Origin of the sequence: Blastococcus goldschmidtiae, assembly GCF_031845325.1 — a bacterium.
In the GTDB taxonomy this organism is placed as follows: domain Bacteria; phylum Actinomycetota; class Actinomycetes; order Mycobacteriales; family Geodermatophilaceae; genus Blastococcus; species Blastococcus goldschmidtiae.
This window is the reverse complement of sequence record NZ_JAVREI010000011.1, coordinates 1-56,568: the sequence shown is the minus strand read 5'-3', so window position 1 is coordinate 56,568 and position 56,568 is coordinate 1. Positions and strand designations below refer to the sequence as shown.

The following is a 56,568-nucleotide window of genomic DNA, read 5'->3' as shown; positions in this document are numbered from 1 at the left end:
GTGAGCACCGCGACGTCTGGGTGCGCGAGGGCCGGTTCACCTTCGAGCCGGTGCCGGGTGCGGAGACGGTGAGCCGGGGCGGCTGGCTGGTCCCCGGGCTGGTCGACGCCCACTGCCACGTCGGCATCCTGCGCGGCGGCGGGCACGCGGAGGACCTCACCGAGGCCCGCGCCCAGGCGCTCACCGAGCGGGACGCCGGGGTGCTGGCGCTGCGCGACTGCGGGTCGCCCGTGGACACGCGGGCGCTGGACGACGACCCGGACCTGCCGACGATCATCCGCGCCGGGCGGCACATCGCCCGCACCCGCCGCTACATCCCGGGACTGGGCATCGAGATCGAGCCCGAGGACCTCGTCGAGCAGACCCGCGTGCAGGCCCGGCGGGGCGACGGCTGGGTCAAGCTGGTGGGCGACTGGATCGACCGCTCGGTCGGCGACCTCGCCCCCGAGTGGCCCGCCGACGTGGTGGCCGCGGCGATCGCGGCGGCCCACGAGGAGGGCGCGCGGGTCACCGCGCACACGTTCGGCACCGACGCGCTCCCGGCGCTCATCGCGGCCGGCATCGACTGCATCGAGCACGGCACCGGCCTGACCGAGGAGCTCATCGGCGAGATGGCCGCCCGCGGCACCGCCGTCGTGCCGACGCTGGTCAACGTGGAGAACTTCCCCGGGTTCGCCGCGGCGGGGGAGAACAAGTTCCCCACCTACGCGAGCACGATGCGGCGGCTGTACGCGAACTCCGGCGCCGTCGTGCGGGCCGCCTTCGAGGCCGGCGTGCCGGTGTTCGCCGGCACCGACGCCGGTGGCGGCATCGACCACGGCGTCATCGCCGACGAGATCCGCGCGCTGTGCGAGGCGGGCATCCCGGCCGAGGACGCGCTGGCGGCCGGCTCGTGGAAGGCGCGCGAGTGGCTCGGGCTGCGCGGTATCGAGGAGGGCGCCGTCGCCGACGTCGTCGTCTACGCGAACGACCCTCGCGCCGACCTGGGCACGTTGCAGACGCCGCAGCGGACGGTGCTGCGCGGCCGCGTCGTCGCCTGACCACCGCGGCGGATGCTGAAGCACGGCACGTCGTCGGTGTTCGTGTTCGCGCGAGTGGAGGGGGCCTGGCGGCTGGGGATGATCGCTCACCCGCGGTTGTCGATGGCGATGATCCCCGGTGGGCACGTCGAGGACGACGAGACGGCCGCGCACGCAGCGTGGCGTGAGGTGCTTGAGGAGACCGGCCTCCGGGTGCGCCCCGTCCGCCCGCCGTCGGCCGAGCTGCCGCCGAGCTATCCGCACCCGGTCATGGAGCAACCGTGGTGGATCACCGAGCTGCCGGTGCCGCCCGACAGGCACGAGGCCAGGGACCACGTCCACGTCGACCACGTCTTCGTGGCGATCGCCGAGAGCATCGAGCCGCTGGCCGAACCCGAGCACCCATTCGGCTGGTGGTCCCTGGAGGACGTGCTGCGGTCCGAGGTCGTCTTCGAGGACACCGAGGTGCTCGCGCAGCAGCTGTTCGCGCGGATCGGGGAGCTCGCCGGCCCGCCCTGCCGGATGACGCCGGTCGGCCGCCGCGCAGGGGGACGGATTCGCGGTGGCGGGGCCTGGGAGACTCGACCCGTGCTGCTCCGGATGTCGACCCTGTTCCTGCGGACCCTGCGTGACGACCCGGCCGACGCCGAGGTCGCCAGCCACCGCCTCCTGGCCCGTGGCGGCTACATCCGGCGGGCCGCGCCGGGCGGGTTCACCTGGCTGCCGCTGGGCTACCGGGTCTTCCGCAACGTCGAGCGCATCATCCGCGAGGAGATGGACGCGATGGGCGCCCAGGAGGTGGCCTTCCCCTCGCTGCTGCCCCGTGAGCCGTACGAGGCGACCGGCCGGTGGACGGAGTACGGCCCCAACCTCTTCCGCCTGCAGGACCGTCGCGGCAACGACTTCCTGCTCGGCCCTACGCACGAGGAGATGTTCACGCTCCTGGTGAAGGACCTCTACGGCTCCTACAAGGACCTGCCGGTCTCGCTGTACCAGATCCAGACCAAGTTCCGGGACGAGGCTCGGCCCCGCGCGGGGCTGTTCCGCGGCCGCGAGTTCACCATGAAGGACAGCTACTCCTTCGACGTCGACGACGCGGGCCTGGACAAGAGCTACGCCCTGCATCGCGACGCCTACATCCGGATCTTCGACCGGCTGGGGCTGGAGTACGTGATCGTCTCGGCGATGTCGGGTGCGATGGGCGGCTCCAGGAGCGAGGAGTTCCTGCACCCGACCGCGATCGGCGAGGACACCTTCGTCCGCTCGCCCGGGGGCTACGCGGCCAACGTCGAGGCGGTCACCACCGTCGTCCCCGACGAGATCCCGTTCGACGGGCTGCCCGAGGCGCACGTCGAGGACACCCCCGACACCCCGACCATCGAGACGCTGGTCGCGGTCGCGCAGCAGTTGTTCCCCGACGCCGGCTACACCGCCGCCTCGACGCTGAAGAACGTCGTCGTCACCCTCGTGCACCCCGACGGCACCCGCGAGCCGCTGGTCATCGGCCTGCCCGGAGACCGGGACGTCGACGCCAAGCGCCTCGAGGCCCAGTTCGCCCCGGCCGAGGTCGAGCCGTTCACCGACTTCGCGGGCAATCCGGCGCTGGTGAAGGGCTACATCGGCCCGCAGGTGCTGGGTGCGGAGAGCGAGTCGAAGATCCGCTACCTGGTCGACCCGCGCGTGGTCGCCGGCACCCGGTGGATCACCGGCGCCAACGAGGCGGGCAAGCACGTCTTCGACCTCGTCGCCGGCCGCGACTTCACCTGGGACGGCGTCATCGAGGCCGCCGAGGTGCTGCCCGGCGATCCCGCGCCCGACGGCTCCGGCCCGCTGGAGCTCGCCCGCGGCGTCGAGATGGGCCACATCTTCCAGCTCGGCCGCAAGTACGCCGAGGCGCTGGACCTCACGGTGCTCGACGAGAACGGCAAGCTCGTCACGGTCACCATGGGCTCCTACGGCATCGGGGTCTCCCGTGCCGTCGCTGCGATCGCCGAGTCCACCCACGACGAGCTGGGCCTGGTCTGGCCGCGCGAGGTCGCCCCGGCCGACGTGCACGTCGTCGCCACGGGCAAGGACGCCGCCGTCTTCGAGGCCGCTGAGGCGCTGGCCGCCGAGCTGGTGGCCGCCGGACTGACGGTGCTCTACGACGACCGGCCCAAGGTCAGCCCCGGCGTGAAGTTCAAGGACGCCGAGCTGCTCGGGATGCCCACCATCGTCACCGTCGGCCGGGGCCTGGCCGAGGGCGTCATCGAGGTGCGCGACCGCAGGACCGGCGAGCGCGAGGAGGTGCTGGTCGCTGAGGCCGGCGCCCGCGTGCTGGCCGCCACCCGCGGCTGATCACAACCCGGGCTGGGATCAGGTGACCTGATCCCAGCGCGTCCTCCCTCACGGTGCGCGGTGGGGGAGGACGCGCTGCGGTGAGGGAGGACGGCGTCGGCCGGTGCTGGCGACGGCGCCCCGTCCGCGATCTGGCATCATGGGCGCTCGAACACGGCGGTGGCGGCCCTCTCACCGTTTCCGGCCGTGTCCATCGCTCCGCCCCGGCGTACCCCCACGCGTCCGGCCGGCGAGCAACCACACAGCGTTCGAGGAGAACACCACACACCGTGGCCACCAAGATCAAGCTCATGCGCCTGGGCAAGATGCGCGCGCCGTACTACCGCATCGTCGTCGCCGACGCCCGCACCAAGCGTGACGGCCGTTCGATCGAGACGATCGGCAAGTACCACCCGAAGGAGGACCCCTCCTTCATCGAGGTCGACGCCGAGCGCGCCGCCTACTGGCTCGGTGTCGGCGCGCAGCCGACCGAGGCCGTCACCGCCATCCTCCGGGTGACCGGCGACTGGCAGAAGTTCAAGGGCGAGGCCGCGCCGCCGCCCATGCGGGTCGCCGAGCCCAAGCCGGACAAGAAGGCCCTCTACGAGGCTGCCGTCCGCTCCGGTATGGACGAGCCGACCACCGACGCGACGACCGCCAAGAAGAAGGCGGCGCCGAAGAAGGCCGCCGCTGCCGACGAGGCACCCGCCGCCGAGGCTCCTGCTGCAGAGGCCACCGACGTCGAGGCCGCCATCGTCGACGCCCCGGCTCCCGCGCCCGAGGGCGCGGACGCCGTCCCGGCCGAGAAGACCGCCGAGTAAGACGTGCTCGAAGACGCGCTCGAGCACCTGGTCAAGGGCATCGTCGACCACCCGGAGGACGTGGCGGTCGACCTGCTCACCAACCGTCGTGGCAAGACCCTCGAGATCCGGGTGCACCCGGACGACCTCGGCAAGGTCATCGGCCGCGGCGGTCGTACCGCCAAGGCGCTGCGCCAGGTGATGACCGGTGTCGGTGGACGCGGCCTGCGGGTCGACGTCGTCGACACCGACGGGCGCTGAGCACTGCCTCCCACCCACCCGAGCCCACCCATGCCGGGAACCCCGCACGACGACGACACCGTGGTGGTCGGCCGCATCGGCCGGCCCCACGGTGTCCGTGGGTTGGCGACCGTCGAGGTCCGCACCGACGACCCCGACCTCCGCTTCGCACCGGGCACCGTGCTGCGCACCGACCCGGCCGAGCGAGGCCCGCTGACCGTCGTCGACAAGCGCTGGCACAGCGGCACCCTGCTGCTCCAGCTGGCCGCCCCCTCCGGGGAGGTCTACGAGTCCCGCGAGACCGTCGACTCGCTGCGCAACACCATGCTGCTGGTGCCGGTGGCAGAGCTCCCCGAGATCGAGGAGCCCGATTCGTTCTACGACCACCAGCTGGTCGGCCTGAGCGCGCGGCTGCCCGACGACTCGGTGATCGGGCAGGTCACCGGCGTCCGGCACGAGGCGCAGGACCTCCTCGTGGTGCGCCGCGCCGAGGGCGGTGAGGCGCTGATCCCATTCGTCGCGGCGATCGTGCCGATGGTCGACGTGGCCGGCGGCTACCTCGTCGTCGACCCGCCCGAGGGGCTGCTCGACCTGTGAGCGGCGCCTTCCGCATCGACGTCGTCACGATCTTCCCCGAGTACCTGGCGCCGCTGCGCCAGTCGCTGCTGGGCAAGGCCGCCGAACGTGGCCTGGTCAGCATCGGGGTGCACGACCTGCGGCAGTGGACCGACGACGTGCACCGCACCGTCGACGACGCCCCGTACGGCGGCGGCCCCGGCATGGTGATGAAGCCCGAGCCGTGGGCGCTGGCCCTGGAGGCGGTGCGGCCGCCGGGCACCCGCCTGGTCGTCCCCACCCCGGCCGGTCGCCCGTTCACCCAGGCGCTGGCGGCGGAGTGGGCGGCGGAGCCCGGGCTGGTGTTCGCCTGCGGCCGGTACGAGGGCATCGACCAGCGGGTCGCCGACTGGGCCGCCGACGCCGGGCCGGTGTCCGAGGTCTCGATCGGCGACTACGTGCTGGCCGGCGGGGAGTCGGCCGTGCTGGTCATGGTGGAGGCGGTCACCCGGCTGCTCCCCGGCGTCGTGGGCAACCGCGAGTCGGTGGAGTTCGACTCGCACGCCGACGGCCTGCTCGAAGGGCCCTCCTACACCCGGCCGGCCACCTGGCGGGGTCACGAGGTGCCCACCGTGCTGCTGTCCGGGGACCACGCCGCGATCGACCGCTGGCGCCGCGCCGAGTCCCTGCGGCGCACCGCGGAGCGCCGTCCCGACCTGCTGGCGGCGCTGCCCGACGGCGCGCTGGGCGACGTCGACCGCGCGGCGCTCGAGGGTCGCTGAGCGGCGTGCCCGGCAAGGCGCTGGTGCGGCCGTCGGCCCGCGTCGTCGTCCTGGACCCTGCCGGCCGCGTCCTGCTGCTCGGCTCCCGGCTGACCGCCCTCGACGTGCCGCCCGGCGACGTCCTGTTCTGGTACACCCCCGGCGGGGGCGTGGAGGCGGGCGAGTCGCTGCGCACCGCCGCGGTGCGGGAGCTCGCCGAGGAGATCGGCCTGGAGGCCGACCCGGCCGCGCTGGAGGGGCCGGTGTGGTTCCGGCGCTTCGTGGGTCCCTTCGACGGCGTCGACTACGACAACCGCGAGACGTACTTCGTGCTCCGGGACGTCGTGCACCAGGTCGACGCGCGAGGCCGCACGGAGCTCGAGGTGCTGGGCGACGAGCCGCACCGCTGGTGGACGGCCGACGAGATCGCGGCCACCACCGAGGAGTTCGCCCCGCGCGAGCTGGCCGGGCTGCTCCCGGCGCTGCTCACCGGTCGGTGGACCGGGGTGCCGCGCATCGTCAGCTGAGGATGTGGCATAGTAGAGGACTGCTGCGCACCGTCGGCTGGGCCGACGGGGGAGTTCCGCCGAGGAGCCCCGCAGCTCCCGGGAACGGACAGCCGGGGCGCTCCGCTGTCCGCACCGCCTACGAGCCACTGCCAGAACATGAGGACTGCCGAGATGAACACCCTGGACGCACTCGACGCCGATTCGTTGCGCGACGACATCCCGACGTTCCGCCCGGGTGACACCGTCAAGGTGCACGTCCGCGTGGTCGAGGGGAACCGCTCGCGCATCCAGGTCTTCCAGGGCGTCATCATCCGCCGCCAGGGCGGCGGCATCCGCGAGACCTTCACCGTCCGCAAGGTCAGCTTCGGCGTCGGCGTGGAGCGCACCTTCCCGGTGCACACGCCGGTGGTGGAGAAGATCGAGGTCCTCACCCGCGGTGACGTCCGTCGCGCCAAGCTGTACTACCTGCGCGAGCTCCGCGGCAAGGCCGCCAAGATCAAGGAGAAGCGCGAGGTCGTCACGCGCTGACCCGCGCTGACATCCCGGGCGGCTGCTCCGCCCGTCTGCGTCTCCGGCGGGCCCTCCGCGCCGTACGCTGCTCCTGATGAGCAGCCAACGGCCCGGGGGGCCCGCCGACGTCGATCCGGGGGAGCCCGACCCGCAGCGCGATGCCCGTACCGGTGCGGCGGACGAGCAGGCGGACGAGCCGGCGGGCCGTGCGGCGCGCCGGAACCGCCGTGCCGACGCGAAGAAGGGCTCGCTGCTGCGCGAGCTGCCGGTGCTGCTCGTCGTGGCCTTCGTGCTCGCCCTGGTGGTCAAGACCTTCTTCGTGCAGGCGTTCTTCATCCCGTCCGGGTCGATGGAGCAGACCCTGCACGGCTGCCCGGGCTGCACCGGTGACCGGGTGCTGGTGAACAAGGTCCCGTACTGGTTCGGGGAACCTCAACCCGGCGACGTCGTCGTGTTCGAAGGGCCGGACACGTGGAGCCCGGAGGTCTCGGTCGCCGAGCCCGCGAACTGGTTCACCGGCGCCATGCTGTGGCTCGGCCGCACCGTGGGCGTCGCCCCGCCCAGCGAGGACGACTACGTCAAGCGGGTGATCGCCGTGGGTGGGCAGACGGTGGAGTGCTGTGACGTCGAGGGCCGGGTGACCGTCGACGGGGAACCGCTCGACGAGCCCTACATCTTCGAGAACACCCCCATCGAGTTGCGGGGCTTCGGCCCGGTGACCGTGCCCGAGGGGCGGCTGTGGGTCATGGGCGACCATCGCTCGGCCTCGGCGGACTCCAAGGCGAAGATTGGCGATCGCTACTCGGGCACCATCGCGGTGGACGACGTCATCGGCAAGGCCGCGGTCATCGTCTGGCCGGTGAGCCGCTGGGGGCTGGTCGGCTCACCCGACATCCAGGACGTCGGAGCCGCAGCGGCGGGGGTCGAGGGTGGCGCGACCGGCGTGCGGCCCGACGTCGTCGCCTCCTCCGCACTGGGTCTGGCCGGCGCCGTGCCGCTCGTGGCCTGGCGCCGGCACCGGCGTCGCTGACCCGTCCCTCTCCTCTCGGAGGCGCACCGTGCCACGGTGCGCCTCCGACGTCGTTCCGCCACCGCCATTTCCGGAATGGGCCGCACGGTGACCGTCGGTGCATTGCTGTCGTTACGCGTGTGACGGGGGTCGCAAGAATGGGTGACGCGGGAACCAATCAGAAAAATGTCGGCGAAGTGTTCAAGTAATCGTTTCACCCGTCCGATGGAGGTTGTGCAAGCAATTCGGAGTGAAACGGAGTCTGTTGTGTCTGCACCTATGGCGAGCACCGCCCGCGGGGTCACCCGCGTGCTCCTCCTCGCCGACGCGCCCGTCCTGCGTCGTGGCCTGGTCAGCATGATCAACGAGACCGCGGGCATGCAGTCCGTCGGCACCCCCGGCGAGCTGCGCCGCGCGATGACGCTGGCCGAGACGGCCCGTCCCGACGCCGTCGTGGTCGAGCTGGGCTCCGGCCGCGCCGCCACCCTGAACGCCTGCCGCGACCTGCGCCGCCGCTTCCCCCGGGTCGCCATCGTCGCCCTGGCCACCTCCGAGGACCCGGCCGTGGTGAACGAGGCGCTCGCCGCCGGTGTCGGTGGCTACCTCATGATCAACACGTCGCCGACCCTGCTGGGCTGGGCCATCCTGGCCGCCCGCGCCGGCCGGACCGTCGTCGACCCGCAGATCCGCCGGGTCGAGCCCTCCGCCACCCCTGCTGCCAAGCCCTTCACGCCCGAGGTGCCCCTCACCCGGCGTGAGCAGGACGTGCTGGACGAGCTGCTGCAGGGCCAGTCCAACCGGCAGATCGGCCGGAACCTGTTCATCAGCGAGGACACCGTCAAGAGCCACGTCAAGGCCATCCTGCGCAAGCTGGGTGCCCGCGACCGTGCGCACGCCGTCTCCCTGGTGCTGTCCTCGCGCAACCCGGTGTGCAGCTGCGGCGCCCACGGCGCCGTGCGCGCCGAGGAGCCCGAGGTTCCCGTCGAGCTGTGACGTCCAGGGGCGTTCGCGCCCCCTCCGAGTGTTCCTCCGCGCGCAGGGCCGGCCCTTCCCAGGGCCGGCCCTGCGTGTGTCGTGCGCCTGCCGGTGTCCGGTCCCCGGATGCGTTCCCCGGGGTCGTAGGGTCGGTGCCCGATGGCTGCTCGACCCGTTCACTCCACCGCCGCACCGGTGCCCCGCGGCCGCCGGCCGGTCGCCGGCGAGCAGCGCCCCGACGCGCTCTGGGACATGGAGCGCTCGCTGCGCCGCCGCGGGTTCTCGGCCGTGGCCGGTGCCGACGAGGCCGGCCGCGGCGCGTGCGCCGGGCCGCTGGTCGCCGCCGCCTGCGTGCTGCCCGCCGGGAAGCGGGGGCGGGTGCCCGGACTCGCCGACTCGAAACTGCTCACCGCCGCCGCCCGCGAGCGCGTCCACGCCGAGATCCTCGACCGGGCCGTGTCCTGGTCGGTCGTGCAGATCCCGGTAGAGGAGCTGGACGCCCGCGGCATGCACGTCACCAACCTCGAAGCCCTGCGCCGGGCGGTCTGCACCCTGGACCCCGAACCCGACTACGTGCTCACCGACGGTTTCCCGGTGCCGGGCCTCGCCCGGCCCGGCCTCGCCGTGTGGAAGGGCGACCGGGTGGCGGCGTGCGTCGCCGCGGCGTCGGTGCTGGCGAAGGTGGCCCGGGACCGCGTGATGGTGGAGCTGCACGAGCGGTGGCCGGAGTACGACTTCGCCGGCCACAAGGGCTACATCACCGACGTGCACACCGCCGCCCTGGAGCGGCACGGGCCCTGCCCGGCGCACCGGATGCGCTTCGTCAACGTGGCCCGGGCGCGGGACGTGCACGCCGGGCGGGTCCACCGGCTGCCGGGCGACGGCGGCATGCACGATGATGGGGCCATGCGCCCTGTGTCCTGCGAGCCAGCGACGAGCACCGAGGACCGATGAGCACCGAGGATCTCGAGAAGTACGAGACCGAGATGGAGCTGCAGCTCTATCGCGAGTACAAGGACATCGTCCGCCAGTTCACCTACGTGGTGGAGACCGAGCGGCGGTTCTACCTGGCCAACTCGGTGGACCTCCAGGTCCGCGAGGCCGGGGGAGAGGTCTACTTCGAGCTGAAGCTCTCCGACGCCTGGGTGTGGGACATGTACCGGCCCGCCCGGTTCGTCCGCAACGTCCGGGTGCTGACGTTCAAGGACGTGAACGTCGAGGAGCTCGACAAGCCCGACCTCGAGCTGCCGGACACCCCGCCACGCACCTGAGGCGCGCGTTTCGGCCGGGGACGGAGGGTTTCGACCCTGGGCGGTTCCGGCGAGCCGTTCCTAGGTTGCCCGTCGCGGGGGGCTGCCCAAGGGAGTGTTCTGTGCGTCTCATGCGGAGTGTGCTCGGCCTGCCCGTCCTGATCGCAGCCGTCCTGGTGCCCGGGAGCGCCTCGGCCGCCGGTCCGTCCCCGGGCTGCGGGCTCCGCCGGATCTGCCCAGCTTCTACAACGTCATCATCGGGACCGACGGGCGTGACGTGCTGCGGGGCACGAACGGGCCGGACGCCATCTGTGCGGGCCTGGGCAACGACGTCATCCACGCCCTCGGGGGCGACGACGTCATCTTCGCCGACACGACGGGCTTCTTCGGCAAGCCGGACGCGCCCGGCGGCAACGACGTGGTCAAGGCCGGGGCGGGCGACGACGAGGTGTTCGCCGGGCCGGGGAACGACGTCGTCTCCGGGGACGGCGGGAACGACTTCCTCGCCCTCGCCTTCGGCAACGACGTCGGGAACGGGGGCTCCGGCGACGACATGATCGTCGGGGGCTTCGGCCGCGACGTCCTCAACGGCGGCTCTGGGGCGGACACGGTCGTCGGTGGTCCGGACGCCGACGTCATCAACGGCGGGTCCGGGGACGATTTCATCGCCGGTGAGATCCCACCGGGATCGGCTCCCGGGCCCGTGCCGCTGCCTCCCCCCGCCCGGGACATCTGCAACGGCGGCTCCGGGTTCGACGGTGCCGTCGACTGCGACATCGCCACGTCGATCGAGGGCGGTGCACCCCCAGCCTGACGCACGCCACCGACGGAGGTGGAGGGCCGGTCCACAGCTCGGCCGGCCCTCCACAGCCGCTCGGAAGCGCTGGTGGTGGGCCGCCGGTCGCCCCACGGTGGGCACGTGCCCACACGCAACGAACTCGGGTCCCACGGCGAGCGGATCGCCGCGGCCTACCTGACCGACGCCGGCCTCCGCCTGCTCGACCGCAACTGGCGCTGCCGCGACGGCGAGCTCGACATCGTCGCCCGCGAGGGCGCAGCGATCGTCTTCTGCGAGGTGAAGACCCGGCGGGGCGTCGGCTTCGGCCATCCCGTCGAGGCGGTGACCCCCGCCAAGCAGCGGCGGCTCCGGCTGCTCGCGCAGCGCTGGCTGGCCGCCCACGACGAGCACGCGCCGGATCTGCGGTTCGACGTCGTCGGCGTGCTCGTCCGCCCGGCGCGGCCGGCCCTGGTCACCCATCTCCGGGCGGCGTTCACGTGACGCTGGCGCGCACCTGGTCGGTGGGCCTGGCCGGCGTGCACGGTGCCCTCGTCGAGGTCGAGGTGGACATGGCGGCGGGGGTGCCGGGCGTGGTGCTCGTCGGGCTGCCCGACGCCGTGGTGCGCCAGTCGGTGGACCGCGTCAGGGCTGCGGTGGTCAACGCGGGCGGTGAGTTCCCGTTGCGGCGGATCACCATCGGCCTCTCGCCGGCGTCGATGCCCAAGCAGGGCAGTGGCTTCGACCTCGCGCTGGCCGCCGCCGTCCTGGCGGCCGCCGGTGCGGTGCCGGCGCAGTCGGTCGAGCGGCTGGTGCTCCTCGGCGAGCTCGGCCTCGACGGATCGGTGCGCGCGATCCGCGGCGTGCTGCCCGCCGTCCTCGCCGCGGCGCGCGCCGGGCATCCCCAGGTGGTCGTGCCCACCGCCAACGCCGACGAGGCGGCACTCGTCGAGGGCGTGGAGGTGCTCGCGGTCGGGTCGCTCGCCCAGCTGGTCGGCCACCTGGCCGGCCGCACCCGCCTCGGACCGCACGCCCGGGGCGCGCTGCCCGCGCCGCCGGACGGCCCCGACCTGGCCGACGTCGTCGGGCAGACCACCGGGCGCCGGGCGGTGGAGGTGGCGGCGGCCGGCGGTCACCACCTCTTCCTCGCCGGGCCTCCGGGCGCGGGCAAGACCATGCTCGCCGAGCGGTTGCCCGGGCTCCTGCCCTCGCTGGACGAGGAGGGTGCGCTGGAGGTCACCGCGGTGCACTCGATCGCCGGCAGCCTCCCGGCCGGGGCGCCCCTGCTCACCCGGCCGCCGTTCGAGGCGCCGCACCACTCGGCCACCATGGCGGCGCTGATCGGCGGTGGCTCCGGTCAGATCCGCCCGGGCGCGCTGTGCCGGGCGCACCGCGGCGTGCTGTTCATGGACGAGGCGCCCGAGTTCCCCCGGGCGGTGCTCGACACCTTGCGTCAGCCCCTGGAGCGCGGTCAGGTCACCATCCACCGGGCCGCGGGCTCGGCCACCTTCCCCTGCCGGGCGCTGCTGGTCCTCGCCGCCAACCCGTGTCCCTGTGCCAGCGCGGCCGGCGACACGGCGTGCACCTGCTCCCCGGTGGAACGGCGGCGGTACCGGTCCCGGCTGTCCGGCCCGCTGCTCGACCGCATCGACCTGCGCGTTGAGCTGCCACCGGTGACGCGGGCGGCCTGGCTGGACGGGCTGGGCGACCCGGAGCCCACCGAGGTCGTAGCCCGTCGGGTGCAGCAGGCGCGGGCGGTGGCCGCGGAGCGGTTGGCCGGCACCGGGCTGGCCCTCAACAGCCAGGTGCCCGGCCGGCTCCTTCGCGAACGCTTTGCCCTGCCTCGGGCGTCGCTGGCCCTGGCGGAGCGGGCGCTGGAACGGGGCGCGCTGTCGGTCCGTGGCTTCGACCGCGTCCAGCGCGTGGCATGGACGCTGGCCGATCTCGCCGGACGCACGGTGCCGGGTGCCGACGAGGTCGCAGAGGCGCTCGGCATGCGCGTGCAGCGGGCAGCGGCATGACCACGCTGGACGAGGACCTCGAGGATGCGGCCGCGGCGGGAGGCGATCCCCTCCACCCGGGCGTGCGCCGGGCACGGGCCTGGCTCAGCCGCGCGGTCGAGCCGGGCACCGTCGACCTGTGGCGCTACGTCGACCACCTCGGACCGGTAGCGGCGGTGCAGCGGCTGCGCAGCGGAGCCGCACCGGACACGCTGCGCTCCCTGGTCGGGGCCCGGGCCGGGCAGGACGCGACCCAGGCCGACCTGCAGCGGGCCGAGCGTTGCGGAGCACGTCTGGTGACCCCCGAGGCCGACGAGTGGCCCTTCTTGCAATTGCACGCGCTCACGCTGGCGGTCGCAGCGGAGTCGGCGGATCGGCGGAGGCAGTCCGACCGGACCAAGGCGCCGGTGCCGCCGCTGGCGCTGTGGGTCCGCGGATCGGGCCGGCTCGACGAGTTGGCCGACCGCTCGGTGGCCGTCGTCGGATCGCGGGCCTCGACGGCCTATGGGGAGCACGTCGCCGCCGAGCTGGGGCACCAACTCGGGGAGCGGGGCTGGACGGTCGTCTCCGGCGGCGCCTTCGGCATCGACGCCGCCGCGCACCGCGGGGCGCTGGCCGCCGTGGCGCCGACGATCGCGGTGCTCTCCTGCGGGGTCGACCGCCCCTACCCGGCCGCGCACGGCGCACTCTTCCACCGCATCGCCGAGACCGGTCTGCTGCTGAGCGAGTGGCCGCCCGGCTCCGCGCCGCTGCGGCACCGCTTCCTCGTGCGCAACCGGCTGATCGCCGCCCTGACCCGCGGCACCGTCGTCGTCGAGGCGGCGGCGCGTTCTGGAGCGCTGGCCACCGCACGGCGGGCGCAGGACCTGGGCCGGTCTGTCCTGGTCGTCCCGGGCCCCGTGACCAGTGCCATGAGCGTCGGTTGCCACGAGCTGCTCCGCGACGAGCGACTGGGCGCCCGGCTGGTCACCTCCGCCGCGCACGTCATCGAGGAGGTGGGGAGCATCGGCTCCGACCTGGCCGATCCGGCGCCACGCCCGGAATCGGTGCGCGACGGGCTCTCCGACGTCGCCGCCCGGATCCTCGACGCCTGCCCCGTGCGGGTGGGCGTGAGCCCCGAGCGGCTGGCCGCCGTCGCCGGCTGCGACGTCCTCGAGGTGCTGCGCGTCCTGCCGGCCCTCGAACTGGCCGACCTCGTCCAGTGGACCGGTACCGGCTGGCGCGTCGCGCCCCCGGTCGAGGCGACACGCGCCAGGGCCCGGCCCGGCGCGGCGTCTTGACCGGTCGCGTGCGCCGACGGACGGTTTCCGCATGGCGACGGGGACAGCGGACGCGCGCGCCGCCCTGCCCCCTGCTGTGGCCGAGGTCCTGGCCGGCTACGAGGACCACCTCCGCAGCCAGCGGGACCTCTCCGAGCACACCGTCCGCGGTTACGTCACCGACGTCGTCGGGCTGCTGGACCACCTCGCCCGCCGAGGCGGTGAACAGCCACACCACCTCGACCTGCCCGTGCTGCGCAGCTGGCTGGCCCAGGGGCGCACGAAGGGGCACAGCCGCGCCACCACCGCTCGCCACGCCGCGGCTGCGCGGTCGTTCACCCGCTGGCTGCGCCGGGCCGAGCTCACCACCGAGGACGTCGGCCTCCGGCTGGTCAGCCCGAAGGCTCACCGCACCCTGCCGGACGTACTGGCTCCCGACCAGGCCCGGGCGGTCGTCGAATCGGCCGCCGGGGCGGAGGAGCCGGTGGGGCTGAGGGATGCGGTCGTATTAGAGCTGCTGTACGCCAGCGGGATCCGGGTCAGCGAGCTCGTCGGCCTGGACATCGACGACGTCGACCGCAGCCGCCGGGTGCTGCGGGTCCTGGGCAAGGGTCGCAAGGAGCGCACCGTGCCCTACGGACTCCCGGCCGAGTCAGCGATCGACGCCTGGCTGACCCGCGGGCGGCCGGCGCTGGCGGTCGCCTCCTCCGGCCCTGCGCTGCTGCTCGGCGTCCGCGGGCGGCGGCTGGACGCGCGCGAAGCCCGCCGCGTCGTGCACGCGGCCGTCGCAGCGGCACCCGGAGCTCCCGACATCGGCCCGCACGGCCTGCGGCACTCGGCGGCTACCCACGTGCTGGAGGGCGGCGCGGACCTCCGGTCCGTTCAGGAGCTGCTCGGCCACGCTAGCCTCGCGACGACGCAGATCTACACGCACGTGACCGTCGAGCGGCTCCGCGCCGTCCACGCCCAAGCTCACCCCCGAGCCTGAGCGGACGGCTGGATGCGAACGGGTCGGGCGGCAGCCACCATGAGGCGGAACCACGGGGCGCGAGCCCGCAGCGGGAGCGAGGAGGGCCACCATGCCTGAGGCAACGATCCACCGGATCGACGAGGCGGCCGATGACACCGACGCCTTCGTGGCGCAGCTGTGGGCGCAGTACGTGGCCGACCGCGACCCGGGCCTGCGCGATCGGCTGATCCTCCACTACGCGCCGCTGGTCAAGTACGTCGCCGGGCGGGTGGGCAGCGGTCTGCCCAGCCACGTCGAGCAGGCCGACCTGGTCTCCTACGGCACGTTCGGCCTCATCGACGCCATCACCCGCTACGAGCCGACCCGTGAGGTCAAGTTCGAGAGCTACGCGATGGCCCGCATCCGCGGCGCGATCATCGACGAGCTCCGCAACACCGACTGGATCCCGCGGTCGGTGCGCATGAAGGCCCGTCAGTTCGAGCGCACCGTCGCCGAGCTCGAGGCCCGGCTGCACCGGACGCCGACCGACGACGAGGTCGCCGACGCCATGGAGATGGACGTCGAGGACATCCGCAAATTCCTCGGTCAGCTGTCCCTGGTCAACGTCGTCGCTCTGGACGAGCTGCTCACCGACGACGACGGCGGTTCGCCGCGCCTCGGCGACACGCTCCAGGACACCCGTGCCCTCGACCCGCAGGCGATGGCCGAGAACGGCGAGGCCCGCCAGCTGCTGGCCCGCGCCGTAGAGCAGCTGCCCGAGCGGGAGAAGGTCGTCGTCTCGCTCTACTACTTCGAGGGCCTCACGCTCGCCGACATCGGCCGCGTCCTGGGCGTCACCGAGAGCCGCATCTGCCAGCTGCACACCAAGGCCGTGCTCCACCTGCGCACCAAGCTCGCCGACATCGCCTGACGTGCCGGCTGACCTCGGCAGTCGGGCGATGGACACCGGACGTCAGTACGAGCGGTGGTGGACGGCCGAGCAGGATGGAACCAGCCCCGCTTCCGGTGCCCATCAGCACGTGTGCGTCGCAGCACGCCCGCGCGGGAGCAAACTTGGGCGTGCAAGGAACCTGGGAGGCAGCGTGCGTGGCGTGCGGTTCTCGACTGTGGTGGCACTCGCCGTGCTGACTGGGTGCTCGTCCGCAGACACGGTCCCTCGAGCGATCCCGCCGACCCAGACGCCGGGCACCGCCTCGACGTCCACCGGAACTGCGACAACGGCGACGGCGACGGCGACGGCGACGGGGGAACCGTTCTCCCTGCTGACCCACTGCGGCATCTCGACGGCCCGGTTCGCCGGCCGGGACTGGGTCGCCGTGGCGCCCCTGCCGGAGCCTCGCATCCGTGACGACGGGACTGGTGTGTCCGTCGCAGACGGCTACACGACAGGAACCATGACCGTCGTCGACGACGACCTGGTGAGGTTCACCGTGACCGATCCGGCGGTCGAGGACGTCGGTCTGACGGTCGACTTCGTGCCGGCAGCGGCACCGCCCACGTCGTTCTGCGAGTGACACCGGCAATCGGTTCCGTCGGACTGCCGTGCAGTCTCGGGCTCGCTGGAGGGTGAGCACAGGGATGTCCGCATCGCAGGTCACGAGGGCCAGTGCTGATCGACTGTCGGGTCCGGTCACACCTGTCGTGACCGGAGCGGTCCTCTTCGACTGGCGCGGGACGCTGGTCACCACGCTGACCGAGCGCGAATGGGTCGAGCAGGCGCTGCTCGTGCTCGGCCGCGACCGATCGCCCGGCGCCGTCAACGGTCTCCTGGCGGCCATCGCCGAGGCGAACGGCGACCAGGACCGGATGGACGGCCCCGGCGTCGACAGTGACGCGGCGCTGCACCGGCGCACCTACCTCGAGGTATTCGCCGACGCGGGCCTCGATGCGGAGCTGGCGGAAGCGCTCTACGCGGTCGAGTCCGATCCGCGGCACAACCCGTTCGCGGTCGATGTCCACGAAACGCTCCAGGCGCTACGCGCACGAGGCGTCAGGGTCGCGGTCGTCAGCGACGTCCACGTCGACCTGCGACCCGCTTTCGACGCGGCCGGCCTCGGCGGGCTGGTCGACGTGTTCACCCTGTCCTTCGAGCAGGGCGTGCAGAAGCCGGATCCGCTGATGTTCAGCCGGACGCTCGAGGCGCTGCAGGTGGCCCCGTCCCACGCGCTCATGGTCGGCGACCGGTCACGCCCCGACGGCGCGGCCGTGGACATCGGCATCACCACACTGCTGCTGCCCCCGCTGCGGGACGTCGCCGATCGCCGGCTGGACAAGGTCCTCCGGCTCTGCGACGCGGGTTGAGCCGCGGCGCTCACGCGTCGCGCAGCGGCAGCAGCCGGACCCGCACCGCGAGCAGCCGGAGCGGGTCCAGGTAGCCCTCCCCGCGCCGCAGGCCCCAGTGCAGGCACGCGTCGGCAGGGCAGCCGGCGTGACCCGGCAGGAGCGCGCCGATGGGGGAGCCTCCCGCCACTCGCTGGCCGGCCGCGACGGCGGGGTCCACCGGCTCGTACGTCGTCCGCAGTCCGCCGGCGTGGTCGATGCTGACCACCGGCCGGCCCGCCACCGTGCCGGCGAACACCACGACGCCGTCGCCGGCGGCCAGGACCGGGCTCCCGAGCGGCCCGGCCAGGTCGGCGCCCCGGTGACCGGGACCGTAGGCATGGGCCGGGGGATCGAAGCCCCGGGTCACGGTGAGCGCGCCGGGCAGCGGCGCGACCCAGCCCACGGCCGCTGACCGGGTGCTGGGCGCCCGGGAGCCGCCCGGATCCGCCGTCGAGGGCGAGGGCGCCAGCACCGCGACGACGAGCGCACCGAGCACGGCTGCCAGGGCGCATCGCATGCGCCCAGGCTGGCCGCCCGACGCCCCGCGTAGGCCGCCTCCGGAGGGACTGTGGACGGCCCGGGCAGCCCGCGAGGAGCGCCCCCGCCGTCGCGTATGCTGTCCGGTGCGACCCGTCCGACGGGTCGACTTCGCGTGTCCTCATCCCGCCGATACGGCGGGGCGCTCGCCTCCTCGGTCCCGGCCCGCAACGGCCGGGGGAGTGGTGACGCAGGACGCCAGGGCGGACACCACCCGGTGCCCGCGACAACCGGAACTCGTGCGGCCCCCGGCCGCGCGCGCAGAGCAGAGAGGCTGCAATGGCAGTCGTCAGCATGAAGCAGCTGCTCGACAGCGGCGTCCACTTCGGGCACCAGACCCGTCGCTGGAACCCGAAGATGAAGCGCTTCATCTTCACCGAGCGCAACGGCATCTACATCATCGACCTGCAGCAGACGCTGGGGTACATCGACAACGCCTACGAGTTCGTCAAGCAGACGGTCGCCCACGGCGGCTCGATCCTGTTCGTCGGCACCAAGCGTCAGGCGCAGGAGGTCGTCGCCGAGCAGGCCACGCGCGTGGGCATGCCCTACGTCAACCAGCGCTGGCTCGGCGGCATGCTCACCAACTTCCAGACGGTCTTCAAGCGCCTCGAGCGCCTCAAGGAGATCGAGGACATGGAGCAGACCGGCGTGCTGGTCAGCCTGTCCAAGAAGGAGCAGCTGGTCCTCAGCCGCGAGAAGGCGAAGCTGGACCGCTCCCTCGGCGGTATCCGCGACATGAAGAAGGTGCCCAGCGCCATCTGGATCGTGGACACCAAGAAGGAGCACATCGCCGTCGGCGAGGCCCGCAAGCTGAACATCCCGGTCGTCGCGATCCTGGACACCAACTGCGACCCCGACGAGGTCGACTACAAGATCCCGGGCAACGACGACGCGATCCGCAGCATCGCCGTGCTGACCCGTGTCGTGGCCGACGCCGTCGCCGAGGGCCTCATGGCCCGCTCGGCCGCGCAGGCCAACGCCGGCCGTGAGGACGGCGCCGAGCCGGTCATCGGTGGCGACCAGCCGCTGGCCGACTGGGAGCGCGAGCTGCTGACCGGGGGTGACGCCGCGGCCGCCCCGGCCGACGACGCCACCGCCACCCCGCTGCCGGAGACCCCGGCCGAGCCGCCCACGGTCACCGCGAACGAGGTCGCCCCGGTCGAGGACGTCCCCGCCACCACCGGCGGCAAGGACAACAACGCCGTCTGACGGTTCGGCGCCGTCCCCCTGCTGACACCGGCAGAGGGGCGGCGCCGCCGCCTGTCCGCTCCCACAGCACTACCGACAGACCACAGAGGAAGTGACATGGCTGAGTTCACCGCGGCCGACGTCAAGCGTCTCCGCGACGCCACCGGCGCCGGCATGATGGACTGCAAGAAGGCCCTGACCGAGGCCGACGGCGACTACGACAAGGCCGTCGAGCTGCTGCGCGTCAAGGGCGCCAAGGACGTCGGCAAGCGCCTCGAGCGCTCCACGACCAACGGCATCGTCGTCAGCAAGGACGGCGCACTGCTCGAGCTCGACTGCGAGACCGACTTCGTCGCCAAGAACGCCGACTTCATCGCCCTCGCCGACCGCCTGCTCGAGATCGGCCTGGAGAAGAAGGCCGCCGACGCCGAGGCCCTGCTGGGCGCCGACGTCGACGGCCAGACCGTCGCCGCGCTGGTCGAGGGCGAGTCCGCCCGCATCGGCGAGAAGCTGGTGCTGAGCCGCTTCGCCATCTTCGAGGGCACCACCGCCACCTACCTGCACAAGCGGGCCACCGACCTGCCGCCGGCCATCGGTGTCGCCGTGCAGTACAGCGGTGGCAGCGAGGACGCGGCCCGCAGCCTGGCGATGCACATCGCCGCCGCGCGCCCGCGCTACCTCACCCGCGAGGAGGTCCCGGCCGAGGCGGTCGAGACCGAGCGTCGCGTCGCCGAGCAGACGGCCAAGGAGGAGGGCAAGCCCGAGCAGGCGATCACCAAGATCGTCGAGGGTCGGGTCAACGCCTACTACAAGGACTTCGTCCTGCTCGAGCAGCCGTCGATCACCGAGCCCAAGCGCACGGTCAAGCAGATCGTCGACGAGGCCGGCCTGACCGTGGAGCGCTTCGCGCGCTTCGAGGTCGGCCAGGCCTGAGGCACCAGCACACCGTCGTTCGGCCCCGTTCCTCTCCAGGAGCGGGGCCGAACCTCTGTGCGGCAGGATCAACCCACTGATGTCGAACGAGGGATGACGCGTTGACCGAGACGACCGCACCGCTGTCCGCGCCCACCGCGTTCCAGCCCGCCGACGGCGGCGGCTACAAGCGGGTGCTGCTCAAGCTGTCGGGCGAGGCGTTCGGCGGCGGGAAGGTCGGCATCGACTCCGGCATCGTCCACAGCATCGCCCAGCAGCTCGCCGACGTCGTGGCCGGCGGCACCCAGGTCGCCGTCGTCGTCGGAGGCGGCAACTTCTTCCGCGGCGCGGAGCTCGCCCAGGCCGGCATGGACCGCCGGCACGCCGACTACATGGGCATGCTCGGCACGGTCATGAACGCGCTCGCCCTGCAGGCGTTCTGCGAGCAGGTGGGGCTGGAGACCCGGGTGCAGACGGCGATCACCATGGGCCAGGTCGCCGAGCCCTACATCCCGCGCAAGGCGGTGCGGCACCTGGAGAAGGGCCGGCTGGTCATCTTCGGCGCCGGCGCGGGCATGCCGTACTTCTCGACCGACACCGTCGCTGCCCAGCGTGCGATGGAGATCGGCTGCCAGGTGCTGCTGATGGCCAAGAACGGCGTCGACGGCGTCTACGACGACGACCCGCGGCACAACCCGGACGCCACCCTCTACCGCGACCTGGACTACGCCACCGTCCTGGCCGACGAGCTCAAGGTCGCGGATGCCACGGCCATCAGCCTGTCCATGGAGAACCGGATGCCCATCGTGGTGTTCAACCTGCTGCGCGACGGCAACATCGCCCGGGCGACCGCAGGTGAGAGGATCGGCACGCTGATCAGCCAGCCGGCCTGACGCCGGCACACCGACCGGCGCACAGACGAGGACGACGGCGGCCGCGGCCCGGCCGCCGCAGGAGGGACTACCCGTGATCGACGACACCCTGCTCGATGCCGAGGAGCGGATGGACAAGGCTCTGTCGGTCGCCCGCGAGGACCTCGGTTCGGTGCGCACCGGCCGGGCCGCGCCCTCCATGTTCAGCAAGATCATGGTGGACTACTACGGCGCCTACACCCCGGTGCCGCAGATGGCCTCCATCACCGTGCCCGAGGCCCGCATGGCCGTGATCAAGCCCTACGACATGACCCAGCTGACGGCCATCGAGAAGGCCATCCGCGACAGCGACCTGGGCGTCAACCCGACCAACGACGGCCAGATCCTGCGGGTGGTGTTCCCCCAGCTGACCGAGGAGCGCCGTCGCGACCTGGTCAAGCAGGCCCGTGCCAAGGGCGAGGACGCCAAGGTGGCGATCCGCAACATCCGCCGCCGGGCCAAGGACGAGCTCGACCGCATCAACAAGGACGGCGAGGCCGGCGAGGACGACGTCCGACGCGCGGAGAAGGAGCTCGACCACCTCACCGAGCAGCACGTGTCGCACGTCGACGAGGCGATGAAGAACAAGGAGACCGAGCTGCTCGAGGTCTGACCTCCGACGACGGCTCCAAGCCCATGACGCCTCCCTCCGCCGACCGCCCGGGCGCCCTGCGCCCGGACTCGTCGCCCGTGCCGCCCGGCTCTGCTCCCGGGCGGTCGCCGGCCGACACCGGGCCGGTCTCCCGGTCGCGGGCGGTCCCGCCGGTGCCACCGCTGCCCGCCCGGACGCCGGTGAGCGTCCCCGACGAGACGGTGGAGGCGCCGGCAGTCGTCCCGGCCGGCACGGAGGCGGTCGCCCCGGCCGGTGCCGACGAGGCGGTGGAGGTGCCCACCGGTGAGCTGCCGGAGACGGAGAAGCCGGTGACCGGCCACGGCCGGGCCGGCCGTGACCTGCGAGCGGCGATGGGCGTCGCCCTCGGCCTGGGCACCCTGATCATCGGCTCGCTGGTCGTCTGGCGGGGAGCGTTCGTCGGCCTGGTGGTCGCGGCCATCCTCGTGGGGGTCGTCGAACTCACGCGCGCGCTGCGGGCCGGGGCGTTCCGGGTACCGATGGTGCCGCTCCTGGTGGGCGCGGTGGCGATGCTCGTGCTGGCCTGGAGCCGCGGCCCGACGGGACTGGTCACCGGGTTCCTGGCGACGGTCCTGGCGGTCCTGCTCTGGCGGCTGGCTGACGGCCCGGCCGGCTACCTGCGCGATGCGGCCGCCGGCGTGCTGGTCGCGCTGTACGTCCCGCTGCTGGCCGGGTTCGCCGTCCTGCTGGTCGTGCCCGACGACGGCGTGGCGCGGGTGCTCGCCTTCATCATCACGGTGGTGGGCAGCGACGTCGGCGGGTACGTCGCCGGCGTGCTCTTCGGCAAGCACCCGATGGCGCCGTCCATCAGCCCGAAGAAGTCGTGGGAGGGCATGGCCGGCTCGGTGCTGGCCTGCGTGGCCATCGGCGTCCTGCTGTTCACCCTCACCTTCCACCAGCCCTGGTGGGGCGGCGTCCTCTTCGGGATCGCCATGGCCAGCACGGCCACGATCGGCGACCTCGGCGAGTCGCTCATCAAGCGCAGCCTCGGCATCAAGGACATGGGCAACCTGCTCCCCGGGCACGGCGGGCTCATGGACCGGCTGGACTCGCTGCTGCCGTCGGCCGCGGTGGCCTACCTGCTGCTCTCGCTGTTCGCGCCCGTCTGAGCCCGCCGGGCCCTACGCCGGACGGCAGACCGACCAGGTGCGGCCGACCTCGGCGAACCCGCGCCGGCCGTACCAGTGCCGCGGCCAGTCGTCGGCCACCGCCTCGAGCACCACGAGGTCGCAGCCGGCCCCGGCGGCCAGTTCCAGCGCACGCGCCAGCAGCGCATCGCCGTACCCCCTGCCGCGGGCGTCCGGATCGGTCATGACCGAGTCCACCGCGGCGGTGCCGCCGTCCACGCGGAGCTGCGCGGCGGCGACCACCTGGCCGGCCTCCCGGACCACCAGGTCGGTCACCGCCACCACGCGGTCGTTGAGCCGTTCGCGAGCGACCAGTTGCGTGACCGCGGCGTCCAACCGCTCGATCCCGGCCAGGTCCCGCCGCCAGGAGCGTTCCCAGAGCTGGTGCACCTGGGACTGCGCGACCACCTCCACCAGGTCGGTCGCCGCCGTCGACGGCCCGGCGGGGGAGCGGGCCATGAGCACGAGCTCCTCGACCTCCCAGCCCTGCCGCGCCAGGTCCGCCGCGACCGGTCCGGCCTGCGGCCAGGCCAGCAGCGCCGCACGGTGCGGCCAGCCGGCGTTGCCGCCGACCTCCTCGGCCGCCGCGGCCACGGCCGCCGCGCCGACGGGTTCGGTGAGCAGCAGGCGGTTGTTGTCCCGCGACGCGGGGACGTCGGGATCGAGCACCGCCACGCCGCCGGGGACGTCGCCGACTCCGACGGCCCGACGGACCGGCACGGACGCGTAGTGGGCCACCGCCCGGGCGAGCGCGTCGTCGGGGGAAGGGAGCACCGGGGGCACCGGCGGCCGGTGCGGGACGACGGCGACGACCGCGCTCGCCGGCAGCGGGCCGTAGAGGTGCGGGAAGAGCATGCCGGCCGGGTCCTCGGGCCGGCCTGGCTCGAACCGGACCGGATCGGGCAGGCGCGCGGGATCCACGACCAGGAGCACCAGGTCGCGCCGACCCGGGAAGAGCGCCTGCGCGGGCAGGTGCACCTGGTCCGGCGTCGAGAGGTGCACGAAGCCGACCGCCTCGAGCGACGGCGGCCGCACCGCACCGTGGGTCAGCGCCGCCCGCCAGGCGGCCGGCTCGATCAGGTGGACGAGGACGTCGGCAGCCACCCTGCGATCCTGCCCCGGTGGCAGACCAGGAGAACGCCCGGATCGCTCGCCGGTACCGCGGGTTCGTGGCCGAGGCCGCACCCACCTCGCCGCTGTACGCCCGGCTGGCAGGGGAGGTCGCGGACTCGGACGACGTCCTGTCCTTCCTGGCCGCCCTGCCCCCGGGCAAGGAGCAGCCCAACCTGCTGTTCGCCTCCCTCCAGCTCCTGCACGGCGCACCCGCCGACGGCGCGGAGCTGCGCCGGGTCGTCGCGACGGACGGGGACCGGCTGCGCGAGACGATGCTCGCCCGCGCGACCCAGACCAACGAGCCGGCCCGGTGCGGGGCGCTGCTGCCGGTGCTCGCGCTGCTGGACGGTCCGCTGGCGCTCGTCGAGGTCGGCGCCTCGGCCGGGCTGTGCCTCTACCCCGACCGGTACTCCTACCAGTACGACGGGGTGCCCGTGGGGCCGGACAGCCCGCTGCAGCTGTCGGTCTCCACCTCGGGCGGAGTGCCCGTGCCGCGGACCGTGCCGGCCGTGGTGGCCCGCATCGGTGTCGACCTGAACCCGCTCGACCCGGCGGATCCCGACGTCCGCGCCTGGTTGCGCGCGCTCGTCTGGCCCGGCCCGGCCGCCGAGGAGCGGCTCCGCCGGATCGACGCCGTGGCCGAGGTCGCGCGGACCGAGCCCGCGACGATGCTGACCGGCGACCTCCTGGACCGGCTCCCCGACGCCCTGGAGCTGGCACCGGAGGGATGCACCGTCGTCGTGATGCACACCGCCGTGCTGCCGTACCTGACGGATGCGGCGCGTGCCGCGTTCGTGGCCCGGATGGACGAGCTCCCGGTCCGCTGGCTGGCGCAGGAGGCGCCCGGGCTGGTCCCGGGAACCGAGGCGCTGCAGGCGGACCCGCGGCGCCCGGCACTCGTCGTCTCCCTCGACGGGCGGCCGCTGGCCCGATCGGCGCCGCACGGTGGGTGGCTGGAGTGGCTCCCGGACGGGCTGGGAGCATCCCGGGAGTGAGCGATGAGGAGCCGGCCGGACCCACCGACTGGGGGACGACCGTCGGCGTCGGCCCGTGGGAGGGTCGCTGGCCCGAGGACCCTCGCTACGACCCGGAGCTCCTGGCCCATGGCGACCGGCGCAACGTCGTCGACGCGTACCGCTACTGGACCGTCGAGGCGATCGTCGCCGACCTGGATCAGCGGCGGCACGGCTTCTCGGTGGCGATCGAGAACTTCGGCCACGACCTGAATATCGGCACGGTGGTGCGCACCGCCAACGCCTTCCTGGCGGCGGAGGTGCACATCGTGGGGCGGCGCCGCTGGAACCGCCGGGGTGCCATGGTCACCGACCGGTACCAGCACCTGCGCCACCACCCCGACGTCGGTGCGCTGCTCGCCTTCGCGGCGGCCGACGGGCTGGCCGTGGTCGCCGTCGACAACTCACCGGGCGCCGTGCCGATCGAGACCGCCCAGCTGCCCCGGCGCTGCGTGCTCCTCTTCGGGCAGGAGGGCCCCGGCCTCAGTGAGGAGGCGCGGGCCGGTGCCGATCTGACGGTGTCCATCGCCCAGTTCGGCTCGACCCGGTCGATCAACGTGGGCGTGGCCGCCGGCATCGCGATGCACACCTGGGTCCGTCAGTACGCCGGCCCCGGACCGGGCCGGTAGCTCAGGCCGACTGGGGGTCGGGGTCGATGCCGCGGGCGCGGAGTGCGGCCTCCACCGCGTCGCAGACGGTGCGCACGACGGCGACCCGGGCCCACCGCTTGTCCTCGCCGGCGATGACGTGCCACGGCGCGACGGGGATGTCGGTGCGCTCGAGCATCTCCTCGACCGCGGCCTCGTAGGCCACCCGCTTGTCGCGGTTGCGCCAGTCCTCCTCGGTGAGCTTCCAGGCCTTGTGCGGATCGGCCTGCCGGGCCTCGAAGCGCCGCAGCTGCTCCTCGGCGGACAGGTGCATCCAGAACTTGACGACGATCGCGCCCTCGGCGGCCAGCGTGGTCTCCAGGTCGACGATCTCCTGGTAGGCCCGGCGCCACTCCGCCTCCTCGGCGAAGCCCTCCACCCGCTCGACGAGCACCCGGCCGTACCAGCTGCGGTCGAGCACGGTCATCCCGCCCCAGCCGGGCAGGACCGGCCAGAACCGCCACAGGAAGTGGTGCCGCTTCTCGTCGTGGGTGGGTGCGGCGAACTGCGCCACCCGCGAGTGCCGGGGGTCGAGGGGGTGGACCAGCCGCTTGATCGCACCGCCCTTGCCCGAGGCGTCCCACCCCTCGAACAGCACCAGCAGCGGGGGACCGAGGGTCCCGGGCCCGAGCTGACCGCCGAGGACCAGCCGCAGGTGGGTCAGCCGGTGCTGGGCCCGCGCCAGCTGCTGCTTCCCCTCCTTCTTGTCGAAGGAAGCGGTCAGGTCGACGTCCGCGAGCCGGCTCATGGCGGTCACCCTGCCAGGAACGGGTCGCAGGGGTGAGTTCGGTCTCCGGACCCGGTCGCCGGCCCGGGGGAGTGGGACGATGGGTGGGCCATGACTGCCCTGCCCCTCATCTTCGACGCCCCCCGCCGCGGCAAGCCGCCGCGCCACCTCGCCGACCTCACCCGGGACGAGGCCAGGTCGGCGGTCGCCGAGCTGGGTCAGCCGGCCTTCCGCGCCGACCAGCTGGCCCGGCACTACTACCGCGGCGTGACCGATCCCGAGCAGATGACCGACCTGCCCGCGGCGGCGCGCGAGACCCTCACCGAGGCGCTGCTCCCGGGTCTGCTGACCGTCGTCCGGCACCAGACCGCCGACGACGGGCGCACGCGCAAGACGCTGTGGCGGCTGCACGACGGCGCCCTCGTGGAGAGCGTGCTCATGCGCTACCCCGAGCGCGCCACCGTCTGCATCTCCAGCCAGGCCGGATGCGGCATGGCCTGCCCGTTCTGCGCCACCGGGCAGCAGGGGCTCACCCGCAACCTCTCCGCCGCCGAGATCATCGGCCAGGCGGTCGCGGCCGCCGCGGCCATGGCGGACGGCGAGCTCGACGGCGGCCCCGGGCGGCTGTCCAACGTGGTCTTCATGGGCATGGGCGAGCCCCTGGCGAACTACCCCCGGGTGCGCAAGACCCTCGACGCGCTACTCACGCCCGCCCCGCACGGCCTCGGCCTGTCCCAGCGCTCGGTCACCGTCTCCACCGTGGGCCTGGTGCCGGCGATCCGGCGGCTGACCGAGGAGGGCCGCAACGTCACCCTCGCGGTCAGCCTGCACGCCCCGGACGACGAGCTGCGCGACACCCTGGTGCCGATCAACACCCGCTGGAAGGTCGGCGAGGTCATCGACGCCGCCGACGCCTACGCACGGAAGACCGGCCGCCGCTACTCCATCGAGTACGCCCTCATCCGCGACGTGAACGACCAGCCCTTCCGCGCCGACCTCCTCGGCCGGCTCCTGGCCGGGAAGCTGGCCCACGTCAACCTGATCCCGCTCAACCCCACGCCGGGAAGCAAGTGGGACGCCAGCCCGCTGCCGGCCCAGCGGGAGTTCGTCGCCCGGCTCCGTGCCGCGGGCGTGCCGACGACGGTGCGCGACACCCGGGGCCAGGACATCGACGGGGCGTGCGGCCAGCTCGCTGCGGCCGACTCGGTGGACCTCGGCGTCCCGAGCGTCGCCGTGCCGACCCCGTCGGTGGAGCCGCCGGTCGAGCTGGGTGCCGAGGCCGACGGGTGAGCACCGCGGGCGGCCATCCCGCCCCCGTGCCGGGGCCGACCGAGACCACCCGGATCGAGCACGAGCACGCCGACGTGTCCGGCGGCTGGTTGCGTGCCGCCGTCTTCGGCGCCATGGACGGGCTGGTCACCAACACCGCCCTCGTCGCCGGTGTCGGTGGTGGCGGCGCGGCTCCGCGCGCGATCGTGCTCGCCGGGGTGGCCAGCCTGGTCGCCGGCGCGATCTCCATGGCGCTGGGCGAGTACACGTCGGTGAAGACGCAGAACGAGCAGCTCGAGCTCGAGGTCGACAAGGAGCGCCGGGAGCTGGCCCGCAACCCCGCCGGCGAGTTGGACGAGCTGGTCGACATGCTGCGGGCCCGGGGCGTCGACGACCGGCTGGCCCGCTCGGTCGCCGTCCAGCTGTCCCGCGACCCGGAGACGGCGCTGCGGCTGCACGTGGTGGCCGAGCTCGGCCTCGATCCGGAGGACCGGCCCTCGCCCGTCGTCGCGGCGGTGTCGTCCTTCGTGACGTTCGGCGTCGGCGCGCTGATCCCGCTGCTGCCGTACCTGTTCGGCTTCTCCCTGCTGTGGGCCGCCCTGGTGTGCGGTGGCCTCGGGCTGATGGTCGCCGGGGCGCTGTCGTCCTGGTTCACCCCGCGCCCCTGGTGGTACGGCGGGGGGCGCCAGCTGCTGTTCGGCGCGGCGGCCGCGGGCATCACCTACCTCATCGGCGCGGCGATCGGCGTGAGCGTCACCTGAGGCCGGATGCACGGAGGCCGGTCCCCGACGGGAACCGGCCTCCGGGATGCGTCAGCGCGTCAGCGGCTGCGCCAGGCGTTCTTCCGCCGGAAGATGTCCCAGACCAGGATGGCGGCCAGCAGCGCGGCGGTGCCCAGGACCCACAGGTCCTCGACGCGGCCCTCGTGGTTGCCGAAGATGTAGGCCAGCACGATGAGCACCGTCACCCAGGCGGCGCGACGGCCCCACCGGCCGGTCTCGCCGTGCCATCCCCAGTCGGCCGGCTCCTCGTGCACGACGGGGTGCGCTCCGGCGCGGACCACGCCTTCCTCGCGCCCGGGCTGGTTGACCCGCTCGGTGGCCGAGTTGTCCTGCGTGATCCGGCTGCGGTGAAGTGCCTCGCTCACGGGGCCTCCTGCTGACGCTCGTCGGCCGCGTCCGGCGGCCCTGCGGTACGACGTGCTGGCTCGCACGGTCTCGTCCCGCATTCTGTCAGCCCGCCGGCCCGGACACCCGGCGAGGTCACCCCGTCCCGGCGTGCCGCCGGGGTCGGGGAGGATGCAGCCGTGACGACGCAGCGCGAGGTGACCGTTCTCGGCTCCACCGGTTCTGTTGGCCGGCAGGCCATCGCGGTCGCCCGGCAGAACCCGGACAGGCTGCGCGTCACGGGGCTGGCCGCCGGCGGAGGGGACGTCGCCCTGCTGGCCGAGCAGGCGCTCAGCCTCGGCGTGCGGACCGTCGCCGTCGCGAAGGCGACCGCCGCGCAGGATTTGCAGCTGGCGTTCTACGCCGCGGCCTCGCAGCGCGGCTGGTCCCGCGGCGAGTACGCGCTGCCGGAGATCCTGGCCGGGCCGCGGGCCGCCGAGGAGCTGGCCGCCCGCCCCGCCGACGTCGTGCTCAACGGGATCACCGGCTCCATCGGACTGGGCCCCACGCTGTCGGCGCTGCGGGCGGGCCGCACCGTGGCGCTGGCCAACAAGGAGTCGCTGATCGCCGGGGGTGACCTCGTCCTCGCCGCCGCCGGCCCCGGCCAGCTCGTGCCGGTCGACTCCGAGCACTCGGCGCTGGCGCAGTGCCTGCGGGCCGGGCGCCGGAGCGAGGTGGCCCGGCTGGTGCTGACCGCCAGCGGGGGACCGTTCCGGGGGCGCTCGGCCGCCGAGCTGGAGCAGGTCACCGTGGAGCAGGCCATGGCGCACCCCACCTGGGACATGGGCCCGGTGATCACGATCAACTCCGCGACGCTGGTCAACAAGGGTCTCGAGCTCATCGAGGCGCACCTGCTCTTCGGCGTCCCCTACGCCGACATCGACGTCGTGGTGCACCCGCAGTCGATCGTGCACTCGATGGTGACCTTCGCCGACGGCGCGACGATCGCCCAGGCCAGCCCGCCGGACATGCGGCTGCCCATCGCGCTCGGCCTCGCCTGGCCCGACCGGCTCCCCGATGTCCAGCCGGCGCTGGACTGGACCGCCGCCAGCACCTGGGAGTTCTTCCCGCTCGACGAGCAGGCCTTCCCCGCGATCCGGCTGGCCCGGGCGGCCGGAGAGGCCGGCGGTGTGGCGCCGGCCATCTACAACGCCTCCAACGAGGAGGCGGTCGCCGCGTTCACGGCGGGTCGGCTCTCGTTCCCAGGGATCGTCCAGCTGGTCGCGCGTACCCTCGACGAGGCGCCGGACCTCGGCGTCCCCACGCGCGTCGAGGACGTCCTCGCCGCGGAGAAGTGGGCCCGGGAGCACGCCCGGGGACTCATCGGAGGCTGAAGCTGAGCGGGATCCTGCTGACGGTCCTCGGGATCGTGGCCTTCGCCCTGGGCCTGATGTTCAGCATCGGGTTCCACGAGTTCGGGCACTTCTTCTGGGCGCGGAAGTTCGGCATGCGCGTGCCGCAGTTCTTCGTCGGCTTCGGCCCGACGGTCTTCTCGCGCCGCTTCGGCGAGACCGAGTTCGGCATCAAGGGGATCCCGCTCGGCGGTTACATCCGCATCGTCGGGATGATCCCGCCGGCGGAGGAGAACGAGAGCAAGCGCGCCACCCGCATGCGCAGCTTCATCGCCGAGGTGCGCGGCCAGGCGCTCAACGACGTCCTGCCCACCGACGGCGACCGGGTCTTCTACAAGAAGCCGTGGTGGCAGCGGATCATCGTCATGTTCGCCGGGCCGTTCCACAACCTGGTCCTGGCGGTGCTGTTCTTCACCATCGTGCTCACCGCCTTCGGCATCCCGGCGACGACGACCACCATCAGCGCGATCCCGGAGTGCGTGCTGCCGGCCACCGCCGCGGTCCGGGAATGCCCGGACGACGCGCCGCCGTCACCGGCCGCCGCGGCCGGGATCGAGGCCGGCGACACCATCGTCGCGATCGACGGCCGGCCGGTGTCCACGACCCCCGACACCGGCCAGGACGACGAGGTGTCCGGCTGGGAGCAGGTCCAGGAGGCCATCCGGGAGAGCATCGGCTCCCCGATCGTCCTCACCGTCGAGCGGGAGGAGGACGGCGCCGTCCGGGAACTCGACCTGACGGTCACGCCCATCGCCAACGAGGTCTACGTCGACTCCGACGGCGACGGCGAGGCCGACGGGACGGAGACGGTGGGCTACATGGGGGTGGCGGCGGCGTCGGCCTACGTCCGGCAGCCGGTCACCGCCGTGCCCGGCTTCATCGGTGAGTACACCGCCCGGGCGGTCGACCGGCTGGTCGAGATCCCCGAGCGGGTGCCGGCACTGTTCCGGGCAGCCTTCCTCGGCGAGGAGCGCGACCCCCTGGGGCCGATCGGCGTGGTGGGGGTCGGCCGCATCTCCGGCGAGGTCTTCTCCCTCGAGCGGTTCACCGGCACCGAGAAGATCAGCCTGTTCTTCCAACTGCTCGCGGGGATGAACCTGGTGCTGTTCTTGTTCAACCTGGTGCCGATCTACCCGCTCGACGGCGGCCACGTCGCCGGCGCGCTGTACGAGAAGGCCCGCGCCACCGTCGCCCGGCTGCGCGGGCGGCCGGATCCGGGGCCCTTCGACATCGCCCGGCTGATGCCCGTGGCCTACGTCGTCGCCGGGCTCTTCCTGGTGCTGTCGGCGCTGCTGTTCATCGCCGACATCGTCAACCCGATCCTCATCGCCGGCTGAGCGGGCCGGGACGCCGGCCGGGCCGGTCGGGAGCCGATCAGCACGCCGAGGACCACGACGGCCCCCGCGGTCAGCTCCACGGGGTCCAGCACCTCGCCGAAGGCCAGCCACGAGGCGAGCACGCCGACCACGGGCACGAGCATCGAGAACGGGGCCACCACGTTCGACGGGTGCCGTGACAGCAGCGAGTTCCAGAGCCCGTAACCCACGAGCGTCGCGACGACGACCACGTAGAGCAGTCCGAGGACCGACGGCAGCGCCTCGGCGGTGGTGGCGTCGGCGAGCGACCGGCCGATCCGCCCGGGCCCCTCGACCAGCAGGGCCAGCGCCAGCATCGGCAACGGCGGCACGGCCGCCGTCCACAGCGTCAGGTGCAGGCCGTTGGGCGCCTTGGCCTGCCGGCTGCAGACGTTGCCGATCGCCCAGCCCAGCGCTCCGCACAGGGTGAGCACGAGGGGTAGCCACGCCGCGGTCAGGGAGCGGTGGACGGCGATGACGGCCAGCCCGGCCACGGCCATGGCGACGCCGGCGAGCTGCCGGGCCGACAGCGATTCGTGCAGCCAGACGCCGGCGAGCAGGACGGTGAACGGCGCCGAGGCCTGGAGCACCAGCGAGGCCAGCCCGCTGGGCATCCCGGCGGCCATGCCGAGGTAGAGGAACGCGAACTGCAGGATCCCGATGCCCAGGCCGACGCCGATCAGCCAGCGCAACGGCACCGGCGGCCGGGGCACGAAGAGCAGCGCGGGCAGGGCCACGAGGGCGAACCGCAGGGCGACCATGAACAGCGGCGGGAAGTGCTCGAGGGCGAGCGCCGTCGCGGGGAAGTTGACGCCCCAGCAGACGGCGACGAGGCAGGCGAGCAGTCGGTCGCGGAGGGGCACGCCGTCGAGCCTCGGGCCGAGCGCATTGAAGGACAAGCGCAATCCGGAGAACCGACCTTGTAGCGTCGCTTCATGGTCGACGGTGGGCAGGACCTCTGGGGACGGGTGGACGTCGCCCACCTCGCCGTGCTCCGCGAGCTGGCCGAGCACGGCTCGGTGACCGCGGTGGCCCGCGCCACGACGCTGTCCCCGTCGGCGGTGTCCCAGCAGCTCAAGGTGCTGCAGCGGCGGCTCGGCGTCGTGCTGGTCGAGCGGGCCGGCCGGGGGGTGCGGCTCACCGACGCGGGCCGGGCGCTGGCCGGCATCGCGGCGACGGTCTCCACCGCCCTGGCCACCGCGGAGGCCGACTGGCAGCGCTACCGCGGCGGGGTCGGCGGGACCGTCCGGCTGGCCACCTTCCACTCGGCCGGCGAGCTGCTCGTCCCCGGTCTCCTCGACCGCCTGGCCGAGCACCCCGACGTCGTCCTGGAGACGTTCGACGAGGACGTGCTGCAGGACGACTTCGCGGGCCTGACCGCCGAGTACGACGTCGTCGTCGCCCACCGCTCCGACGACGTCGTGCCACCGCCGCGCGACGGCATCGAGGTCCGCCTGCTGCTCCGTGAGCCGCTCGATGTCGCGCTGCCGCTGGACCATCCGCTCGCCGGGCGGGACCGCGTCACCCCGGCCGACGTGATCGACGAGGACTGGATCGTGCCGCCGGCCGAGTTCCCCATCGACCGGGTGCTGACCGCCGTCGCGGCCCAGGCGCGGTCACCGGTGCGGGTCGTGCGCCGGACGACGCACCTGCCCCTGACCGAGAAGCTGGTCGCCCGCGGGCACGGCGTCGCGCTGCTGCCGCGCCACACGACCCTGGACCGGGCCGAGGGCCGTCTGGCGCTCGTCCCGCTGGCCGATCTGCGGGCGGGCCGGGTCATCGAGGCGCTGATGCGCCCCGACCGCGCCGCCCGCCGGTCGGTGCAGGTCGTCCTCGACGCCCTGGTCGCCGAGGCCGGCTCCTACGCCGTCTGAGGTCGCGCCGGCCGCCCGTGTGGCGGACCGGTGGATACTGGAGGCATGGCGATCCCCGTCGGTCTCGGCATGCCCGCTGCCCCTCCGCCCGTCCTCGCTCCGCGGCGCAAGACCCGCCAGCTCGACGTGGGCGGCGTCGGCGTCGGCAGCGACTTCCCGGTCAGCGTGCAGTCGATGTGCACGACCAAGACCGCCGACATCAACGCGACGCTGCAGCAGATCGCCGAGCTGACCGCCTCGGGCTGCCAGATCGTGCGGGTGGCCGTGCCCGACACCGACGACGCCGAGGCGCTGGCGACGATCGCGAAGAAGTCGCAGATCCCGGTCATCGCCGACATCCACTTCCAGCCGCGCTACGTCTTCGCGGCCATCGACGCCGGCTGCGCGGCCGTGCGCGTCAACCCCGGCAACATCAAGAAGTTCGACGACAAGGTCGGCGAGATCGCCCGCGCCGCCAAGGACGCGGGGACGCCGATCCGCATCGGCGTCAACGCCGGCTCCCTCGACAAGCGGCTGCTCGCCAAGTACGGCAAGGCCACGCCCGAGGCGCTGGTCGAGTCGGCGCTGTGGGAGTGCTCGCTGTTCGAGGAGCACGACTTCCGCGACATCAAGATCTCGGTCAAGCACAACGATCCCGTCGTGATGGTCCGCGCCTACGAGCTGCTCGCCGCGCAGTGCGACTACCCGCTGCACCTGGGCGTCACCGAGGCCGGCCCCGCCTTCCAGGGCACGATCAAGTCCGCCGTCGCCTTCGGTGCGCTGCTCAGCCAGGGCATCGGCGACACCATCCGCGTCTCCCTGTCGGCCCCGCCGGCCGAGGAGGTGAAGGTCGGCAACCAGATCCTGGAGTCGCTGAACCTCAAGCAGCGCGGGCTGGAGATCGTCAGCTGCCCCTCGTGCGGCCGCGCCCAGGTCGACGTCTACACGCTCGCCAACGAGGTGACCGCCGGCCTGGAGGGCATGGAGGTGCCGCTGCGCGTCGCGGTCATGGGCTGCGTCGTCAACGGCCCCGGCGAGGCGCGTGAGGCCGACCTCGGCGTGGCGTCGGGCAACGGCAAGGGGCAGATCTTCGTCAAGGGCGAGGTCGTGAAGACCGTGCCCGAGTCGAAGATCGTCGAGACCCTGATCGAGGAGGCGCTGCGCATCGCCGCCGAGCAGACCGACGCGGGCGTGCCGTCCGGGCCGCCGGTCGTCTCCGTCAGCTGACCGGCTCGCGCCCGCCCCTCTTCCCGTGCTCCGATCGCCCACCGCTCGCGTCCTCGACGAGGCCGACGAGCCCGCAGTCCACCGGCTCCTGGCCACCGATCCCGTCGCGAGCTGCGTGCTGGCCGGCCGGGTCGAGCTCACCGGTACGGCACCGGTGGCGGTCGGGGCCCCGCTGTGGGGTTTCGGCTCGGGCCGGTCGCTGGAGGCCGTCTGCCTCGCCGGGGCGAACCTGATCCCCTTCGCCGTCCCCGGTGCGGAGCGCGCGGCCGCGGCCGCCTTCGCCGAGCGCGCCCGCCGCGCCGGGCGCCGCTGCAGCACCATCGTCGGCCCGGCCGCCTCGGTGGCACCGCTGTGGGACCTGCTGGCGCCCGCCTGGGGACCGGCCCGCGACCACCGCGCCCGCCAGCCGCTGCTGGCCATCGACGGCCCGCCGGCGATCGCCCCCGAGGCGCGCGTCCGCCCGGTGCGCCCCGAGGAGCTGGACACCCTGCTGCCCGCCGCCGTCGCCATGTTCACCGAGGAGATCGGCGTCAGCCCGCTGCGCACCGACGGCGGGGCCGGCTATCGCGCCCGGCTGGCCGAGCTGGTGCGGGCCGGGCGGTCCCTGGCCTGGATCGAGGACGGGCAGGTCGTGTTCAAGGCCGAGATCGGGGCGGTGAGCCGGGCGGCCTGCCAGGTGCAGGGGGTCTGGGTGGCCCCCGAGCGCCGCGGCACCGGCATCGGCGCCGCGGGCACCGCCGCGGTCGTCGAGTACGCGCGGTCGACGCTCGCCCCGGTGGTCAGCCTGTACGTCAACGACTTCAACGCCACGGCCCGCGCCGCCTACCGCAGGGTGGGTTTCCGCGAGGTGGGGGAGTTTTCGAGCGTGCTCTTCTAGAACCGTCGGGTCCCTCTGCCAAGCTGACGTGGTGCGCGCCCGATCCGGTCCGGTCCTGCTGACGTCCCTCCTCCTCGCGGGGCCCGTGCTGGGCGCCTGCTCCGGCGGTGGCGAGGACGAGGTCCGCGAGGCCGCGCAGGCCTTCCTCGCGGACTGGGCCGGCGGGGACGCCGCCGCTGCCGCGGCCGCGACCACCGACCCGGACGCCGCCACCGCGCTGCTGGAGCAGACCGCGTCCGACCTGCCCGACGCGCAGCTGTCCAGCGAACTGGGCGAGGTCACCGTCGAGGACGGTGCGGCCACCGCGGACTGGACCGCCACCTGGGACCTCGCCGCCGCCCCCGACTGGAGCTACGCGGCCTCCCTGCGGCTCACCGAGGGCGACGACGGATGGGAGGTCGTCGCCGAGCCGACCCTCGTGCACCCCGAGCTCGGTGAGGGCCAGCACCTGGAGCTGGACCGCCGCCTGCCGGAGCGGGCGCCGATCACCGACGCCGCGGGCGCTGCGCTGTTCACCCCGACCGAGGTGGTCAACGTCGGCGTCGACCCCGGGCAGGTGACCGATCTGCCGGCGCTGGCCGCGGCGCTGTCGGACGCCACCGGCATCGCCGCCGACGAGATCACCGCCGACGTCCAGGCCGCTCCGGCCGGCCAGTTCGTCCCGGTCATCACGCTGCGCCGGCCGGCGTTCGAGGCGATCCGCGCCCAGGTCTTCGACCTCCCGGGCGCCGTCTTCCCGACCGACACCCGGCTGCTCGCGCCGTCGGCCGGCTTCGCCGAGGCGCTGCTCGGCCGGGTCGGGGCGGCGACGGCGGAGATCCTCGAGGAGTCGAGCGAGGACGACGAGCCCCGCTACGCCGGCGGCGACCAGCTCGGCACCTCCGGCCTGCAGCGGGCCTTCCAGGACCAGCTGACCGGCACGGCCGGGTTCACGGTCCGGGTCACCGCCCTCGACGAGAGCATCGAGGACGAGGGACGCGAGATCGCCGCCGTCGAGCCCGTGCCGGGGGAGCCCGTGCAGACACCCCTGGTCCCGGCGATCCAGAACGCCGCGGACGCGGCGGTGGCCGGCGAGCAGCAGCCCACCCACCTCGTCGTGGTCCGTCCGGGCACGGGCGAGTTCCTCGCGGTCTCCTCCAACGAGGTCGCCGACGCGACCAACGCCCTGACCGGACGCTTCCCGCCCGGATCGAGCATGAAGGCGATCACCGCCACCGCGCTGCTCTCGACCGGTTCCCTGACCCCGGCGACCACCGTGCCCTGTCCCGCGACGACGGTCGTCGAGGGTCGCGAGTTCGAGAACCAGGACCAGTTCGACCTCGGCACGGTGCCGTTCACCGAGGCCTTCGCGGAGTCGTGCAACACGACGTTCATCGAGCAGGGGCTGCAGCTGCCCGACGCGGCCCTGGCCGAGGCGGCGGCCGCGTACGGGGTGGGCACCGACTGGCAGCTGCCCGTCGACATCTTCTCCGGCAGCGTGCCCGCGGACAGCACCGGTACGACAAAGGCGGCGAACATGATCGGCCAGGGCCAGGTGCTCGTGAGCCCGGCCCAGATGGCGCTCGTGGCCGCCGGGATCGCCAGCGGCACCCCGGCTGCCCCCGTCGAGGTGGTGGACGCGGAGCCGGCCGGACCGGCTCCGGAGGGCCCCGGGCAGGAGGTGCTCGAGGCCCTGCGGCCGATGATGCGTCAGGTGGTCCTCACCGGTACCGCCACGGCGCTGGCCGCGCGGGGCGAGGTGTACGGCAAGACGGGTACCGCGGAGTACGGGACCAACACCCCGCCCGACTCGCACGGCTGGTTCGTCGGCTACCGGACCGGAGGTGCGGCGGGGCCCATCGCCTTCGCCGTCCTCGTCGAGGGCGGTCAGTCCGGCAGCGCCGCCGTGGCCGTCGCGGACGCCTTCCTGGGGGCGCTGGGCTGACCCTGCCGACGGGGGAGCGGGGCCCTGCGGCCTCCCTGCACGGGCCCGTCCCGAGCGTGCGAGCGGTCGGGGGCAGGGAAGTCCTTCTCGCGTCCGGAGGACGGCGGTCTCACAGACCGGGGAGAGCCCGGGTGACGGGGGTCTGGCCCGCGGCGGCGCGCCAGCCCACCGCCCGCACCTCGGCGCCGGTGAGCGCCTCCAGTGCCAGCTCCCGCGTGCTCCGTTCGGCCGCCTGGTCGAGCACCCGCACCCAGGCGGCGACGGCGCCGTCCTCCAGGACCACGGCCAGCGCCGCGGCGTCCGTCGGCGAGAGCACCGGGAAGGGCAGCGCGTAGCCGCCCTTCGCCCCCGGGGGCTCGACCGACCGCTGGGAGAGCAGCGTGGCCACGGTGTCCCGGACGTCGCGGTGCGCGGCCTCGGCCGTGGTCGCCGTCCCCCGGGCGCCCGGGGCCAGCGCCGCACCGACGACGCCGTATCCCCAGACCGCGGCGTGCTCCGCGGCCAGGGCCTGTTCGAGGGCGGCGTTCTCCGCGGTCAGGTCCTGGGCGCCCTCGCCGGCACCGTCGTCAGCCATTGCGGGTTCCCGTCATGCCAGCAGTCCGTCCTGTCCGCGCAGACCCGCGGAGATCGAGCCGAGCAGGGCCGCCCGTGCGCCGGACTGGTTGAGGGCGGCTGCGGCGTGCGAGGTGGCCGCGGTGGACACCTGCTCGCGCAGCCAGGATCGGGCCTCGGCCGGCGAGGCCGGGGTGCCGGGGGAGGACGAGCTCGGCGTCGCTCCGGGTGCTGCCTGCCTGAGCCGCTCGAGCTGCTCGGTGGCCTGAGCGGCCAGCTCCGCCACCTCTCCGGCCAGCGCCGGATCGGCGGCCCCGGCCGCGGTGTAGGCGGCCACGAGCGTCTCCTGGACGCCCACCTGCCCCAGCAGCTGGTCGGCCTGCTCGCCGGTCACCCGCTCGCGCTCGTCCGGCGGGGACGACGTGCAGGCCGCCGCGGCCAGCGCCAGTCCGGCCGCCGAGGCGGCCAGCAGGGTGCGCCGGGAGAAACCCCGGGAGCCGGGGGAGGGGAGCGGAGACATCGGTGCCATCCTCGCAGCCCCCGGTCCTCCGGGTCGGCACGCACGGGCCGGACGCGGTCCGCGTCGGCTCCCCGGTCCGCACCGCCACGCCCGTCGCTCCAGCCCCACGGCCCGGGGAGCGGTGCGCCCGGTGCCCGGTCCCGTGCCCCCTCGCCGGGCGGTAACCTGGCACCTTCCCTCGGAATCCTTCCCCCGGCAGCGCCGGGGGCGTCCCCGGGGAGGCGCCCCGCACCCTGCGGCCGCCCGAGCCTGGAGGAGGTAGAAGTGTCCGCCTCTCGTGGCACCCCCCGCACCGACCCCGCCACCGCTCGCCTGGGCGGCTGGATCCAGCCCGTCGTCGAGGACGCCGGATACGACCTCGAGGAGCTGGTCGTCACCCCCGCCGGGCGGCGCAGCGTCGTCCGCGTCGTGGTCGACCGCGACTCCGGGGTCACCCTGGACGACATCGCCGACGTGAGCCGCGCGGTGTCCGACGTCCTCGACAGCGCCGACGACGGCATGGGCCGGACGCCCTACGTCCTGGAGGTCTCCAGCCCCGGCGTCGACCGGCCGCTCACCGAGCAGCGGCACTGGCGGCGCAACACCGGTCGCCTCGTCACCGTGGCCGCCGGTCCGGCCGGCTCCCGGGACCAGGTCACCGGGCGCATCACCGCCGTGGACGACGTCGGCGTGACGCTCGCGGTCGAGGCGCAGGGCAAGCCCGGTGCGAAGAAGCGTCCCCCGACGCCGCGGCAGGTGCCGTGGGCGGAGCTCGGCGACGGCCGCGTGCAGGTGGAGTTCGGGCGCGCTCCCGCCGGTGACGCGGCGTCCGGCGACGAGCTCCCCGAGGACGACCCGCTGGACGAACCGACCGACGACGACGTGATCGACGACCCGGAGCTCGGCGACGACGTCGCGTCCGGGAACGCGCCCCGGGCGCGAGGAGGAGCACAGTGAACATCGACGTCACCGCGCTCAAGGCGGTCGTCGGGGAGAAGGGCATCCCCGCCGACACGGTGATCGAGGCGATCGAGACCGCCCTGGTCACCGCCTACCGGCACGCCGACGGCGCCGCCAAGCACGTCCGCGTGCACGTGGACCGCAAGAGCGGCGAGGTCGCGGTGCTGGCGCAGGAGCTGGGTGCCGACGGCGAGGTCGTCCGGGAGTGGGACGACACCCCGGGCGACTTCGGCCGGATCGCGGCGAGCACGGCGAAGCAGGTCATCGTGCAGCGGCTGCGCGACGCCGAGCACGAGCAGACCTTCGGTGAGTACGCCGGCAAGGAGGGCGACATCGTCAGCGGCATCGTGCAGGCGCACGACCGCCGCAACGTGCAGGGCACCGTGCTGATCGACATCGGCAAGGTCGAGGCCGTGCTGCCCCCGACGGAGCAGGTGCCGGGGGAGAACTACGCCCACGGCAGCCGGCTGAAGGCCTACGTGGTGTCGGTGGCCCGGACGTTCCGCGGTCCGCAGGTGACCGTGTCCCGCACCCACCCGCACCTGGTCCGCAAGCTGTTCGCCCTGGAGGTGCCGGAGGTCGCCGACGGCAGCGTCGAGATCGTCGCGGTCGCCCGCGAGGCGGGGGCCCGCTCGAAGATCGCCGTCCGCACCAAGGTGCCCGGGCTCAACGCGAAGGGCGCGTGCATCGGCCCGATGGGCCAGCGGGTGCGCAACGTCATGAGCGAGCTGCACGGCGAGAAGATCGACATCGTCGACTGGTCCGACGACCCCGCCACCTTCGTCGCCCAGGCGCTGAGCCCCGCGCGGGTCTCCGACGCCCGTGTGGTCGACCCCCAGGCCAAGGCCGTGCGCGTGGTGGTGCCGGACTACCAGCTGTCCCTGGCGATCGGCAAGGAAGGGCAGAACGCCCGCCTGGCGGCCCGGCTGACCGGCTGCCGGATCGACATCCGCAGCGATGCCCAGGCCGAGGACGCGGCTGCCGAGCCCTCGCCGGGCGTGGGCCGGGCGCCCCTGCGGTCCGGGGCGCCGGCTGCCCCGTCCGGGGGACGTCCGAGCGCTTCCCGTACTCCGCCCCGACGCGTGGAACACCGGGGACCCACGACGCGCTAGAGTGCAGGGTGGCCGAAACGTCGATCCCGGAGCGCACCTGTGTGGGCTGCCGGCGACGCGCTCCGGTCACCGATCTGCTGCGTGTCGTCGAGAGCTCCGGGGCCCTGGTCCCGGACCCGAGACGGCGGCTCCCCGGAAGGGGAGCGTCGGTGCACCCCACTCCGGAGTGCCTGGGCGCAGCGGAGCGACGCCGGGCCTTCACCCGGGCGCTGCGCCTCCCCGGAGGCAGCCCGCTGGAGGTCGGTCCGCTCCGGGACCTCGTCCTCGGCTCCTCCTCGGAGGTCGCCGGGCCGCGGCCCGGGACGGGCGAGTGAGTGCGGCACCGCTGCACCCCACCTCACCAGCAGTTCCACGTCGGACCGGCACCAGGCCGGTCCGCATGTCGACAGGACATCGTCGGATGACTCAGCCGTGAAGTTCTCACGATGACCATGCGCCACTAACGACGAGGTCGAGCGGGCAAGCCGCCGGCCTCACACACGAGGAGACCCGTGCCAGGCAAAGCCCGCGTACACGAACTCGCCAAGGAGTTCGGTGTCGACAGCAAGACCGTGCTCGCCACGCTCAAGGAGCAGGGCGAGTTCGTGAAGTCCGCCTCCTCGACCGTCGAGGCCCCCGTGGCCCGACGGCTCCGTGAGGCCCTGGGCGCCGCCACCGGCGGCGCCGCAGCCCCCAGCGCTCCGGCGGCACCCGCCGCCCGTCCCGGGCCGGCGGCGTCCCGTCCGTCCGCTCCTGCCCCCGGGCCGCGGCCGGCCGCTCCGGCGCCGCAGGCGCCCGCAGCCAGTGCGCCAGCGCAGCCCGCGGCTCCGGCCGCTCCGGCTGCTCCGGCCGCTCCGCGCCAGGCGGCGCCCGCTCCGCAGGCCCCGGCCGCCAGCGCTCCGACCCAGCAGCCCCCGGCCGCTCGTCCGGCCGCGCCCCGTCCCGGCGCTGCCGGTGGTGGCGCGCCTGCCGGTGCCGGTCCGCGACCCGGACCGCGTCCGGCCCCGCGCCCCGGCAACAACCCGTTCAGCTCGCCCCGCCCGGCCGCACCTCCGGCCGCGGCGCCCGGTCCCGTGCCCGGCGCAGGCGCCGGGCCCCGGCCCGGCCCGGCCGCGCCGGGTGCCCGTCCCGCCGCTCCGGGTGGTCCGCGTCCTGCCGCCGGTCCCGGTGGCCCGCGTCCCGGCCCCGGCGGCCCGCGTCCCGCTCCCGGCGCCGGTGGCCCCCGCCCGGGTCCCGGTGCCGGCGGCCCGCGCCCGAACCCGGGCATGATGCCGCAGCGGCCGGCCCCGGGCATGGCGCCCGGTCGTCCCGGCGGCGGTCGTCCCGGTGGGCCCGGTGGCCCCGGTGGGCGCGCCGGCGGTCCCGGCGGCGGTGGCCGTCCGGGTGGTCCCGGCGGTGGCGGTGGCTTCCGTCCCGGTGGCGGCGGTGGCGCGCCCGGCGCCGGCGCGCCGGCCGGTGGCGGTTTCCGTGGCGGCGGCGGTCCCCGCGGCCGTGGCCGTGGTGGCTCGGGTGCCGGTACCGCCGGCGCCTTCGGCCGTCCCGGCGGTCGCGGTCCGGTCCGCGGTCGCAAGAGCAAGAAGCAGCGGCGTCAGGAGTTCGACTCCATGGCGGCGCCCAGCATGGGCGGCGTCAGCCTGCCCCGGGGCAACGGACAGACCGTCCGCCTGCCTCGTGGCGCCTCGCTGACCGACCTGGCCGAGCGCATCAACGCCGAGCCCGCCGCGCTGGTCACGGCCCTGTTCCACCTGGGCGAGATGATCACCGCGACGCAGTCGGTCAACGACGACACGTTGCAGCTCCTCGGTGCCGAGATCGGCTGGGTCATCCAGGTCGTGAGCCCCGAGGACGAGGACCGCGAGCTCCTCGAGACCTTCGACCTCACCTTCGGCGACGAAGAGGGTGAGGAGGGCGACTGGGAGTCCCGTCCGCCGGTGGTCACCGTCATGGGTCACGTCGACCACGGAAAGACCAAGCTGCTCGACGCCCTGCGGCACAGCAACGTGGTCTCGAAGGAGGCCGGTGGGATCACCCAGCACATCGGCGCCTACCAGATCGTCACCGAGCTGGAGCACAACGAGCGTCCGATCACCTTCATCGACACCCCGGGTCACGAGTCGTTCACCGCGATGCGTGCCCGTGGCGCGAAGGTCACCGACATCGTCGTACTCGTGGTCGCGGCCGACGACGGCGTCATGCCGCAGACGGTCGAGGCGCTCAACCACGCCCAGGCCGCCGAGGTGCCGATCGTGGTCGCGGTCAACAAGATCGACAAGGAGGGGGCCAACCCCGCCAAGATCCGTCAGCAGCTCACCGAGTACGGCCTGGTGGCCGAGGAGTACGGCGGCGACACGATGTTCGTCGACGTCTCCGCGATCAACCGCCAGGGCCTCGACGAGCTGCTCACGGCGATCCTGCTGACCGCCGACGCCTCGCTGGACCTGCGCGCGAACACCGAGCAGGACCCGCAGGGTGTGGTCATCGAGGGCAAGCTGGACAAGGGCCGGGGCCCCGTCGCCACGGTGCTGGTCCAGCGCGGCACGCTGCGCCAGGGCGACTCCATCGTGGCCGGTGACGCCTACGGTCGCGTCCGGTCGCTGCTCGACGAGCACGGCAACAAGCTCAAGGAAGCCCTGCCCGCGCGTCCGGTCCAGGTCGTCGGTCTGACGTCCGTGCCGCGCGCCGGCGACACGTTCCTGGTCGTCGAGGAGGACCGGGTGGCACGGCAGATCGCCGACCGCCGCCAGGCCCGCATCCGCAACGCGCAGAACGCCTCCATGCGCAAGCGGATCAGCCTCGAGGACCTCGACGCCGCCCTCAAGGAGACCCGTCAGCTCAACCTGATCATCAAGGGCGACAACTCGGGCACCGTCGAGGCGCTCGAAGAGGCGCTCATGAAGATCGAGGTCGACGACGACATCTCGCTGCGGGTCATCCACCGCGGCGTCGGTGGGATCACCAAGAGCGACATCGACCTGGCGCTGGCCGACGACGTCATCGTCCTGGGCTTCAACGTCCGGGCCGAGGGGCAGGCCACCGAGCTCGCCAACCGCGAGGGCGTGGACGTCCGGTACTACACGGTCATCTACCAGGCCATCGACGAGATCGAGGCCGCCCTCAAGGGGATGCTCAAGCCCGAGTACGAGGAGGTCCAGCTCGGCTCGGCGGAGGTCCGCGAGGTCTTCCGGGTGCCCAAGATCGGCAACGTCGCCGGTTCGCTGGTCCGCTCCGGGACGATCGTCCGTAACTCGAAGGCGCGTCTGCTGCGTGACGGCAACGTGGTCGCCGACAACCTGACGGTGGAGTCCCTCCGCCGCTTCAAGGACGACGCGACCGAGGTCCGCGAGGGCTACGAGTGCGGTATCGGCCTGGGGTCGTTCAACGACATCAAGCCCGACGACGTCATCCAGACGTTCGAGATGCGCGAGATCCCGCGCGTCTGAGTCCGATCAGCAGGGAGGCGGTGAGCGTGTTCACCGGCACGCTCACCGCCGACCTCCTGCTGGGCGACGTCCACTCGCTCAAGGGCAAGCGCGCCGTGGTGCGGCCGATCGTGGCCGAGCTGCGGCGCCGCTTCGCCGTCGCGGCGGCGGAGGTCGGTGACCAGGAGTTGCACCGCCGGGCGCAGGTCGGTCTGGCGACCGTCTCCGCGGACGCCGGGCAGGTCGCCGACGTCCTCGACGCGTGCGAGCGGTTGCTGGCCGAGCGGCCGGAGGTGACGCTGCTGTCGACGCATCGTCAGCTCGTCAGCGACACCGACTGAGCCGCCTCCCCCACACCTGTCCGTCCCGGCGTCCCGGCCCCCCGGGACGCCCTCCCCGAGGAGATCCGATGGCCGATCCGGCCCGCGCACGCAAGCTGGCGGTGCGCATCCGCCAGATCGTCTCCGCCGCGATCGAGACGCAGATCAAGGATCCGCGGCTCGGCATGGTGACGGTCACCGACGCCCGCGTCACCAGCGACCTCCGTGAAGCGACGATCTTCTACACCGTCTACGGCGACGAGACGCAGATCGCCGACTCCGCGGCCGCCCTGGCCAGTGCCACCGGCGTGCTGCGCTCCACCGTCGGCAAGCAGACCGGCATCAAGTTCGTGCCGACCCTGGCCTTCATCGCCGACATCGTCCCGGACACCGCGCGCGAGCTCGAGGAGGCACTCGAGCGCGCCCGGCACGCCGACGCCGAGCTGGCGCGCGCCCGCGAGGGCGCCCAGTACGCCGGGGAGCCGGACCCCTACCGCAAGCCCGCGGAGGACGCCGAGGACGACGAGGGGCACGAGGACGTCGCGCAGGACGTCCCGCTCGCATCGGGCACTGCCGATGACGGTGCCGACGACCTCCCCGCCCGAACCAGGAGTGCGCTGTGAGTCAGGACGACCCGAACCCGTACGAGCCCGACGAAGGCCACGGGAGGTCGATGCTGGGTGGGCGCGAGGTGCCCGCCGACGGTGATCCCACCGACGGCGGCAAGCGCGGCCAGATCGGCGATGCGCCGAGCATCACCTCCGACGAGCCCGACGACGGCACGTCCTACCCCGTGGGCGGAGGCGCGGTCACCGAGGAGGAGAACGCACCCCCGGTCGCCGATCCGGGCCCGGACGCCTGAGTCATGGCTCGTCTCCCCACCCCCGACGTCCCGGCGGGGCTCGCCGCGGTCTCCCGCTCCGCGGCCGGTGTCCTGGCCGAGGCGGCGCAGGCCCGCGCCACCGTCGTCCTGTCCGGGCACGTGAACCCCGACGCCGATGCGCTGGGCAGCACGCTGGCCCTCGCGGAGGGGCTGCGTCGCCGGGGAGCGCGCGTCCTGCCGACGTTCCCGGGGGAGCTCACGCTGCCGGCCTCGCTGGGCTGGCTGCCCGGCGCCGAGGGCCTGGTGCCCTCGACGTCGCTGCCGTCGACGCCCGACGTCTTCGTCAGCCTGGACGCCGCCTCGCCCGGACGACTGGGTGAGGTCGCCGTGCTCCTCGACACCGCCGCGACCTCGATCGTGGTCGACCACCACGCCAGCAACCCCGGCTTCGGCGGGCTCCGCCTGATCGATCCGGGCGCACCCGCCACGGTGGCCCTGGTCGCCGACCTGCTCGACGACCTGGGCGTCGCCCTCGACCGTCAGCTGGCCACCTGCCTCTACGCGGGACTGGCCGCCGACACCGGGTCCTTCCGCTTCGGCAACACCCGGCCGCAGACCCACGAGCTGGCCGCCCGGCTGCTGGCCACGGGCATCGACCACGCGGCGATCAGCCGCCGGCTGTTCGACACCGCTCCGTTCGGGTGGCTGAGCCTGCTGTCGGTCGTGACCGGCCGGGCGGTGCTCGAGCCCGAGGTCGGCGCCGGGCTGGTGTGGACCTGGTCGAGCACCGCCGAGGCGGCCGAGCACGGCCTGCCCGGTGAGCAGCTCGAGGCGCTGGTCGACGTCGTCCGCTCCGCCGAGGAGGCCGACGTCGCCTGCGTCCTCAAGGGTCAGGACGACGGTTCGTGGTCGGTCTCCCTGCGCTCGCGCGGCGGCACCGACCTCGCCCGCGTCGCCATGGCGCTCGGCGGTGGGGGACACACCCTGGCCGCCGGCTACACGGGCGCCGGATCACGTGACGAGGTCATCCGCGCGCTGCGAAGGCAACTGGGCGCCCGATGACACCGCGGTCCTCCGGACCGCACCGCGGCCAGGAGCCGTCCCCGGCGGGCGCTGAGCCCACCCACGGCTCCGCGTCGGGGAGCCTCCGGCCCCCGCTCCGCGGACCGTCGATCGTGTCCTTGGCTGCGCCGGCGCTCGTCGTCCTTGCCGCCGAGCCGCTCTACCTGCTGGTCGACACGGCCGTCGTCGGCAACCTCGGCACCGTGGCGCTGGGCGGGCTGGCCGTGGGCGGCGGGCTGCTGGCCTGGTCGGCCGCGCTGCTGAACTTCCTCGCGTACGGCACCACGGCCCGGGCCGCCCGGCGCGCCGGCGCCGGTGACCGTCCGGGGGCCGTGGCCGAGGGGGTCCAGGCCACCTGGCTGGCCGCTGCCCTCGGTGTCGTCGTGCTGGTGTTCTTCCAGATCACCGCCGGGCCCTTCACCCGGCTGCTGGCGGGGGGCGCCGGGCCGGTGGCCGAGGCGGGGGAGGAGTGGCTGCGGGTCGCCTCCCTCGGTCTGCCCCTGCTGCTCGTCTCGCTGGCGGGCAACGGCTGGCTGCGCGGCGTCCAGGAGCTGCGCCGGCCGGTCCGGTTCGTCCTCGCCGGCAGCGTGGCCAGCCTCGTGCTCTGCCCGCTGCTCGTCTACACGGCCGGCTGGGGGCTGGTGGGCTCCGCGGTCGCCAACGTGATCGGGCAGGCGATCACCGCGGGGCTGTTCCTGCGGGCCCTGTCCGCGGAGGGCGTGCCGTGGCATCCCCGGCCGGCGGCCGTGTTCTCCCAGCTCGTCATCGGCCGCGACCTGCTGCTGCGCGCCGCGGTGCTGCAGCTGTCCTTCCTCGTGGCGGCGGGCGTCGCCGCGCGCGCCGGCACGGCGCAGCTCGGCGCGCACCAGATCGCCCTGCAGCTGTTCTTCTTCCTCGCGCTGGTCCTCGACGCCTACGCCATCGCCGCCCAGACCCTCGTCGGCCACGCGCTCGGCGCCGGCCGGCCGGCCGAGGCGCGGGTCACCGCCCGCCGGGTGGCGCTGTGGGGGCTGGGCACCGGGACCGGCGTGGCGGTCGTCCTGCTCGCCCTGCGCGGCGTCGTCCCGCCGCTGTTCACCGACGACCCCGCCGTCGTCGACCAGGCGCTGCTGGTCTGGTGGTTCCTGGCCGCGATGCAGCCGCTGGCCGGCGTGGTCTTCGCCCTGGACGGGGTGCTCATGGGCGCCGGTGACGTCGGCTACCTGCGCACGCTCACGATCGGCTCGGCGGTCGTCGGCTTCCTGCCCCTGTCGCTGCTGTCCGGGCCGCTGGACTGGGGGCTGGCCGGGGTGTGGACGGGATTGTGCCTGTTCATCGGGATCCGACTGGTCGGTGTCCTCGTGCGGGTGGCCGGTGACCGGTGGCTGACCGCACCTGCGACGGTTACCGCGTGAGTCCCCGACGCCCCGACGCCGATGTCCCGCCCGGTCTGCTGCTGGTCGACAAGCCCGGTGGGATGACCTCGCACGACGTCGTCGCCCGTGCGCGGCGGGTGCTGTCGGTCCGCAAGGTCGGCCACGCCGGCACGCTGGACCCCATGGCCACCGGCCTGCTGGTCCTGGGCGTCGGGTCGGCGACCCGGCTGCTCGGGCACGTCGGCGGTCACGACAAAACGTACGAGGCCACCATCCGACTCGGGCAGTCGACGGTCACCGACGACCGCGAGGGCGAGCTGCTCGGTGGCGCGTCGACCGCCGGGGTGGACGACGACGCCATCCGGACCGCCCTTGCCGCCCGGACCGGCGCGCTCCAGCAGGTCCCCTCGTCGGTCAGCGCCGTCAAGGTGGCCGGGCGGCGGTCCTACGACCGCGTGCGGGCCGGCGAGGAGGTGGTGCTGGAGCCGCGCTCGGTGGTGGTCCACCGGCTCGACGTCCACCGCATCGCCCGCCCGGAGCCGGACCTGGTCGACGTCCACGTCACCGTCGAGTGCACCGCCGGCACCTACATCCGCGCGATCGCGCGCGACGCGGGCGCCGCGCTCGGCGTGGGCGGCCACCTCACCGCGCTGCGGCGGACCGCCTCGGGGCCCTTCACCGTGGCGCAGGCCGCCCCGGTCGAGGACGCGGGCGCCGCGCTGGGCTCCGGCGGGGGAGCTGGTGTGCTCGCCCTGACCGATGCCGCGCGGCTGGTCTTCCCCGAGCGCGCGCTGACCGCCGAGGAGGCCACCGCGGTGGGCTACGGCCAGCGCATCCCGGCGACCGGGGAGCCGGGGCTGCACGCGGCGGTCGACCCCGGCGGCCGGCTCGTGGCGCTGCTCGAGGACGCGGGGACGACGGCGCGCGTGGTGGTGGGCTTCCCGCCGCGCTGAGAAAGGACCCCCTGCCCCCCACCGCTCGCACGCTCGCGGCGGGGCCCTGCAGGGGGCCGGGATTGAGCCGGCCGCAATGCGGGAAGGGCTGGCGGATGAGCGTCGTGAAGATCAACGCGATCACCGTCCCCAAGGACAAGCAGGACCGCTTCGAGGAGCGCTTCCGCGGGCGAGCCGGAGCCGTCGAGTCCACCCCGGGCTTCGAGTGGTTCGAGCTCCTGAGGCCGCTCGAGGGCACCGACCAGTACCTGGTCTACACCCGGTGGAGCAGCCACGAGGCCTACGAGGCCTGGCAGTCCAGCCAGGACTTCGACCGGGCGCACGACGGCGGCGGCGACACGCTGGCGTCCGCGGCCCCGCACTCGGCCCACGTCTGGACCTACGAGGTGCTCGAGTACGCCGGCCCCAGCGCCAACCAGGAGAACCAGGCCTGAGCGGGCCCGCGGCGGTCGGCTCCCGGCCGCCGCCGGAGCCGGGGATAGTGTGAGGCGGGGTCCGGTCGTCGCCGGGTGCCCCTTCGCACGCACATGCAGGTGGGAGCCATGACCGACACGCTCAGCGACAGCCGTACCTCCGCGCGGATGTTCACCGAGGACGTGCCGGTCGTCGTGGAGGACGTCCGTCGCCGCGACGTCGCCGAGCGCGCGGCCGTGCTGGCCGACCCCGGCTTCGGTCGCAATTTCACCGACTCCATGTTCGTGGCCCGCTACGAGGCCGGGCGCGGCTGGTACGACGCCCGGCTCACGCAGTACGGCCCGCTGCCGATGGAGCCGGGCACGGCCGCCCTGCACTACGCGCAGTCGATCTTCGAGGGGCTCAAGGCCTACGCCCAGCCCGACGGCAGCGTCGCGACGTTCCGCCCGGAGGCCAACGCCGCACGCTTCGCCCGTAGCGCCGACCGGCTGGCCATGCCCCAGGTGCCCGAGGAGTCCTTCCTCGCCGCCGTCGACGCGCTGGTCGACGCCGACCGCGACTGGGTGCCCACCGGCCCCGACCAGACGCTCTACCTGCGGCCCTACATGCTCGCCAGCGAGTCCTTCCTGGGTGTCCGGCCCGCGAACGAGTACCTCTTCCTCGTCATCGCCAGCCCGGCCGGCGCCTACTTCCCTCGGGGTGTGCACCCCGTCTCGGTCTTCGTCTCCGAGGACTACGTCCGCGCGGCGCCCGGTGGCACCGGCGACGTCAAGTGCGCCGGCAACTACGCCGCCAGCCTGCGGCCGCAGCAGCAGGCCAGCGAACTGGGGTGCGACCAGGTCGTCTACCTCGACGCCGTGGAGCGGCGGTACATCGAGGAGCTGGGCGGGATGAACCTCTTCTTCGTCCTCGGCTCCGGCGAGGACGCCGAACTGGTCACCCCCGAGCTCTCCGGCACGCTGCTGCCCGGCATCACCCGCGACTCGCTGATGACCGTCGCGCGCGAGCTCGGGCACCGGGTGGCCGAGCGGAAGGTCACCCTGGACGAGTGGCGCAGCGGAGCGCTCGACGGCTCCATCACCGAGTCCTTCGCCTGCGGGACGGCCGCCGTCATCACCCCCGTCGGCCAGGTCAAGGCCCGGACCGGCGACTTCACCGTCGGGGACGGCTCGTCCGGCCCGCTGACCATGCGGCTGCGCGAGGCGCTGCTCGACATCCAGCACGGGCGGGTGGCCGACACCCGCGGCTGGCTGCACCGCGTCGGCTGAGCACACCGGACCGGAGGACGCGGAGACGTGCAGCGCTGGCGAGGCCTGGAGGCCACCCCGGGTGGCCTCGGTCGCACCGTGGTCACCATCGGCATGTACGACGGCGTCCACCGCGGCCACCAGAAGCTGATCGGGGCCGCGGTCGTCCGCGCGCACGCCATGCGCCGGCCCTGCCTGCTGCTGACCTTCGATCCGCACCCGGCGGAGGTCGTCCGGCCGGGCTCGCACCCGGCGATCCTCACCTCCCTGGACCGCAAGGCCGAGCTCGTGGCCTCCCTCGGCGTCGACGCCATGTGCGTCCTGCCGTTCACGGCCGAGTTCATGCGGCTCCCGCCGGAGACCTTCACCCACACGGTGCTGGTCGAGCACCTGCACGCGGCGCAGGTGGTGGTGGGGGAGAACTTCACCTACGGGCACAAAGCCGCCGGCACGGTGGCCTCCCTCACGGCGGAGGGCCGCCGTTTCGGCTTCGCCGTCGAGGGCGTCCCTCTGGCGGAGGACACCTCCGACTCCGGGGACGTGACCATCTCCTCGACCTACATCCGGGCATGCGTCGCAGCCGGCGACATGGTGTCGGCCGCCCGGGCGCTGGGGCGGCCGCACCGGGTCGACGGCGTCGTCGTCCGCGGGGACCGGCGCGGGCGGGACCTCGGCTACCCGACGGCGAACGTGGAGAGCCAGCCGTACACGGCGATCCCGGCCGACGGTGTCTACGCCGGGCACCTGGTGACCCGGGACCCGCGCAGCGGGGCGAGCCGCGAACGCCTCCCGGCGGCGATCTCGGTGGGGACCAACCCCACGTTCCAGGGCAGCCGGCGCACCGTGGAGGCGTTCGTCCTGGACTACGACGGCGACCTCTACGGCGAGCACGTGGGGGTGGAGTTCACCTCGCGGCTGCGGCCGATGGAGGCGTTCCCCGACGTCGAGGCGCTGTTGGCAGCCATGGCCAAGGACGTCTCGGACACCCGCCAGATCCTCGGCATGTAGCCTGGGAGTCCGCCGGGGTGACCCGGCGTGTGTGAAGCCTGCCCTCGTGAGTCAGACCGGGGGCCACACGTGACCCGCCCCGGAGGCGAACATGGCGCTCGACAGCGCGCTCAAGAAGCAGATCATGACCGACTACGCGACGGTCGAGAACGACACCGGTTCGCCCGAGGTGCAGGTCGCGATGCTCAGCCGTCGGATCAGCGACCTGACCGAGCACCTCAGGATGCACAAGCACGACCACCACAGCCGTCGGGGTCTGCTCCTGCTGGTCGGTCGCCGTCGCCGGCTGCTGAACTACCTGGCCAAGACCGACATCAACCGCTACCGGTCGCTCATCGAGCGGCTCGGTCTGCGCCGCTAGGCACCACGAGGGGGCCGCTCCCGGAACACTCCGGGACGGTCCCCTTCCTCGTGCGGCACCCGCCGCGCGGGGAGAACCGGCCAGCCGCCGGACGCGTCCCTCGAGGACCGGTCCTCGGTAGTGGCCCCCGGGCACGCTCCTCCACCGCGAGGAATGGCCACCCCCCGTACGGGGAACCAGGTCCCGAGGGCTTCGATCGAGCACCGGTCGCCCCGGACGCAGGACGGCAACCAGTCCAGGACTGGCCGTCAGAGGAGTCGCAGGTCGGCACGAGGCCGATGCGACGAAAGAAGAGAGAAGGACACGTGTCCGCACCCACCATCACCGCAGAGTTCGACGCCGAGGACGGCGTCACCACCGCCACCGCCGTCATCGACAACGGCAGCTTCGGCAGCCGGTCGGTCACCTTCGAGACCGGCCGCCTCGCCAAGCAGGCCGCCGGCTCCGTCGTCGTCACCATGGGCGACACCATGCTGCTGTCGGCCACCACGGCCGGCCGGTCGCCCCGCGAGAACCTGGACTTCTTCCCGCTGACGGTGGACGTCGAGGAGCGGATGTACTCGATCGGGAAGATCCCCGGCTCGTTCTTCCGCCGCGAGGGCCGCCCGTCCGAGGACGCGATCCTCACCTGCCGCCTGATCGACCGCCCGCTGCGCCCGACCTTCGCCTCGGGGCTGCGCAACGAGGTCCAGGTCGTCATCACCGTCATGGCGCTGGACCCGGGGCACCTCTACGACGTGCTGGCGATCAACGGCGCGTCGGCGTCCACCCAGCTGTCCGGTCTGCCGTTCTCCGGCCCGATCGGCGCCACCCGCGTGGCCCTCATCAACGGCCAGTGGGTCGGCTTCCCGACCCACGCCGAGCTCGAGGACGCCGTCTTCGACATGGTCGTGGCCGGCCGCGTCCTCCCGGACGGCGACGTCGCGATCATGATGGTCGAGGCCGAGGCCACCGAGAAGACGATCGAGCTCGTCGCCGGTGGCGCCACCGCCCCGACCGAGGAGGTCGTGGCCCAGGGCCTCGAGGCGGCCAAGCCCTTCATCAAGGCGCTGTGCGACGCGCAGTCCGCGATGGCCGAGAAGGCCGCCAAGCCGGTCGCCGACTTCCCCCGCTTCCTGGACTACCAGGACGACGTCTACGCCGCCGTCGAGGCGCACGTCAGCGACAAGCTGGCCCAGGCCCAGCAGATCGCCGGCAAGGCCGAGCGTGAGGACGCCACCGACGCCCTCAAGGACGAGGTCAAGGCCGCTTTGGCCGGCCAGTTCGAGGGCCGCGAGAAGGAGATCTCAGCCGCGTTCCGCGCGCTGACCAAGAAGGTCGTCCGCCAGCGGATCCTGCGCGACAAGGTCCGCATCGACGGCCGTGGCCTCACCGACATCCGGCCGCTGTCGGCCGAGGTCGAGGTCATCCCGCGCGTGCACGGCTCGGCACTGTTCGAGCGCGGCGAGACCCAGATCCTGGGCGTCACCACGCTCAACATGCTCCGCATGGAGCAGCAGCTGGACACGCTGAACCCGATCACCCGCAAGCGCTACATGCACAACTACAACTTCCCGCCGTACTCCACCGGCGAGACCGGTCGCGTGGGCTCGCCCAAGCGTCGCGAGATCGGCCACGGCGCGCTCGCCGAGCGGGCGCTCCTCCCGGTGCTGCCCGACCGCGAGGAGTTCCCCTACGCGATCCGCCAGGTGTCGGAGGCGCTGGGCTCCAACGGCTCGACGTCCATGGGTTCGGTCTGCGCCTCGACGCTGGCCCTGCTCAACGCCGGTGTGCCGCTGAAGGCGCCGGTCGCCGGCATCGCCATGGGCCTGGTCTCCGACGAGGTCGACGGCAAGACCGAGTACGTCGCGCTGACCGACATCCTCGGCGCCGAGGACGCCTTCGGTGACATGGACTTCAAGGTCGCCGGCACCCGCGACTTCGTCACGGCCCTCCAGCTGGACACGAAGCTCGACGGCATCCCCTCCGACGTCCTCGCCGGTGCGCTCACCCAGGCCCGCGCGGCCCGGCTGCACATCCTCGACGTGATGAACGAGGCCATCGACGCCCCGGACGAGATGAGCCCGTACGCGCCCCGCGTGACCACGGTGCGCATCCCGGTCGACAAGATCGGCGCGGTGATCGGCCCCAAGGGCCAGATGATCAACGCGATCCAGGACGAGACCGGCGCCGACATCACCATCGAGGACGACGGCACGATCTACGTCGGCGCCTCCGACGGCCCCTCGGCCCAGGCCGCGGTGGACCGGATCAACGCCATCGCGAACCCGACGCTGCCCAAGGTCGGCGAGCGCTTCCTCGGCACGGTCGTCAAGACCACGCCGTTCGGCGCCTTCGTCTCCCTGCTGCCCGGCCGCGACGGCCTGGTGCACATCAGCAAGCTCGGTGGTGGCAAGCGGATCAACAAGGTCGAGGACGTGGCCAACGTCGGCGACAAGATGCAGGTGGAGATCACCGACATCGACGCCCGCGGCAAGATCAGCCTGGTGCCGGTCGCCGAGGGCGACGCCGGTCAGGCCGCTCCGGCCGAGGCCGGCGAGGCCGCTGCACCCGCGGGTGAGTGACCACGTCCACTGACGTGATCGGGTCCGGGGCGGGTGCTGGTGCACCCGCCCCGGTTCCGGTCGGGGTGACCCAGCTGCTCGACCTGGACGAGGTCGGCGGCCGGGTGGAGCGCACGACGCTGCCGGGGGGCCTGCGGGTCCTCACCGAGACGATGCCCGGCGTCCTCTCGGCGACGCTGGGCATCTGGGTCGACGTCGGCTCGCGGGACGAGACGCCGGCCGTGGCCGGCTCGTCGCACTTCCTCGAGCACCTGTTGTTCAAGGGGACGACGTCGCGCAGCGCCCTGGAGATCGCGACGGCCATGGATGCCGTCGGCGGCGAGATGAACGCGTTCACCGCCAAGGAGCACACGTGCTTCTACGCGAACGTGCTCGCCAGCGACCTGCCGCTGGCGGTGACGCTGCTGGCCGACCTGGTCACCGACGCCACGAACACGGCGGCCGATCTCGAGTCCGAGCGCACGGTCGTGCTCGAGGAGATCGCCATGCGCGACGACGAGCCGTCGGACGCGGTCCACGACCTGTTCTCCGAGACGCTGTTCGGCGACACGCCCCTGGGGCGCTCTGTCCTGGGCACCGTGGAGTCGATCGAGGGGCTGACCCGCGCCGACGTCGACGACTGGTACCGGCAGCGGTACGCCATGCCCTCGATGGTCGTCACGGCGGCCGGCCGGGTCGACCACCAGCAGGTCCTCGACCTGGTCGCGGCCGCATTCGGCAACCGTCTCCCGGACGCCGGGGAACCGGCTCCCCTCCGGACCGGCGAGCCCGGAGCCGACCGTCCCGCGCGGTCGACCGGCCTGATCTCCCGACGCACCGAGCAGACGCACCTGCTGATGGGGACGCCCGGGCTCGGGCGGCTGGACGGACGTCGCTACGCCGCCGCCGTCCTCGACGCGGCCGTCGGCGGCGGGATGAGCTCCCGGCTGTTCCAGGAGATCCGCGAGAAGCGCGGCCTCGTGTACAGCGTCGGCTCGGCCCTCACGCACTACGCCGGGGCCGGGGCGTTCTCCGTCTACGCGGGGTGTTCCAAGAAGCGGGTGCCGGAGGTGCTGCGGCTCGTCCGCGAGTGCCTCGACGGCGCTGCCGCCCAGGGCCTCACCTCCGAGGAGGTGGCCCGGGCCCGCGGTCAGCTCAAGGGCGGCATGGTGCTCGGCCTCGAGGACACCGGGTCCCGGATGAGCCGGCTCGGCAAGAGCGAGCTGTCCTACGGGGAGTACCTGCCGGTCCGGGAGGTCCTGGCCCGGCTGGACGCCGTCGACGAGCAGCAGGTGCGCGAGGTGGCCACCGAGCTGTTCGGTCGGCCGACCTGCCTGGCCGTCGTGGGGCCCTACCGCGAGTCGGACCTCGACCGGCTCTGATGGCGCCCCACCCCGCGCTGGCGGTTCGCGGGAAGCTCGCCCGGGCTGCGTTCGCCATGGCGCTCCTGGCCTCCTTGGCCGTGCTCTTCGCTCCGGCGTCCGACGTGCCGTCCGCGCCCGCGGGGGTGGACAAGGTCGTGCACCTGGCACTGTTCGCCGCGTTGGCGTCCAGCGGCCGCTGGGCCGGCGTCGGGTCACGGGTGCTGGTCCCTCTGTTGCTCGTCTACGCGGCGGTCAGCGAGGTGGTGCAGGGCCTGCCGGCGCTGAACCGCAGCATGTCGGTGGCCGACTGGATCGCCGACGCGATCGGCGTGCTGCTGGGGCTGGCGCTGTGGGGCCTGGCCGCACGACGGACCCCGACGCCGCGCTGAACGGCGGGGCTGTCTTGCGGTTCGGCGGTCCTGCGGGAAACCTGACCGCGTGACCACCGCACCGGACCAGCAGCCCGATCCGACTCCGCCGGGCGACGCCCCGGTGCTCAACGTGGGGGTCCTGGGGGCACGCGGCCGGATGGGCACCGAGGTGGTCAAGGCGGTCAACGACGCCCAGGACCTCGAGCTGGTGGCGATGGTCGACGAGGGCGACTGGCTGTTCGGCCTGGCCGACGCCGGCACCCAGGTGGTCGTCGACTTCACCCGTCCGGACGCCGTCATGGACAACATCCGGTTCTGCATCGACAACAACATCCACTGCGTGGTGGGGACGACGGGCTTCGACGAGGACCGGCTGGCGACGATCGCCGAGTGGCTGGCCCCCAAGCCCGAGGTCGGCGTGATCATCGCGCCCAACTTCGGCATCGGCGCGCTGCTGCTGATGAAGTTCGCCCAGGACGCGGCCCGGTTCTTCCCCTCCGTGGAGGTGGTCGAGCTGCACCACCCGAACAAGGTCGACGCCCCCTCGGGGACGGCGGTGCGGACGGCGCGATTGATCGCGGCGGCCCGCCGCGACGCGGGGATGCCCCCGGCGCCGGACGCCACCACTGACGCCCTTCCCGGCGCGCGCGGTGCCGACGTCGACGGCGTGCCGGTGCACGCGGTGCGCCTGACCGGCCTGGTCGCGCACCAGGAGGTGCTCATGGGCGCGGAGGGGGAGACCCTGACGCTCCGCCACGACTCCTACGACCGGGCGTCGTTCATGCCGGGGGTGCTGCTCGCGGTGCGCGAGATCGGCCGGCGGCCCGGCCTGACCGTAGGCATCGAGGGACTGCTGGGCCTCTGAGGAAGGACCACCCTTCCCCCCACGCCTCGCACGCTCGCCGCGGGCCCCTGAAGGGCGGCCGGACAGCGGCTCCTCACTGTGACGGGGACCGCTCGACGGGGGGTTGCGAGACACCCGTCGAGGGCGTGTATGGTTCTCCATGCGCCGCGCGGCCCTGAGGGGCCGCCGGACCGGGACCCGCCGCTGGCGGGGGCAACGGAAACCGGCGTAGTGTTGGACATCCAGCCAGGTGCGGAGCCCGTGAGGGTCGAGTGTCTGC

Annotated in this window: 60 protein-coding genes and 1 pseudogene (1 of these 61 only partly in view); 54 read left to right on the top strand and 7 right to left on the bottom strand. The window is 73.7% G+C overall.

Annotated features, from left to right (window positions below):
• From RM425_RS15015 to RM425_RS14920, 20 genes are all read left to right on the top strand, one after another.
• Positions 1–1,040: the 3' portion of an amidohydrolase family protein gene (locus tag RM425_RS15015; protein ID WP_311346025.1), read on the top strand. Its footprint begins 52 nt before the window's first position; 1,040 of the gene's 1,092 nt are visible here — the last part of the coding sequence; its start codon lies off the left edge, out of view; its stop codon occupies positions 1,038–1,040.
• 12 nt (positions 1,041–1,052) lie between these two features.
• A complete protein-coding gene (locus tag RM425_RS15010; RefSeq protein ID WP_311346024.1) occupies positions 1,053–3,356 on the top strand; it encodes a proline--tRNA ligase in 2,304 nt (767 codons plus the stop codon).
• 269 nt (positions 3,357–3,625) lie between these two features.
• The gene (rpsP, locus tag RM425_RS15005) at positions 3,626–4,156 is read left to right on the top strand and encodes a 30S ribosomal protein S16 (protein ID WP_311346023.1); all 531 of its coding nucleotides are present in this window, start codon (positions 3,626–3,628) and stop codon (positions 4,154–4,156) included.
• 3 nt (positions 4,157–4,159) lie between these two features.
• Positions 4,160–4,396, top strand: a complete 237-nt coding sequence (locus RM425_RS15000) for an RNA-binding protein (RefSeq protein WP_091980387.1) — start codon at positions 4,160–4,162, stop codon at positions 4,394–4,396.
• Positions 4,397–4,426: 30 nt separating this feature from the next.
• A complete protein-coding gene (gene rimM / locus RM425_RS14995) occupies positions 4,427–4,972 on the top strand; it encodes a ribosome maturation factor RimM (RefSeq protein WP_311346022.1) in 546 nt (181 codons plus the stop codon).
• Positions 4,969–5,712, top strand: coding sequence for a tRNA (guanosine(37)-N1)-methyltransferase TrmD (trmD, locus tag RM425_RS14990; RefSeq protein WP_311346021.1), 744 nt, complete (start codon positions 4,969–4,971; stop codon positions 5,710–5,712). Before rimM ends, trmD begins: the two co-directional genes overlap by 4 nt.
• 5 nt (positions 5,713–5,717) lie before the next feature.
• The gene (locus RM425_RS14985; protein ID WP_311346020.1) at positions 5,718–6,218 is read left to right on the top strand and encodes an NUDIX hydrolase; all 501 of its coding nucleotides are present in this window, start codon (positions 5,718–5,720) and stop codon (positions 6,216–6,218) included.
• Between the two features lie 153 nt (positions 6,219–6,371).
• On the top strand, positions 6,372–6,728 hold the full coding sequence (gene rplS, locus RM425_RS14980; RefSeq protein ID WP_311346019.1) for a 50S ribosomal protein L19: 357 nt from the start codon (positions 6,372–6,374) through the stop codon (positions 6,726–6,728).
• A gap of 76 nt (positions 6,729–6,804) precedes the next feature.
• Positions 6,805–7,740, top strand: a complete 936-nt coding sequence (lepB, locus tag RM425_RS14975; RefSeq protein ID WP_311346018.1) for a signal peptidase I — start codon at positions 6,805–6,807, stop codon at positions 7,738–7,740.
• Positions 7,741–7,986: 246 nt separating this feature from the next.
• Positions 7,987–8,712: a response regulator transcription factor gene (locus RM425_RS14970; RefSeq protein WP_311346017.1), complete on the top strand. Its 726-nt coding sequence runs from the start codon at positions 7,987–7,989 to the stop codon at positions 8,710–8,712.
• A gap of 141 nt (positions 8,713–8,853) precedes the next feature.
• Entirely contained in the window at positions 8,854–9,648 is a 795-nt protein-coding gene (locus RM425_RS14965; RefSeq protein WP_311346016.1) for a ribonuclease HII, read from the top strand.
• Positions 9,645–9,965, top strand: coding sequence for a DUF2469 domain-containing protein (locus tag RM425_RS14960; RefSeq protein WP_091764971.1), 321 nt, complete (start codon positions 9,645–9,647; stop codon positions 9,963–9,965). The genes RM425_RS14965 and RM425_RS14960 overlap by 4 nt, the downstream gene beginning before the upstream one ends.
• Positions 9,966–10,059: 94 nt before the next feature.
• Complete coding sequence (locus RM425_RS14955) at positions 10,060–10,758, top strand: calcium-binding protein (protein WP_396137055.1); 699 nt, start codon at positions 10,060–10,062, stop codon at positions 10,756–10,758.
• Positions 10,759–10,863: 105 nt separating this feature from the next.
• Positions 10,864–11,223: a YraN family protein gene (locus RM425_RS14950; protein WP_311346014.1), complete on the top strand. Its 360-nt coding sequence runs from the start codon at positions 10,864–10,866 to the stop codon at positions 11,221–11,223.
• Positions 11,220–12,740, top strand: coding sequence for a YifB family Mg chelatase-like AAA ATPase (locus tag RM425_RS14945; protein WP_311346013.1), 1,521 nt, complete (start codon positions 11,220–11,222; stop codon positions 12,738–12,740). The genes RM425_RS14950 and RM425_RS14945 overlap by 4 nt, the downstream gene beginning before the upstream one ends.
• Complete coding sequence (dprA, locus tag RM425_RS14940) at positions 12,737–13,999, top strand: DNA-processing protein DprA (RefSeq protein ID WP_311346012.1); 1,263 nt, start codon at positions 12,737–12,739, stop codon at positions 13,997–13,999. Before RM425_RS14945 ends, dprA begins: the two co-directional genes overlap by 4 nt.
• 31 nt (positions 14,000–14,030) lie before the next feature.
• On the top strand, positions 14,031–14,966 hold the full coding sequence (locus tag RM425_RS14935; RefSeq protein ID WP_311346011.1) for a tyrosine recombinase XerC: 936 nt from the start codon (positions 14,031–14,033) through the stop codon (positions 14,964–14,966).
• 91 nt (positions 14,967–15,057) lie between these two features.
• Entirely contained in the window at positions 15,058–15,858 is an 801-nt protein-coding gene (gene whiG, locus RM425_RS14930; RefSeq protein ID WP_311346010.1) for an RNA polymerase sigma factor WhiG, read from the top strand.
• 451 nt (positions 15,859–16,309) lie between these two features.
• A complete protein-coding gene (locus tag RM425_RS14925) occupies positions 16,310–16,462 on the top strand; it encodes a hypothetical protein (protein ID WP_311346009.1) in 153 nt (50 codons plus the stop codon).
• A 127-nt stretch (positions 16,463–16,589) separates the two neighbouring features.
• On the top strand, positions 16,590–17,249 hold the full coding sequence (locus RM425_RS14920) for an HAD family hydrolase (RefSeq protein ID WP_311346008.1): 660 nt from the start codon (positions 16,590–16,592) through the stop codon (positions 17,247–17,249).
• A 10-nt stretch (positions 17,250–17,259) separates the two neighbouring features.
• Here the strand turns inward: RM425_RS14920 and RM425_RS14915 are convergent, their stop codons facing one another.
• The gene (locus tag RM425_RS14915; protein WP_311346007.1) at positions 17,260–17,787 is read right to left on the bottom strand and encodes a M23 family metallopeptidase; all 528 of its coding nucleotides are present in this window, start codon (positions 17,785–17,787) and stop codon (positions 17,260–17,262) included.
• A 299-nt stretch (positions 17,788–18,086) separates the two neighbouring features.
• On the opposite strand from RM425_RS14915, the gene rpsB reads away from it, so the two are divergent.
• The 5 genes from rpsB to RM425_RS14890 all read left to right on the top strand — a co-directional run bounded on the left by rpsB (position 18,087) and on the right by RM425_RS14890 (position 22,561).
• A complete protein-coding gene (gene rpsB, locus RM425_RS14910) occupies positions 18,087–19,019 on the top strand; it encodes a 30S ribosomal protein S2 (protein WP_311346006.1) in 933 nt (310 codons plus the stop codon).
• 96 nt (positions 19,020–19,115) lie between these two features.
• A complete protein-coding gene (gene tsf / locus RM425_RS14905; protein ID WP_311346005.1) occupies positions 19,116–19,931 on the top strand; it encodes a translation elongation factor Ts in 816 nt (271 codons plus the stop codon).
• Positions 19,932–20,032: 101 nt separating this feature from the next.
• Entirely contained in the window at positions 20,033–20,803 is a 771-nt protein-coding gene (gene pyrH, locus RM425_RS14900; protein WP_449495090.1) for a UMP kinase, read from the top strand.
• A 73-nt stretch (positions 20,804–20,876) separates the two neighbouring features.
• The gene (gene frr, locus RM425_RS14895; protein WP_311346004.1) at positions 20,877–21,434 is read left to right on the top strand and encodes a ribosome recycling factor; all 558 of its coding nucleotides are present in this window, start codon (positions 20,877–20,879) and stop codon (positions 21,432–21,434) included.
• A 23-nt stretch (positions 21,435–21,457) separates the two neighbouring features.
• Positions 21,458–22,561: a phosphatidate cytidylyltransferase gene (locus RM425_RS14890; protein WP_311346003.1), complete on the top strand. Its 1,104-nt coding sequence runs from the start codon at positions 21,458–21,460 to the stop codon at positions 22,559–22,561.
• Between the two features lie 12 nt (positions 22,562–22,573).
• Here the strand turns inward: RM425_RS14890 and RM425_RS14885 are convergent, their stop codons facing one another.
• On the bottom strand, positions 22,574–23,683 hold the full coding sequence (locus RM425_RS14885) for a GNAT family N-acetyltransferase (RefSeq protein WP_311346002.1): 1,110 nt from the start codon (positions 23,681–23,683) through the stop codon (positions 22,574–22,576).
• A 17-nt stretch (positions 23,684–23,700) separates the two neighbouring features.
• Here RM425_RS14885 and RM425_RS14880 point away from each other — a divergent pair, with 17 nt between their 5' ends.
• Together RM425_RS14880 and RM425_RS14875 are read left to right on the top strand one after the other, a co-directional pair.
• Positions 23,701–24,687, top strand: coding sequence for a DUF2332 domain-containing protein (locus RM425_RS14880; RefSeq protein ID WP_311346001.1), 987 nt, complete (start codon positions 23,701–23,703; stop codon positions 24,685–24,687).
• Complete coding sequence (locus tag RM425_RS14875) at positions 24,684–25,334, top strand: TrmH family RNA methyltransferase (protein WP_311346000.1); 651 nt, start codon at positions 24,684–24,686, stop codon at positions 25,332–25,334. Before RM425_RS14880 ends, RM425_RS14875 begins: the two co-directional genes overlap by 4 nt.
• A 1-nt stretch (position 25,335) precedes the next feature.
• Here the strand turns inward: RM425_RS14875 and RM425_RS14870 are convergent, their stop codons facing one another.
• Positions 25,336–26,100 (bottom strand): polyphosphate kinase 2 family protein, encoded by a 765-nt coding sequence (locus RM425_RS14870; protein WP_311345999.1) that lies wholly within the window; start codon positions 26,098–26,100, stop codon positions 25,336–25,338.
• Positions 26,101–26,190: 90 nt separating this feature from the next.
• Between RM425_RS14870 and rlmN the strand changes: the two genes are divergently transcribed.
• Together rlmN and RM425_RS14860 are read left to right on the top strand one after the other, a co-directional pair.
• On the top strand, positions 26,191–27,369 hold the full coding sequence (gene rlmN / locus RM425_RS14865) for a 23S rRNA (adenine(2503)-C(2))-methyltransferase RlmN (protein ID WP_311345998.1): 1,179 nt from the start codon (positions 26,191–26,193) through the stop codon (positions 27,367–27,369).
• The gene (locus tag RM425_RS14860) at positions 27,366–28,109 is read left to right on the top strand and encodes a VIT1/CCC1 transporter family protein (RefSeq protein ID WP_311345997.1); all 744 of its coding nucleotides are present in this window, start codon (positions 27,366–27,368) and stop codon (positions 28,107–28,109) included. Before rlmN ends, RM425_RS14860 begins: the two co-directional genes overlap by 4 nt.
• A 59-nt stretch (positions 28,110–28,168) precedes the next feature.
• On the opposite strand, the gene RM425_RS14855 is transcribed toward RM425_RS14860, so the two are convergent.
• The gene (locus RM425_RS14855; RefSeq protein WP_311345996.1) at positions 28,169–28,495 is read right to left on the bottom strand and encodes a DUF2631 domain-containing protein; all 327 of its coding nucleotides are present in this window, start codon (positions 28,493–28,495) and stop codon (positions 28,169–28,171) included.
• 159 nt (positions 28,496–28,654) lie between these two features.
• Here RM425_RS14855 and dxr point away from each other — a divergent pair, with 159 nt between their 5' ends.
• Together dxr and RM425_RS14845 are read left to right on the top strand one after the other, a co-directional pair.
• Positions 28,655–29,848, top strand: coding sequence for a 1-deoxy-D-xylulose-5-phosphate reductoisomerase (gene dxr, locus RM425_RS14850; protein WP_311345995.1), 1,194 nt, complete (start codon positions 28,655–28,657; stop codon positions 29,846–29,848).
• Between the two features lie 35 nt (positions 29,849–29,883).
• On the top strand, positions 29,884–31,203 hold the full coding sequence (locus RM425_RS14845; protein WP_311345994.1) for a M50 family metallopeptidase: 1,320 nt from the start codon (positions 29,884–29,886) through the stop codon (positions 31,201–31,203).
• Here RM425_RS14845 and RM425_RS14840 read toward each other — a convergent pair.
• Positions 31,119–32,084 carry an EamA family transporter gene (locus RM425_RS14840; protein ID WP_311345993.1) on the bottom strand — a complete coding sequence of 322 codons (966 nt, stop codon included), beginning with the start codon at positions 32,082–32,084 and terminating at the stop codon, positions 31,119–31,121. The genes RM425_RS14845 and RM425_RS14840 overlap by 85 nt on opposite strands.
• 72 nt (positions 32,085–32,156) lie before the next feature.
• Here RM425_RS14840 and RM425_RS14835 point away from each other — a divergent pair, with 72 nt between their 5' ends.
• From RM425_RS14835 to RM425_RS14820, 4 genes are read left to right on the top strand one after another with little or no spacing between them, the layout of a single operon-like run.
• A complete protein-coding gene (locus RM425_RS14835; RefSeq protein ID WP_311345992.1) occupies positions 32,157–33,095 on the top strand; it encodes a LysR family transcriptional regulator in 939 nt (312 codons plus the stop codon).
• A 45-nt stretch (positions 33,096–33,140) separates the two neighbouring features.
• Positions 33,141–34,301, top strand: a complete 1,161-nt coding sequence (ispG, locus tag RM425_RS14830; RefSeq protein ID WP_396137054.1) for a flavodoxin-dependent (E)-4-hydroxy-3-methylbut-2-enyl-diphosphate synthase — start codon at positions 33,141–33,143, stop codon at positions 34,299–34,301.
• Between the two features lie 25 nt (positions 34,302–34,326).
• Positions 34,327–35,178: a GNAT family N-acetyltransferase gene (locus RM425_RS14825; protein WP_311345991.1), complete on the top strand. Its 852-nt coding sequence runs from the start codon at positions 34,327–34,329 to the stop codon at positions 35,176–35,178.
• A 31-nt stretch (positions 35,179–35,209) separates the two neighbouring features.
• Positions 35,210–37,102 carry a penicillin-binding transpeptidase domain-containing protein gene (locus tag RM425_RS14820; RefSeq protein WP_311345990.1) on the top strand — a complete coding sequence of 631 codons (1,893 nt, stop codon included), beginning with the start codon at positions 35,210–35,212 and terminating at the stop codon, positions 37,100–37,102.
• Positions 37,103–37,211: 109 nt separating this feature from the next.
• Here the strand turns inward: RM425_RS14820 and RM425_RS14815 are convergent, their stop codons facing one another.
• Both RM425_RS14815 and RM425_RS14810 read right to left on the bottom strand, forming a co-directional pair.
• The gene (locus RM425_RS14815; RefSeq protein WP_311345989.1) at positions 37,212–37,676 is read right to left on the bottom strand and encodes a ferritin-like domain-containing protein; all 465 of its coding nucleotides are present in this window, start codon (positions 37,674–37,676) and stop codon (positions 37,212–37,214) included.
• A 12-nt stretch (positions 37,677–37,688) separates the two neighbouring features.
• Entirely contained in the window at positions 37,689–38,174 is a 486-nt protein-coding gene (locus RM425_RS14810) for a hypothetical protein (RefSeq protein WP_311345988.1), read from the bottom strand.
• Between the two features lie 264 nt (positions 38,175–38,438).
• Here RM425_RS14810 and rimP point away from each other — a divergent pair, with 264 nt between their 5' ends.
• From rimP to dapB, 19 genes and pseudogenes are all read left to right on the top strand, one after another.
• Positions 38,439–39,110: a ribosome maturation factor RimP gene (gene rimP / locus RM425_RS14805; protein ID WP_311345987.1), complete on the top strand. Its 672-nt coding sequence runs from the start codon at positions 38,439–38,441 to the stop codon at positions 39,108–39,110.
• The gene (gene nusA / locus RM425_RS14800; RefSeq protein ID WP_311345986.1) at positions 39,107–40,225 is read left to right on the top strand and encodes a transcription termination factor NusA; all 1,119 of its coding nucleotides are present in this window, start codon (positions 39,107–39,109) and stop codon (positions 40,223–40,225) included. Before rimP ends, nusA begins: the two co-directional genes overlap by 4 nt.
• 8 nt (positions 40,226–40,233) lie before the next feature.
• A complete protein-coding gene (locus tag RM425_RS14795) occupies positions 40,234–40,539 on the top strand; it encodes a YlxR family protein (protein ID WP_311345985.1) in 306 nt (101 codons plus the stop codon).
• A 177-nt stretch (positions 40,540–40,716) separates the two neighbouring features.
• Positions 40,717–40,860, top strand: a pseudogene (locus RM425_RS14790) (translation initiation factor IF-2 N-terminal domain-containing protein); the annotation flags it as partial.
• Between the two features lie 948 nt (positions 40,861–41,808).
• Positions 41,809–43,644 (top strand): translation initiation factor IF-2, encoded by a 1,836-nt coding sequence (gene infB / locus RM425_RS14785; RefSeq protein ID WP_311346101.1) that lies wholly within the window; start codon positions 41,809–41,811, stop codon positions 43,642–43,644.
• A gap of 20 nt (positions 43,645–43,664) precedes the next feature.
• Positions 43,665–43,964 carry a DUF503 domain-containing protein gene (locus RM425_RS14780; protein ID WP_311345984.1) on the top strand — a complete coding sequence of 100 codons (300 nt, stop codon included), beginning with the start codon at positions 43,665–43,667 and terminating at the stop codon, positions 43,962–43,964.
• 68 nt (positions 43,965–44,032) lie between these two features.
• Positions 44,033–44,566 carry a 30S ribosome-binding factor RbfA gene (gene rbfA / locus RM425_RS14775; RefSeq protein WP_311345983.1) on the top strand — a complete coding sequence of 178 codons (534 nt, stop codon included), beginning with the start codon at positions 44,033–44,035 and terminating at the stop codon, positions 44,564–44,566.
• Positions 44,563–44,805, top strand: a complete 243-nt coding sequence (locus RM425_RS14770) for a hypothetical protein (RefSeq protein WP_311345982.1) — start codon at positions 44,563–44,565, stop codon at positions 44,803–44,805. The genes rbfA and RM425_RS14770 overlap by 4 nt, the downstream gene beginning before the upstream one ends.
• A 3-nt stretch (positions 44,806–44,808) precedes the next feature.
• Positions 44,809–45,828: a DHH family phosphoesterase gene (locus tag RM425_RS14765; protein WP_311345981.1), complete on the top strand. Its 1,020-nt coding sequence runs from the start codon at positions 44,809–44,811 to the stop codon at positions 45,826–45,828.
• A gap of 113 nt (positions 45,829–45,941) precedes the next feature.
• Positions 45,942–47,222, top strand: coding sequence for an MATE family efflux transporter (locus tag RM425_RS14760; RefSeq protein WP_311345980.1), 1,281 nt, complete (start codon positions 45,942–45,944; stop codon positions 47,220–47,222).
• On the top strand, positions 47,219–48,136 hold the full coding sequence (truB, locus tag RM425_RS14755; protein WP_311345979.1) for a tRNA pseudouridine(55) synthase TruB: 918 nt from the start codon (positions 47,219–47,221) through the stop codon (positions 48,134–48,136). The genes RM425_RS14760 and truB overlap by 4 nt, the downstream gene beginning before the upstream one ends.
• Before the next feature lie 95 nt (positions 48,137–48,231).
• Entirely contained in the window at positions 48,232–48,570 is a 339-nt protein-coding gene (locus RM425_RS14750) for an antibiotic biosynthesis monooxygenase family protein (protein WP_311345978.1), read from the top strand.
• Positions 48,571–48,678: 108 nt separating this feature from the next.
• The gene (locus tag RM425_RS14745) at positions 48,679–49,818 is read left to right on the top strand and encodes a branched-chain amino acid aminotransferase (RefSeq protein ID WP_311345977.1); all 1,140 of its coding nucleotides are present in this window, start codon (positions 48,679–48,681) and stop codon (positions 49,816–49,818) included.
• A 27-nt stretch (positions 49,819–49,845) separates the two neighbouring features.
• Positions 49,846–50,805: a bifunctional riboflavin kinase/FAD synthetase gene (locus RM425_RS14740; protein ID WP_311345976.1), complete on the top strand. Its 960-nt coding sequence runs from the start codon at positions 49,846–49,848 to the stop codon at positions 50,803–50,805.
• A gap of 91 nt (positions 50,806–50,896) precedes the next feature.
• Complete coding sequence (gene rpsO / locus RM425_RS14735) at positions 50,897–51,166, top strand: 30S ribosomal protein S15 (protein ID WP_091764905.1); 270 nt, start codon at positions 50,897–50,899, stop codon at positions 51,164–51,166.
• Positions 51,167–51,471: 305 nt separating this feature from the next.
• The gene (locus RM425_RS14730) at positions 51,472–53,730 is read left to right on the top strand and encodes a polyribonucleotide nucleotidyltransferase (RefSeq protein ID WP_311345975.1); all 2,259 of its coding nucleotides are present in this window, start codon (positions 51,472–51,474) and stop codon (positions 53,728–53,730) included.
• A complete protein-coding gene (locus RM425_RS14725; protein WP_311345974.1) occupies positions 53,727–55,091 on the top strand; it encodes a M16 family metallopeptidase in 1,365 nt (454 codons plus the stop codon). Before RM425_RS14730 ends, RM425_RS14725 begins: the two co-directional genes overlap by 4 nt.
• Positions 55,091–55,462, top strand: a complete 372-nt coding sequence (locus RM425_RS14720) for a VanZ family protein (RefSeq protein ID WP_311345973.1) — start codon at positions 55,091–55,093, stop codon at positions 55,460–55,462. The genes RM425_RS14725 and RM425_RS14720 overlap by 1 nt, the downstream gene beginning before the upstream one ends.
• A gap of 49 nt (positions 55,463–55,511) precedes the next feature.
• Positions 55,512–56,309, top strand: coding sequence for a 4-hydroxy-tetrahydrodipicolinate reductase (gene dapB / locus RM425_RS14715; protein ID WP_311345972.1), 798 nt, complete (start codon positions 55,512–55,514; stop codon positions 56,307–56,309).
• Positions 56,310–56,568 lie beyond the last annotated feature (259 nt).

Excerpts from the sequence above, each read along its gene's own strand:
- RM425_RS14750 (WP_311345978.1), top strand. The coding sequence starts at position 48,232 with ATGAGCGTCGTGAAGATCAACGCGATCACCGTCCCCAAGGACAAGCAG.
- RM425_RS14835 (WP_311345992.1), top strand. The coding sequence starts at position 32,157 with ATGGTCGACGGTGGGCAGGACCTCTGGGGACGGGTGGACGTCGCCCAC.
- lepB (WP_311346018.1), top strand. The coding sequence starts at position 6,805 with ATGAGCAGCCAACGGCCCGGGGGGCCCGCCGACGTCGATCCGGGGGAG.
- RM425_RS14915 (WP_311346007.1), bottom strand. The coding sequence starts at position 17,787 with ATGCGATGCGCCCTGGCAGCCGTGCTCGGTGCGCTCGTCGTCGCGGTG.
- rpsO (WP_091764905.1), top strand. The coding sequence starts at position 50,897 with ATGGCGCTCGACAGCGCGCTCAAGAAGCAGATCATGACCGACTACGCG.
- tsf (WP_311346005.1), top strand. The coding sequence starts at position 19,116 with ATGGCTGAGTTCACCGCGGCCGACGTCAAGCGTCTCCGCGACGCCACC.
- rlmN (WP_311345998.1), top strand. The coding sequence starts at position 26,191 with ATGACTGCCCTGCCCCTCATCTTCGACGCCCCCCGCCGCGGCAAGCCG.
- RM425_RS15010 (WP_311346024.1), top strand. The coding sequence starts at position 1,053 with ATGCTGAAGCACGGCACGTCGTCGGTGTTCGTGTTCGCGCGAGTGGAG.
- RM425_RS14935 (WP_311346011.1), top strand. The coding sequence starts at position 14,031 with ATGGCGACGGGGACAGCGGACGCGCGCGCCGCCCTGCCCCCTGCTGTG.
- ispG (WP_396137054.1), top strand. The coding sequence starts at position 33,141 with ATGGCGATCCCCGTCGGTCTCGGCATGCCCGCTGCCCCTCCGCCCGTC.
- rpsB (WP_311346006.1), top strand. The coding sequence starts at position 18,087 with ATGGCAGTCGTCAGCATGAAGCAGCTGCTCGACAGCGGCGTCCACTTC.
- rplS (WP_311346019.1), top strand. The coding sequence starts at position 6,372 with ATGAACACCCTGGACGCACTCGACGCCGATTCGTTGCGCGACGACATC.
- rbfA (WP_311345983.1), top strand. The coding sequence starts at position 44,033 with ATGGCCGATCCGGCCCGCGCACGCAAGCTGGCGGTGCGCATCCGCCAG.
- RM425_RS14745 (WP_311345977.1), top strand. The coding sequence starts at position 48,679 with ATGACCGACACGCTCAGCGACAGCCGTACCTCCGCGCGGATGTTCACC.
- RM425_RS14765 (WP_311345981.1), top strand. The coding sequence starts at position 44,809 with ATGGCTCGTCTCCCCACCCCCGACGTCCCGGCGGGGCTCGCCGCGGTC.
- infB (WP_311346101.1), top strand. The coding sequence starts at position 41,809 with ATGGCGGCGCCCAGCATGGGCGGCGTCAGCCTGCCCCGGGGCAACGGA.
- RM425_RS14960 (WP_091764971.1), top strand. The coding sequence starts at position 9,645 with ATGAGCACCGAGGATCTCGAGAAGTACGAGACCGAGATGGAGCTGCAG.
- rimM (WP_311346022.1), top strand. The coding sequence starts at position 4,427 with ATGCCGGGAACCCCGCACGACGACGACACCGTGGTGGTCGGCCGCATC.
- RM425_RS14965 (WP_311346016.1), top strand. The coding sequence starts at position 8,854 with ATGGCTGCTCGACCCGTTCACTCCACCGCCGCACCGGTGCCCCGCGGC.
- RM425_RS14890 (WP_311346003.1), top strand. The coding sequence starts at position 21,458 with ATGACGCCTCCCTCCGCCGACCGCCCGGGCGCCCTGCGCCCGGACTCG.
- dprA (WP_311346012.1), top strand. The coding sequence starts at position 12,737 with ATGACCACGCTGGACGAGGACCTCGAGGATGCGGCCGCGGCGGGAGGC.
- RM425_RS14870 (WP_311345999.1), bottom strand. The coding sequence starts at position 26,100 with ATGAGCCGGCTCGCGGACGTCGACCTGACCGCTTCCTTCGACAAGAAG.
- RM425_RS14815 (WP_311345989.1), bottom strand. The coding sequence starts at position 37,676 with ATGGCTGACGACGGTGCCGGCGAGGGCGCCCAGGACCTGACCGCGGAG.
- whiG (WP_311346010.1), top strand. The coding sequence starts at position 15,058 with ATGCCTGAGGCAACGATCCACCGGATCGACGAGGCGGCCGATGACACC.
- RM425_RS14720 (WP_311345973.1), top strand. The coding sequence starts at position 55,091 with ATGGCGCCCCACCCCGCGCTGGCGGTTCGCGGGAAGCTCGCCCGGGCT.
- RM425_RS14810 (WP_311345988.1), bottom strand. The coding sequence starts at position 38,174 with ATGTCTCCGCTCCCCTCCCCCGGCTCCCGGGGTTTCTCCCGGCGCACC.